Source organism: Streptomyces sp. NBC_00237, assembly GCF_026342435.1.
GTDB lineage: Bacteria > Actinomycetota > Actinomycetes > Streptomycetales > Streptomycetaceae > Streptomyces.
Genome location: NZ_JAPEMT010000001.1, coordinates 2,032,490 through 2,089,534, shown reverse-complemented (window position 1 = coordinate 2,089,534; position 57,045 = coordinate 2,032,490). Strand labels below are relative to the sequence as shown.

The following is a 57,045-nucleotide window of genomic DNA, read 5'->3' as shown; positions in this document are numbered from 1 at the left end:
GCGTCTCCCCCTTGCCCGACAGCGGGAAGGACAGCCGTTCCTGTACCTCCCCGGCGGTGGCCAGAGCGAAGTCCGCCTCCGTCGTACGGATCCTCAGCAGGTCCCGGTACGCCCCCGAAGCCCCTTCGATCTCCGGGCAACCCACCGAGACGGCCGTCAGCAGCGGCTTTCCGAAGCCCCACTTGGAGCGGTTGTCGGCCGCCATCGGCAGTCCCCGCCCGAAGCCGTTCCCCTCCCGGCAGTCCCAGTGGATCGCGTTGAACCAGTCCCCGCTGTCGTACGAGTTGCGGTCCAGCGACTTCGACCGGAGCACGTCACTCCCGGCCTGCGACAGCGCGGGCCCCTGCGAGAGGGCGGCGGTCGCCATCCCCAGCACCTGCATCCGCGCCCGGTCCCCCGCCGAGGTCTTCACCGGCAGCTTGAAGGCCAGCGCGTCGAACAGGGTCTCGTTGTCGTGCGCGTCCGCGTACGCGAGCGCGTCCCCGGGCGCCGCCGCGTACCCCGCGGGGGCGCCGTTGTAGTCGACCTCGGAACCCTTGACCGTACGTCCGCCGCTGTCCACGAAGGAGTACCCGGCGAGGTTCCCGCTCAGCCCGACCTTCAGCAGGTCCTGGTAGTGCAGCAGCCGGGACCGCTGTTCGGCCGGACTCCCGTTGGCCGCCGAGGAGTTGGGGTCGGTGAACAGCCCCGAGGCGAATCCCTGGACCCCCGGGTCCTCGTCGAAGGGCCCACCGCCGCGCACCGCGTCCCGCGCCCGGTCGGAGAAGGTCGCGACGCCCGTCCCCGCCATGTTCTTCTGCGTGGCCTGCACGAAGCGCGCGTCGTCGGCGATCTCGCCGAAGTTCCACCCTTCCCCGTACAGGACGATCGCCTTGCCGTCGACGCCGTCCTTCGCGAGCGTCAGGGCGTCCAGCGCCTTGCGCACCGCGAGGATGTTGGCCTTCGGGTGGTGTCCCATCAGGTCGAAGCGGAACCCGTCGACCTTGTACTCCCGCGCCCAGGTGACGACGGAGTCCACGACCAGCTTCCCCATCATGGCGTTCTCGGGCGCGGTGTTCGCACAGCACGTCGACGTGGCGACCGACCCGTCGGCCATCAGCCGCTGGTAGTACCCCGGCACGATCCGGTCCAGCACCGACTTGTCCGACTGCCCGGCGGCGACGGTGTGGTTGTAGACCACGTCCATCACGGTCCGCAGCCCGCTCCCGTTGAGCGCCTGCACCATCTGCCGGAACTCGACCGTCCGCCGCGTCCCCTCCGGATCACTCGCGTACGACCCCTCCGGGACGGTGTAGTGCAGCGGGTCGTACCCCCAGTTGTACGCGTCCTTCCCCGCAACCTTCCCCACGCACGCCTGCTGCTCCTCCGAGTCCTTCGCATACGACGTCACGTCACAAGCGGGAACGGCCTGTTCGGACTTCCTCTCCGGGATGGTCCCGATGTCGAAGACGGGCAGCAGATGTACGTACGACGTCCCTGCCTCGGCCAGCTTCCGCAAGTGCTGGGAGCCCTTCGATGCGCGGTCCGCGAAGGCGAGGTACTGCCCGGGGTGCTTCGCCGTCCGGTCCTCGACCGAGAAGTCCCGTACGTGGAGTTCCTGGATCTGCGCGTTCCGCAGCGGCACGGCGGCGGGCTTCTTCAGCCCGCCCCACCCCTTGGGGGCGAGCTTCGCATCACGCAGGTCCACCACCAGGCTCCGCGCAGAGTCCGTGGTCAGCGCGGTCGAGTACGGGTCGGTGACCCGGTTCTGCACGACCTTCTGGACGCTCGGGGCCCACACGGTCACCTCGTACACGTACGGCTTTCCGGCCCAGCCCCGCTCGCCCTGCACGGACCAGACCCCACTACGCGCGTCCCGCCGCATCGGGACCTTCCGCCCGGCCAGGTCCAGTACCACTTCCTGAGCGGTCGGCGCCCACACGGACAGCGTCGGCCGTCCGTCCCGGAACACCGGCCCGAGCGCGGCCTTCTCCGCGCTCGCGGCATAGAACGCGTCGAGAACCCCCGGAATCTGCACCCCGGTCGCCGCCAACAGCGCCCCGTTCGCGGCCCGTTGCGTGGCGATGACCTGCCCGCGCAGCGCACCCTCCACCCGATCCCGGTCCCGCGCGTCCACGCTGAACGCCGGATAGTCCTTCAGGTGCGGGTACTTGGCCTTCTGCGCGGCACTCAGCTCCGCCGCGTTCAGCCGCAGCCACCGCCCCTCGTCGGACAGCGCCCCGTCGACGACCTTGATCCCGCCGTCCCGTGCGTACACGAGCTGCTGGCTGGTCGCCTCCGTCGCCTTGACCTTCCACACCACGGTGTCCCGGTCGATCCACTGCGCCTCGGCCTTGGCCAGGTCGAGCGCGCCCGCGCCACCGGCCTGCGGCAGCACGTACGTGGGCTGCCCGGCGAGCGCCCACACCTCGTGCCCGTACGTCACGAGGTCGAGGGACTGGTCGGTCGGCAGGTCCTTCTCGTCGCCCTTGTGCAGGATGTACGACAGCGACGTCGCCCCGGCCGCGAGCGGCACCTCGTACGTCGCCCCGTACGCGTCCTTCCGCACCGGCAGCACGGGCTTCGCCCAGTCCGTCGGGTCCTTGGCCCCGGTCCAGACGTGCAGGCCCCAGCCGTCGTGGTTCCCGTCGGGACGCTGGTAGTGGATGACCGCCTTGGTCTTGTCCTGCGGCGGATACGTCCCCTCGGGGGCCTTCGTCAGCTGGCCGCCCTTGCCCTGCTCGACCCACACCTCACCGGTCGCGGCGAGGTCCACGGTCCGGGCGGGACCGTCCGCCTTTCCGTCCTTCTCGACGGTGTAGGGGAAGGAGGTCGCGCCTTCGGCGAGCTTCACCCAGGCGAAGGCACCGTAGGCGTCCCGGCCGCTGAACACCCCGTTCCCGGCAGGGGACTTCAGCTGCCAGCCGTCGTAGTCGCCGTCCGCCCGCCGGTAGTGGACGACCGCGTACGTACGCTCTCCGGCGCGCGGCTTCTCGGGCGGGGGCGTCTGCCCCGCCGTCGACGCGGCGAGGGCACTGGCCGTGCGTCCGGCACTGTCCACCACGACTGCCTTGTACCGCAAGGCGGTTCCCGCATGCGTCGTGGCGTCGAGGTACTGGGTGACCTTGTACGGCGCGTGGTCGGCGGAGCCGAGGGTGCGCCAGGGCCCGTTGCCGACCTGTGCGGCGAAGACGACCCGGTTGAGCTGCCCGCCGGTCGGGGCGGCCTCGATCTCGACGGTGCCGGTCGCTCCGGCCGCCGGGGCCCTGAGGGTGGTTCCGGGCCGGGCACCGGGCGTTCCGAGGGGCCGGTCCGCCTGGAGGACGAGGCTGGAGAGGGCGGGGACGGTGACCTTGATCTTCCGGTCGGCGGCGGTCACGGCCCCGGTGCCGCCGTAGATCGTACGGAAGCCCGCACTGGCGACGGGGACCTCGACGGTCTTCGCCTCGGCGGCGCTGTTCGTCGCCACGACGTACTCGACCTTGCGCCTGCTGTCCGTACGGGAGAAGGCGTACACGGAGCCTTCCGCGTACCGCTCCTCCTGGACGCCGTCGCGGAGGGCGGGGTGGGCCTTGGTGAGCTGGGACAGTTCGGCGATGGACCGGTAGATCGGGTGCGTGGTGTCGTAGGCGTCGCTCGCGTGGGTGCGGTCGGTGCCGAGCTGGTCGTCGTCGAGGTAGTCGGGGGTGCGGGAGGCGAAGAGGGTCTGGCGGGAGTCCTTGTCGCCGCCCGCGCCGGTGAAGCCCTGCTCGTCGCCGTAGTAGATCACCGGGTTTCCGCGCCCGAAGAACATCAGCTCGTTGGCGAGACGGGCACGCCGGAGGAGTTCGGCGTCACCGGCCTTCGGGTTGTCCTGCTTCAGGAAGGTGCCGATGCGGCCCATGTCGTGGTTGCCGGTGAAGGCGACCTGCTCGTACGCGTTGGCCTTGTCGGTGGTGTAGCGGTAGTCGGCCCCGTAGACCTTGCCGAGCTTGTCCGCGCCGCCGCCCTGGGAGGCGTACGAGCGCAGGGCGTCCTGGAGGGGGAAGTCGAGGGTGGCGTCGAGGCGGCCACGGGTGACGTACGGGGCGGTGGCGGCCGGGTTGGAGTCGTAGATCTCGCCGAACAGGAAGAAGTCGTCTCGGCCCTGCTTCTTCGCGTACGCGTCGAGGGCGGTCGCCCACCGGGTCCAGAAGTCCATGTCGACGTGTTTGACGGTGTCGATGCGGAAGCCGTCGATGTCGAAGTCGCGGACCCACTTCTGGTAGATCTCCGCCATGCCGTCGACGACTTCGGGCCGCTCGGTCCAGAGGTCGTCGAGGCCGGAGAAGTCGCCGTACTCGGCGCTCTCCCCGGCGAAGGTGGAATCGCCGCGATTGTGGTACATGGCAGGGTCGTTGAGCCAGGCCGGGACCTTGCGCTCGCCCGCGCGGGGCACGGGGGTGTACGGGAAGGAGTCCCGGTCGACCTTGCCGCGCGTTCCCTGCCGGTCGTCGAACGGCCGCCCCGTCCGGTCGAGGTACGGATACGCACCCTTCGGCCGGTACCCGTACTTCTTCTCGGCGTAGTCGACGGTGTCGGCGGTGTGGTTGGTGATGACGTCGAAGAAGACCTTCATGCCCTTGGCGTGGGCCTTGTCGATGAGCCTTTCGAGGTCGGCGTTGGTGCCGAAGTGGGGGTCGACCTGGGTGAAGTCGGTGATCCAGTAGCCGTGGTACCCGGCGGAGGCGTCCTTCCCTGACCCCTGCACGGGCTTGTTCTTGAAGATCGGGGCCAGCCAGATGGCGGTGGTCCCGAGGCCCTTGATGTAGTCGAGCCGGTCGGCCAGGCCCTTGAGGTCGCCGCCCTGGTAGAAGCCCTTGTCGGCGGGGTCGAAGCCGTGGTCGAGGCGGGAGCCGGTGAGGCCGCCCCGGTCGTTCTTGGGGTCGCCGTTCGCGAAGCGGTCCGGGAGGACGAAGTAGAACTGGTCGCGGGTGAGGTCGTGCCGGGCGGGCCGGGCGGCCAGCTCGGCGTCGGAGGGCGGGGCGGGGGCCGCGGGGGCTGCGGGCGCCGTGGGCGGCTTCGGTGCGGCGGACGCGGGCGCGGCGGGGGCGAGTGCGGCGCAGAGGGCCGCACTCACGACGCCGACGGCGGCTCTTCGCAGGGGGACGGGTATCACGGGCGGCTCTCCTCGTACGGAGTACGGAGTACGGATGGGCCGGATCGGGCGGGACACGTCCGGGACCACCGTTGAATGTTCTTGCTGCAAGACGTCAGAAAGTTCTTGCGCGAGACGCTACGAGGGGGCCGGGGGCAGGTCAAGGCTTCGGACGGGGCGGGCACTTCCGCTTCCACCCCGCCCGCCGCCGACGGCTAACAGGTGCGTGCGCCCGTGTGCAGGGCAATCGCCGTACCGGGTCCGGCAGTTGCCGTGAAGCGGCCCCCGCCGTCCACGGCCACCGGGCGGTTGCTCTGGACGTCGCAGTAGGTTCCGCCCGGGAGCCGGGTCTGGAAGGTGCGGGTCATGGAGGAGCCGTCGCGGTTGATGACGACGTACGCCTTGTCGCCCCGGCCGAAGGCGATCTGGTTGCCCCCGTTGTCCCACCAGTCGGTGACGGGCTGCCCCTGGGCGGTGTTGCGCAGCTTCACCATCGAGGCGATCTCGCGCCAGTCGTGCTGGCACTTCCACCCGTCGGAGTAACAGGCGTTCACCTGACCCCCGTTGGGCGGGCCCGCGTCCTTGTCGGTCCACTCGTACCCGGAGTGGACGTCCGGCGCACCGTAGGGCCACGCCAGCATGAAGACATTGGCGAGGGTGTAGGTGCTGCCGGCCTTGTAGTTGAGGGTGTCGCCGCCCCGCTCCGTGTCGTGGTTGTCGACGAAGACCGCCGACTTCCCGGACCCCATGAAGCCCCACCCCTCGCCGAAGTTCTTCAGCCAGGCCAGGCTGCCGCCCTGGAAGGCGTGCTTGAGCCCGCGCCCGTACCGGAACTCCTGGACGTCACCCGTCCCCAGGTACTCGCTCGGGGAGACCGCCTCGCCCTCCCCGAAGATCGCCTCCTGCTTCCAGTAGACGCCCGGGTCGCTCAGCTTCCCCTTGATGGCGGCGAGGTCGGCGGCGGGAACGTGCTTCGCCCCGTCGATCCGGAAGCCGTCGACCCCGAGCGACCGGAGGTCATCCAGGTAGGCGGCTATCCGGCCCCGGACGTACTCCTCCCCCGTGTCGAGGTCGGCGAGGCCCACCAGCTCGCAGTTCTGTACGTTCGAGCGGTTGCGGTAGTCGTTGACCTGAGCACGGCAGTCGTCCAGGTCGAAGCCGGAGTAGAGCCCCGGGTAGTCGTACTTCCGGTACGCCGACCCGCCCGTTCCGGTCCCGTCCCCGGCCGCCATGTGATTGATGACCGCGTCCGCGACGACCTTCACCCCGGCCGCGTGGCACGTGTCGACCATGCCCTTGAAGGCGGCCCGGTCGCCGAGCCGCCCCGCGATCCTGTAGCTGACGGGCTGGTACGAGGTCCACCACTGCCCGCCCTGGATGTGCTCCTGCGGCGGGGACACCTGGACGTACCCGTACCCGGCGGGACCGAGCCGCTCCGTGCACGCCTTGGCGACCGAGGCGAACCTCCACTCGAAGAGGACGGCGGTGACGTCCTTGCCGCCGGGCGGAGCCGCCTGCGCGGAGGAGGGTGCGGAGAGGAGGGCCGCGGTGGCGGAGAGGAGTGCGAGGGCAAGGGGAAGCCTGCGGGTCACGGGGATTCCTTCGGTGGGCGCGTCTCAGTGGGGGGCACTTCGCACTTCACGGGTGCGGCGCACGTCCCGCGCACCGCACCCGCTGAAGATTCTTTCTGCAAGTACCGGGAAGTTCTTGCAGGTGACGCTATGAGGAGGCCCGTACGTGGTCAACCCTTCACGCAGACCCGGATCCACGGACGACGCCCCCGGCTCTCCTTCAGCCTTTGCCCAACGGTCGACCACCGGTTGTCCCTGCTCAGGTAGCTTCCGAGACATCCACTGATCGCGACGAGCGACCGCTTCCGGCACGACCGGACGGGGTCGCCACAAGGGGTGTGCCATGAGTGTGGTCAATCTGCTGGAGAGCGCGAAGGGACTGCCGGAAGCCTGGAGTTCGCACCGCCTCGGCGAGGTCGGAACGGCCTGCGTGAAGGTCCTGCGCATGGACGGACTGCCGGTCGTGGAGGAGAGCCACGGGTCCGCCGAGGCTCTCCTCGTCCTCGACGGCCGACTGGAACTCACGGTGGCGGGCACGGCGGTGTCGGTAGGACCGGGCGAGCTGTTCCTGGTCCCGGCGGGAGCCGCGCACACGGTCCGCCCCGGGAGCAGGGGCACGCTGGTGATCGTCGAAGTACCGGAGGACTGATGCCCGGCTGCCCGACGAAACCGCCGGACGATCACGGCCGGCGCGAGCCCGCACATACCTCCGGCCTTCTTCGATCCGCGCCGTTGCCGACCCGTTCCCCGGGGTGGGACCGTGGGCGGCATGGTCAACACCCGCTCGCGACGGTACGAGGCAGCAGCTCGCCGGACGTTCTGGTCCGGCATCGTCCTGTTGCTGCTGGGCCTGGCCGCTCTCGTGGCCGCGCGGACGGACGGCGCCCGTCCGCGGGTGTGCGACCCGGGCTGCCGCCCGGCGGAGAGCACCGCGTGGGAGATCGTCAGAACGCTCGGTGCGGCGGGCGCGGGGCTGGGTGCGCTGCTGGGGGCCGTCGCCGTGCTCATGGTCACCCTCCGCCGCCCACCGGCCCCTCCGCTGCCGAGCAGCCCTTCAGCCGGGTCGGGCACCACCGGGCCGGAGTAGAGCTGCACCGGCTGGCGGACCGACGCGCGAGAGGTCACGCGCGAGAGGTCAGGCGGCACCCGCCGCACGGCCGCCTACCGGACCGGGACCGGGCAGGTCGGGCCGGGTCAGACCGGTACGTGCGCCGTGGACCCCCGTACCACCAGCTCCGGCTGGAAGACGTACTCGGTGCGTTGTACGGGGTTCCCGCCCAGCTCCTCCAGGAGCGCGCCGACCGCCGCCGAGGCCATGGCGTGGACCGGCTGGCGGACGGTGGTGAGGGGCGGGTCGGTGAAGGGGATCAGGGGGGAGTCGTCGTAGCCGACGACGGAGACGTCCTGGGGGACGCGCAGGCCCCGGTCGCGGGCGGCGCGGACGACGCCGAGGGCCATCATGTCGCTGCCGCAGATGATTCCCGTGCAGCCCTGGTCGAGGAGGGCGACCGCGGCGGCCTGTCCGCCCTCGACGCTGAACAGGGTGTGCTGGATGGGCGGTTCGGCCGACGGCGTGAGGGCCTCGATGAACGCCTCGCGCTTGCGGTGGGAGGGGACGTAGCGGACCGGGCCCACCGCCAGGCCGATGCGGGAGTGGCCGAGGTCGGCGAGGTGGGTGACGGCCATGCGGACCGCGGCGTGGTCGTCGGGGGAGACGAAGGGTGCGCTGATGCGGTCGTTGTAGCCGTTGATGAGGACGTAGGGGATGTGGGCGGCGGTGAGGGCTTCGTAGCGGGCGGGGTCGGTGGAGAGGTCCGCGTGGAGGCCGGAGAGGAAGATGATGCCGCCGACGCCCCGGTCGACGAGTTGCTCGACGAGTTCGTCCTCCGTCGCTCCGCCGGGGATCTGGGTGCAGAGGATGGGGGTGTACCCGCGGCCCGCGAGCTGTTGCTCGATGATCTGGGCGAAGGCGGGGAAGATCGGGTTGGTGAGTTCGGGGGTGACCAGGCCGATCAGGTCGGTCACGCGGGGCTTGAGGCGTACGGGCCGGGCGTGGCCCAGGACGTCCAGGGCGGCCAGGACGCGCTGACGGGTCGTGTCCGCCACCCCCGGTTTGCCGTTCAGGACACGGCTCACCGTCGCCTCGCTGACCTTGGCCTGCGAGGCGATGTGGGCCAGCCGGGGAGTGGGCGCACCACTCCCCGGCGCGGAGAACGTCACACGGACCACCAGACGGTGGTGTCGGCGGGAAGGTCGAACTCCGTTGCGTCGACGCGCACTTCGGCACTGGAGAGGAGCACACGGCCGGGAGCGGTGACGCGGACCGGCCCGGCCGTGGTGTTGGCCGTGCAGACGAAGCCGTCGCGGGCGAAGGCGAGGACGCCCGGCGGGGTGCCCGGGAGCCAGGTCACGTCCGTGCCCGCGCCGAGGCCCGGGTGGGAGCGGCGGGCGGCGAGGGCGGAGCGGTAGAGCTCCAGGGTGGAGTCCGGGTCGCCGGTCTGGGACTCGACCGACAGCCCCGCCCAGGACGTCGGCTGCGGGAGCCAGCTGCCGCCGTCGCCGAAGCCGTACGAGGGCCCGGTGGCGGTCCACGGGATCGGTACCCGGCAGCCGTCGCGGAAGCCGTCCTGGCCCGCCGCGCGGAAGAAGGACGGGTCCTGGCGGAACTCGTCGGGGAGGTCCGTGACGTCCGGGAGGCCGAGTTCCTCGCCCTGGTAGACGTACGCCGAACCCGGGAGGGCCAGCATGAGGAGCGTGGCGGCGCGGGCGCGGCGCAGGCCGAGTTCGCGGTCGCCTGCGGTGCGGATCTGGGTGCCGAGGCCGGGCGGGTTCGCGAAGCGGGTGGCGTGGCGGGTCACGTCGTGGTTGGAGAGGACCCAGGTGGCGGGGGCGTCGACGGGGCGCATCGCGGCGAGGGAGACGTCGATGACGTCGCGCAGCGCGTCCGCGTCCCAATGGGTGCCCAGGTACTGGAAGTTGAACGCCTGGTGGAGTTCGTCGGGGCGGACGTAGTTGGCGGTCCGCTCGACGGTGGGGGTCCAGGCTTCGGCGACGCCGATCCGCTCCCCCGGGTACTCGTCGAGGATCTTCCGCCAGGCGCGGTAGATGGCGTGGACGCCGTCCTGGTCGAAGAAGGGCATGACGTCATTGCCGAGCAGCTTGAGCTGGTCGTGGGAGCCGATGTCCGGCAGCCCCTCGGCCTTGACGAGGCCGTGCGCGACGTCGATGCGGAAGCCGTCGACGCCCATGTCGAGCCAGAAGCGCAGGATCGAGCGGAACTCGTCGGCGACGGCCGGGTGGTCCCAGTTGAAGTCGGGCTGCTCCGGGGCGAAGAGGTGGAGGTACCAGTCGCCGTCGGTGCCGTCGGGGTTGGTGGTACGGGTCCAGGCGGGGCCGCCGAAGACGGACTCCCAGTCGTTCGGGGGGAGTTCGCCGTCCTCGCCCTTCCCCGGACGGAAGTGGTAGCGGGCCCGGAGGGGCGAGGCGGGGCCGTCCGCGAGGGCGCGCTTGAACCACTCGTGCTGGTCGGAGGAGTGGTTGGGGACGAGGTCCGTGATGACGCGCAGGCCCAGCGCGTGGGCGTCGCGGATGAGCCCGTCGGCGTCGAGGAGGGTGCCGAACATGGGATCGATGGCCCGGTAGTCGGAGACGTCGTAGCCCGCGTCCGCCTGGGGGGAGGCGTAGAAGGGGCTCAGCCAGACGGCGTCCACACCGAGGTCGCGGAGGTAGGGCAGGCGGGAGCGGACTCCGGCGAGGTCGCCCATGCCGTCGCCGTTTCCGTCGGCGAAGCTGCGGGGGTAGACCTGGTAGATCACGGCGGAGCGCCACCAGTCGGGGGTGTGCGGGGCCGCGTTCGTGGCGTGCGGGGCAGGGGCAGCGAGGTGCTGGGTCATGTCGTCCCTGGGAGGTCTGGGAGATGCGGAGAGGCGTACGGAGGTGCTCGGGGTGGGAATCGCGCGCGTCACGACTTCGCGGCGCCGGCGGTGAGACCGGCGATCAGGTGACGCTGCACGAGATAGAAGACGAGCGAGGCGGGCAGGGCGATGAGAACCGCGGTCGCGGCCATCAGGTCCCACTGGGTGTCGTACTGGCTGACGAAGGTGGTGAGGCCGATCGCCAGCGTGCGCTTGCCCTCGCTGAGCATGAAGACGGAGGCGTAGGCGACCTCGCCCCATGCCGTGAGGAAGGTGTAGAAGGCCGCCACGGCGAGTCCCGGCCGGGCGAGCGGCAGGATGAGCCGGTAGAAGGTACCGAACGGGGTGAGTCCGTCGACGCGCCCCGCCTCGTCTATCTCGTGCGGAATCGTGTCGAAGTAGCCCTTGAGCAGCCAAGCGCAGTAGGGGACGGCCGTGGTGCAGTAGACCAGGATCAACGCCCCGTAGGTGTCCAGCAGCCCCAGATCCGCGACGATCTTGTAGAGGGGCACCATGAGGATGGCCACCGGGAACATCTGGGTCAGCAGGAAGACCCACATCAGCTGCCGGTGCCCGGGGAAGCGCATGCGGGAGATCGCGTAGCCCGCGCTGGCCGCGATGAACACTCCCAGCACGCAGGTGCCGAGCGCCACGATCATCGAGTTGGCGAACCAGGTGAGGAACTCCGTGTCGCCCAGAACCGCCGAGTAGTTCTCGAAGCTGATCTTTCCCGCGATGTCTTCGGGGTGCAGGAAGTCCGTCTTGTCCGGCCCCAGGGAGATCCAGGCGATCCAGCCGACGGGGAAGAAGGCGATGAAGCTCGCGACGATCAGGGTGGCGTGGATCGCGAACGAGGCGAGAGGGCTGCGCCTGCCCCGTCCCGCGGAGGACGGCCGGACCGCGGCGGCGGGCCGCTTGGCGGAGGGTGCGGGGGAGTCGATGTCAGTGCTCATGACGTGGGTGTCCTTATGTCTGCGTCAGGCGGACTGCTCGCTGCGGGCGAGCCATCGTCGGTAGAAGGAGGCGAAGACGATGAGCATCGACAGGATGATCACGCCGTAGGCCGCCGAGCCCGCGTAGTCCCTCGGGTCCTGGCCGAAGCCGAGTCGGTAGGCCCAGGTGACGAGGATCTGCGCCTCGGGTGCGCCGGTCGCGCCGAACAGAAGGAAGATCACGACGAACTGGTTGAACGTCCAGATGACACCGAGCAGCACGACGGTGGAGCTGACCGCGCGCAGACCGGGCAGCGTGACGTGGCGGAACCGCTGCCAGGCGCTCGCGCCGTCCATTTCGGCCGCCTCGTACAGGTCGCCGTTGATGGACTGCAGACCGCCGAGGAGCGAGACCATCATGAAGGGCACACCGACCCAGACGTTGACCATGATGGCCGAGGTCCGCTGCCAGAAGACGTCGCTCAGCCAGCCCGGCTGGGGAAGGCTCAGCCACCCGAGAGCCGTGTTCAGGATGCCGCCCTCGTCGGCGAGGATCAGCCGCCACGAGAAGACGGTGACGAAGGTGGGTACGGCCCACGGCAGCACCAGGACGAGCCGGTAGAACGTACGCCCCCGGAGCTTGCGGTTGAGCAGCATCGCCAGACCGAGCCCGATGCCGTAGTGGCAGGCGACACAGACGACGGTCCACACGATCGTCCAGCCGAAGTGCGGCCAGAACTGCCCGTCGGCGCCGGAGAGGATCTCGGTGTAGTTGCCGAATCCGACCCAGGAGAAGGAGTCCGGGATCTCGTTGACGCCGATGGTCCGCCCGATGTTCAGGCTGCTGGCGTCGGTCATCGACAGATAGATGCCGCGGATGAGCGGATAGAGCACCAATATGCCGAGCACGAGGACGACGGGGGCGACCATCGCCCACGCGTACCAGTGCTTCTCATAGGACTGCTTCATCCGGGCGAACAGCCCAGGGCGTGCGGGGCGGGGAGGCTCGCCCCTCCCACGCTTCGCCATCGCGGTCTCGTCGGCGACAGTCATCTTTCAGGCACCTTCTCGGCGGGTCTTCACGGCAGTTCACTGCCCCACTTGGGTTCTGGACAAGCCCGCGGCCGGTCCGTCGCCGTGCTGGCGGCGACGGACCGGCCGCGCTCGGTCAGGAGTAGTCCTTCAGCAACTTCTTGAAGGCACCGGCGGTGTTGTCCAGGCCCTGCGGCACCGAGACCTTGTCCTGGAGGATCTGGGCGACCTGGGTCTCGAAGTCCGTGTAGAGCGAGCTGTAACTCGGGTCCGAGCCGCGCGCCTTGCCGCTCTGCGCGAGCACCTTCTGCATCTCGGCGAAGCCGGGCAGCGCCGTGACCTCGGCGGTGTACGCGGAGGTACGGGTGGGCAGGGTGCTGTTCTTCAGCGCGATCTTCGCCTGGGTCGCGCCGGACGTCATGAAGGCGACGAACTTCTGCGCCGCCTTCTGCCGCTTCGCGTCGGAACCGGCGTAGACCGACAGGTTGTGACCGCCGATCGGGGCGCCAGCGGTGCCGGTCGAACCGGCCGGAACCGTGGAGATGCCCAGGTTCGCCGCGTCCTTGAACGCCGCGCCCTTGTAGATGTTCGTGAGTTCCCACGGCCCCTGGACGATCATCGCGACCTTGCCGGTGACGAAGGCGTCCTGCATGTGGGCGTAGGCGTCGGCGGAGACGTCGAGTTTCGCCACGCCGTCGGAGGCCAGCAGGCTCTTGCTCGTCTCCATGGCCTTCGCGGCCTGGGGGGAGTTGACGGTGATCTTCTTCTTGCCCGCGTCGATGAGGTCGACGCCTTCGCCGTAGAGGAACGGCATCTGGTAGTAGCCGGCCTTGTTCAGCCAGAAGCCGTCCGCGTCGGTCTTGTCGGCGACCGCCTTGGACACCTTCTTCAGCTCGTCCCAGGTGGTGGGCGCCTTGTCGAAACCGGCCTTCTTGAGGAGGTCCTTGTTCCACATGAGCGCGAGGCTGTCGGTGACGAGCGGGACGCCGTACGTCTTGCCCGCGTACTTGGCCTGCTCCAGCAGGGCGGGAGTGAAGTCATCGCCCTTGGCGAGCGCCTCGGTGCCGTCGAGCGGGGCGAGGAACTGCTGCTTCGCCCAGGCCCCGGTCCACCCGACGTCGGCCCGGATGACGTCCGGAGCGCCCTTGCTGCCCGCGGCGGTCTGGAACTTGTTCTGCGCCTGCTCGAAGGGGACGTTGACGTACTCGACCTTGATGTCCTTGTTCGCCGCCTCGAACTCCTTGACGAGGGCCTTGTAGTTCGGCGCCTCGTTCGTCGCGTTCGAGGTGTCCCACCACGTGACGGTGACCGGTCCGTCGGCGGCACCGCCTTCGCCGCCGCCTCCCCCGCACGCCGTCGCCGAGAGCGCCAGTGCCGCCACCAGTGCGGTGGCCGCTATGCCACGCCGCATGTGAACTCCTTCATAGAAGCCCGGTAGGGCAGAGGTGAAACCCACACCTCCTGCCGTCCGCTCCCTCGCGGCGCCCGGGTTGCCAGGAACGTAACAGGGCTGCAAGCCAACTGAAAGAGCTTGCAGATTTTTTCAGCAAGACGAAGGGATCGTTACATCCGTGTGTCCAGGGCGTAGTCGAAAACCCTCTTGACAGGACCGATCGGCGGGCTCGGGCCGACGGTCCATCCGTACGCTGCGACAGCCTCGGGGGCGGCAGTCCGCGCGGGCCACAGACCACAGAGGGGCGGCCCGGTCCCGGTCGTCCCGGACCGGACCGCCCCGCGCCTCACGCGCCGAACGCCGCGGCACTCCCCTGTCACCTGTCAGGAAGGACCGCGGAGAGGGTCCCCTACTTGAGCTGCCAGCCGTAGGCGCTCACCACGCGGGCGTTGGTGCTGGCGCCCTGCTGCGAGCCGCCCATGCCGGTCCACGGAACCGTGTAGTTCGTGTACACACCAGGGCTGGTGAGGTACTCGAAGGTCACGGTGACCCGCCAGTTCTTCTCCCCGCGCCCGGAACACTTCGCCGACCACTCGTACATGTTCTGCCAGTAGTCGTAGCCGGTCTTCACCGCACACCCCGAGGGGCCCTTGTAGGTCGCCGCGGAGGCAGGAGCCGCGGACAGTCCCATGAGGGCGAGGGCGCCGACGGCGGCCACCGCTCCCCGCTTGACGTTCTTGATCACAGTTCCCCGTCTTCCGTCATCGTGCGCCGTCACCGGCGCACCGAACATCGGTCAAGTCCAGGAACGTAGCCGGGGTTTCACGAGCCTGCAAGATCTTGCGAAGGAGTTTTCATCACGTGGGAAGTGGTGGAGCGGATTCCGCTTGCGCGGGTCACCGGGCCCCGGCCGGGCGGGGCGCCCGCCCGGCCCGAGTCGCCGGAACCGGTACCCCACGCCGACACGGCCGTATAGGGTTGCCCGACACGACGAAGGAGGCAGGCACAGCGCCCAGGCAAGGACCTGGCATCGTGCCGAACACCAGGAATGACCGCGCGGCTCTCCGACATCGCAGCCCAGGCGGGAGTCAGCGAAGCGACGGTCAGCCGGGTCCTGAACGGCAAGCCCGGTGTTGCCTCGGGCACCCGCGAATCCGTACTCGCCGCACTCGACGTCCTCGGGTACGAGCGCCCGGTCCGGCTGCGCCGGCTCAGCGCGGGCCTCGTCGGGCTGATAACCCCCGAACTGGAAAACCCCATCTTCCCGGCGCTCGCCCAGGTGATAGGGCAGGCGCTGACCCGCCAGGGCTACACCCCGGTGCTCGCCACCCAGACCCCCGGCGGCTCCACCGAGGACGAGCTGACGGAGATGCTGGTGGCGCGGGGCGTCGCGGGGATCATCTTCGTCTCCGGGCTGCACGCCGACACCACCGCCGACATGCAGCGGTACGAGCAGCTGCGCGCCCAGAACGTTCCCTTCGTCCTGGTCGACGGCTTCTCGCCGAAGGTGCAGGCCCCCTTCATCTCGCCCGACGACCGGGCGGCGATGCGCCTCGCGGTCACGCACCTCGCGGCGCTCGGGCACACCCGGATCGGGCTCGCGGTCGGGCCGAAGCGGTTCGTGCCCGTACTGCGCAAGATCGAGGGCTTCCGGGCCAGCATGCAGGAGCGCCTCGGGCTGACGTCGGAGGGGACCGAGGAGCTCGTCCAGCACTCGCTGTACACCCTGGAGGGCGGCCAGGCGGCCGCCTCCGCGCTCATCGAGCGGGGCTGCACGGCGATCGTGTGCGCGAGCGACATGATGGCGCTCGGTGCGATACGGGCGGCCAGGCGGCTGGGCCTCGACGTGCCGAAGGACGTGTCGGTGGTCGGGTTCGACGACTCGCCGCTCATAGCGTTCACCGATCCGCCGCTGACGACCATCCGCAAACCGGTGACGGCGATGGGCCAGGCGGCCGTGCGGGCCCTCCTCGAAGAGGTCGGCGGGACGCCCGCGCCGCACAGCGAATTCGTGTTCATGCCGGAGCTGGTGGTGCGGGGCTCCACGGCCTCCGGCCCCCGGCAATAAGTAGTAAATAAGTAGTACCTGAGTCGTACGCGAGGCAGCTCGGAACCGTCCGAGGGATGATCGTGCGCGGATGACGATCTGGCAGACTCGTCTCCCATGGGTGAAGCGACGACGAGAACCGAGGCAGGCCAGGGGGCGGCCCCCGAAGAGGGCCGGCGTGCCACCATCCCGTCACCCAAGGTGAGCGAGGAGGGAGCGGCGGCGGAGGACCCCTCCCGTCGTTCCGGGCGACTCGGCGGGGTGGGGCGTGGCGTTGCTTCGCTGGTCAAGAGGGTGCGGTCGCCGCGTCGGCCGAGGATCTGGTTCGAGATCCTGCTGATTCTGGTCAGCTACTGGATCTACTCGATGATCCGCAACGCCGTCCCCGAGCAGAGGACGAAGGCGCTCGCCAACGCCGACTGGATCTGGAAGGTCGAGCAGGACCTCGGGATCGCCGTCGAGAAGACGATCAACCACGCGGTCGACTCCGTCACCTGGCTGATCGTGTCGATGAACTACTACTACGCGACGTTGCACTTCATCGTGACGATCGGCGTGCTGGTGTGGCTGTACCGCTGGCAGCCGGGGCGGTACGCGGCGGCGCGGACGATCCTCTTCGCGACGACGGGGGTGGCGCTGGTGGGGTACTACCTGTACCCGCTTGCCCCGCCCCGGCTGATGAACGGGGGCGGGTTCGTCGACACCGTGCTCGTGCACCACACGTGGGGATCGATGGCGTCGGGCGACCTGAAGAACATGTCGAACCAGTACGCGGCGATGCCCTCGATGCACATCGGGTGGTCGACGTGGTGCGGGCTGACGATCTTCTTCCTGGCCTCGGCGCCGTGGGCGCGGATCCTGGGGCTGCTGTACCCGACGCTGACGCTGGTCGTGATCGTCGCCACGGCCAACCACTTCTGGCTGGATGCTGTGGGCGGGCTGCTCTGTCTGTCCTTCGGGTACGCGGTGGCTTATGCGTGGTACGGCTCGCTCCCCCACCGGCTGCCGAAGCTGGTGGGCCCCCGCAGCACCTTGCTCCCAGCCCGGGCCTAGCCCTCCCCCCTGGGGCTCACTCCCTCCTCCTGGGGTGCCCTCCCTCCCCGTGGGGCGTACTCCCTCCCCGTGGGGCGTACTCCCCCCCCGTGGGGCGTACTCCCTCCCCGTGGGGCGTACTCCCTCCCCGTGGGGCGTACTCCCTCGCCCTCCCCCGGAACGTGCTCTCCAGGACTCCGCCCCTTCCCCTTTCCCAGCCCCTGGACCGCCCGCTCCCCCGCTCCGCTTCCGCCCAGCCCCCTCGGGCGGAGCCTGCCCCTCTCCGCTTCCGCCTAGCCCCCTCGGGCGGCCTGCCCCTTCCGCTTCCCCAGCCCCTCGGGCGGGGCCTGCCCCTCTTCGCTTCCGCCTAGCCTCCTTGGGCGGCTGGCCCAGCCCCTTCCGCTTCCGCCTAGCCTCCTTGGGCGGCGGGGCCGCCCCCCGGGGGCGGAACGGGCGGGCAAGGGGGCGGCCCCCCTCGCTCCGGGCCCACCCCGGAGCGGCCCCGACTAGCCCCGGTACCGCCCGCACCCCGCAAGGGGCCCGCCCCGGTGCCGCCCGCCGTTACCTCCGCCTATAGGTGCGCCGCACCCGGGTGCGCCTGCGGCGGGCCGCCCCAGACCCTTCCCCAAGCTCTCAACTTCGTTCGAGCAGGGGAGACCCCATCCTTCACCTAAACTCGCGAGGCTTGGGGGGCGTACGTGCGGGTGCGTGGGGGCTGGCCGCGCAGTTCCCCGCGCCCCTGAGGGCATGCTCCGCAGCCCCAGCGAGCAGAGAGCGCGGCGGAGCCGCACAGGGACGCAGCCCCGGGACGCAGTCCCGCGGCCCTGGGGGGCGTCCATCGCCACCCCCGCCCACCCCGCTCCCACCGCCCCCGACGACTAGGCTCGGAAGCCGCACGCCCACCGCCCACCGCCCAAGGGACCCGCATGACCGTGCCAGGCCGCCGCAGCAGCACCTTCACCCGCCTCATCCGGCACGGCTTCACCGACCCCTCCACCGCCGAGCGCCTCCTCGACGAGTACTCCCTCGCTCTCGTGCGCCACGACCCCGTCCTCCTCGACGCCCTCGGCGCGACCGCCGACCCCGACCTCGCCCTGCTCGGCCTCGTACGGCTCGCCGAAGCGCAGCAGGACGAGACGGAGCGGCACGAGTTCCTGCGGACGCTCGTCTCGGCCAAGCCCCTCCGCGACCGTCTCCTCGGCGTCATGGGCGCGTCCGAGGCCCTCGCCGACCACCTCGCCCGCCACCCCGGCGACTGGCACGCCCTCCTGCGGTACGAGGCGGCCGACCTCCACCCGGGCGTGGCGGAGTTCGAACGGCACCTCGCCGTGGCCGAGGAGCCCAACGCCCTGCGCGTCGCCTACCGCCGCTGCCTCCTCTCGATAGCGGCACGCGACGTGTGCGGGACCACGGACGTCGCCCAGACGGCGGCCGAGCTGGCCGACCTCGCGACGGCCACCCTGCGCGCCGCCCTCGCCATCGCCCGCCGCGCCGCACCCGACGACGCGTCGATGTGCCGCCTCGCCGTGATCGCCATGGGCAAGTGCGGCGGCCACGAGCTGAACTACGTGTCCGACGTCGACGTGATCTTCGTGGCGGAAGCCGTCGACGGCGTCGACGAGGACAAGACCGTGCGCGCCGCGACCCGCCTCGCCTCCCACCTCATGCGCATCTGCTCGGAGACGACCGTCGAGGGGACGATCTGGCCCGTCGACGCCAACCTCCGCCCCGAAGGCCGCAACGGCCCCCTCGTCCGCACCCTCTCCAGCCACGTCGCCTACTACCACCGCTGGGCGAAGACCTGGGAGTTCCAGGCCCTGCTCAAGGCCCGCCCGGTGGCCGGTGACCTCTCCCTCGGCGAGGAGTACGTCGACGCCCTCTCCCCCATGGTGTGGCAGGCCGCCGAGCGCGAGAACTTCGTGCCCGACGTCCAGCGGATGCGCCGCCGCGTCGTCGACAACATCCCGGCCGGACAGGCGGAGCGCGAGCTGAAGCTCGGCCCCGGCGGGCTGCGGGACGTCGAATTCGCCGTACAGCTCCTCCAGTTGGTGCACGGCAGGAGCGATGCGTCCCTGCACAGCGGTACGACGCTCGAAGCGTTGCAGGCGCTCGCCGCCGGAGGGTACGTGGGCCGGGCGGACGCCGCGCAGCTCGACGAGGCGTACCGCTTCCTGCGGAAGATGGAACACCGCATCCAGCTGTACCGCCTGCGCCGCACCCACCTGGTCCCCGAGGACGTGGCCGACCTGCGCCGCCTCGGCCGCTCGCTCGGCCTGCGCGGGGAGCCGGTCACCGAGCTCCAGCAGGCGTGGCGGCGGCACGCCTCCGTCGTGCGCCGCCTCCACGAGAAGCTCTTCTACCGGCCACTGCTCGACGCCGTCGCCCAACTCGCCCCTGGCGAGGCCCGGTTGAGCCCCCGCGCCGCCGGGCAGCGCCTCCAGGCCCTCGGCTACGCGGACCCGGTCGGCGCGCTGCGCCACCTCGAAGCGCTCTCCTCCGGCGTCACCCGCAAGGCCGCCATCCAGCGCACCCTGCTGCCCGTCCTCCTCGGCTGGTTCGCGGACTCCGCCGACCCGGACGCGGGCCTGCTCGGCTTCCGCAAGGTGTCGGACGCCCTCGGCAAGACCCCCTGGTACCTGCGCCTGCTGCGCGACGAGGGGGCAGCCGCCGAGAACCTCGCCCGCGTCCTGTCCGCCGGACGCCTCGCCCCCGACCTCCTGCTGCGCGCCCCCGAGGCGGTCGCCATCCTCGGCGACCTCAAGGGCCTCAACCCGCGCACCCGCGAGCACCTGGAGCAGGAGGTACTGGCCGCCGTGGGCCGCGCCGACGGCGCCGAGGCAGCCGTCGCCTCGGCCCGCGGGGTCCGCCGCCGCGAGCTCTTCCGCACCACCGCCGCCGACATCATCGGCTCGTACGGTACGGAGGACAGCCCGGCGGAATCCGACCCCGGCGCCCTGGTCGACCGCGTCGGCGGGGCGGTCACCGCCCTGAACGCCGCCACTCTCGCCGGAGCCCTGCGCGCGGCCGTCCGCGCGCAGTGGGGCGACGAACTCCCCACCCGCTTCGCCGTCATCGGCATGGGCCGCTTCGGCGGCCACGAACTCGCCTACGGCTCCGACGCGGACGTCCTCTTCGTGCACGAACCCCGCGAGGGGGTCGACGACCAGGAAGCGGCCCAGGCCGCCAACAAGGTCGTCACCGAGATGCGCCGACTCCTCCAACTCCCCACCTCCGACCCGCCGTTGCTGATCGACGCGGACCTGCGCCCGGAGGGCAAGAGCGGCCCCCTGGTCCGCTCCCTGAAGTCCTACGAGGCGTACTACCGCCGCTGGTCCCTGGTCTGGGAGAGCCAGGCCCTCCTGCGCGCCGACCCGATGGCGGGCGACCCGGACCTGGGCCGCCGCTTCATCGACCTGGTCGACCCGCTGCGCTACCCGGCGGAGGGCCTGGGCGAGGACGCGGTCCGCGAGATCCGCCGACTGAAGGCACGGATGGAATCCGAACGCATGCCGCGCGGCGCCGACCCCACCCTCCACACCAAACTGGGCCGAGGCGGCCTGAGCGACGTCGAGTGGACCGTCCAGCTCATCCAGATGCGGCACGGCTGGGCGGAACCCGGCCTGCGCACCACCCGCACCCGCGAGGCGCTGCGCGCGGCACACGCGGCCGGACTGATCCCGACGGAGGAGGCCCAGATCCTGGACGACGCCTGGGTGCTGGCCTCCCGCGTACGCAACGGCGTCATGCTCGTCCGCGGCAGGGCGGGCGACACCTTCCCCTCCGACGGCCGCGAACTGGCCGCCCTGGGCCGCTACTTGGGCTACGGAGCGGGCCACGTGGGCGAAATGCTCGACGACTACCGCCGCACCACCCGCCGCGCCCGCGCCGTCATGGAAGACCTCTTCTACGGCACCCTTTAGGGACGCCCCTTCAGGGGCGCGGGGAACTGCGCGACCAGCCACGACGCACCCGCACGTACAAACCCAGCCGCGCGGCAAGCGCTTGAGGTGAAGGGGCGGGGAGGGGCCAAAACCCGCCGAAGGCGGGCCGGGGGCCCGGGGGCGGAGCCCCCGGCAGTAACCCGAGCCACCCCCGGGCCCGAAGCCAAGACCCCACCCCGCCCCCGCGCGGCCCGAGCGCTACGCCCCGACGACCCCGTCCACCCCCTCCCGCAAAAAGTCCGCATGCCCGTTGTGCCGCGCATACTCATGCACCAGATGCAGCATCACGAACCGCAGCGAAACATCCTCGCCCCACCGCGCGAAATGGGCCTGCACATCCAGCGTCTCGGCCTCCCGCTCGATGCGCCGCGCATGCTCCACCTCCGCCTCCCACGCGGCGAACGCCTCCGCCCGCGTCGAGGCACCCGCCTCGTACGCCTCCTGGAAGTCGCCCTTCTCCGACCAGACGAAGGGCAGCCCCTCCTCCCGCCCGATGACGCGCCGGAACCACGTCCGCTCGACCTCCGCCATGTGCCGCACCAGCCCCAGCAGCGACAGCGTCGACGGCGGCATCGACTGCTGCCGTAGTTCCTCGTCGCTCAGCCCCTGGCACTTCATGGCGAGCGTCGCCCGGTGAAAATCAAGGTACGCGCGCAGCATCTCGCGCTCGCTGCCGCGCTTGGGCGGTTCGGGCCGATCGTCGACAACGTTCATGGGCACGGGTCAGCCTTCCGTCGGACGCAGCACGAGCGTGTGGAAACCGAAGCTCTCCCGGTACCCGCGCAGCCACTCCGTCCGGTGCATGGCCGACGCCTCCAGGGCCGCCGCGCTGTCCGGATCATCGGGATGGTCCACGGCCCACTCCGCGAGCGAGCCGGTCCAGCACCACTCGTAGTCGTCGAGCTCGTGCCGCGTGCTGAGGTGGCCGTACACCGGCACCCACCCGTCAGCGGTGATCTTCTCCACGGTGGTCGCCAGGTCCTCGTACTCCCCGAGCATCTCGACCGCGTCGGCGGTCGGCTCGGTGAGCCAGTACGCATCCCCGACCAGCACCGTTCCGCCGGGAGCGAGGTGCTTGCGGGCAGCGGCCAGAGTCCCCAGAAGCCCACCGAAGGCGTGGGTGGCACCGACGCTGACGACCACGTCGAAGGGACCGGAGGGAGCGACCTCCCCGGCATCCCCGACCCGCAGTTCGAGCCGGTCCCCCACCCCTCGCGCGACGGCCTGCGCCCGCGCCTCTTCCAGGGCGTTGGAGGCGATGTCAACACCGACCGCCGTCGCTCCGGGATGCGCCTCCAGCGCCCGGATCAGCCATTCCGCCTGGCCACATCCGAGGTCGAGGATGCGGGCGTCGTCCCGGGTGACGGCCCGGCCGATCACCCTACGTACGGCTGCGTCGTCGAGCGGGGCCGCGATCGGGTGGTGTACGTGAGCCAGCTGGGACCTGCGTGAACGTTCCATCCGGGCAGGGTCTCAGCGGTAGCCCTCCGCCGCACCCATTTTTCCGACAACGGGGCCGGTCAACGGGTGCGGCGGCACGGGCGCTCACCCCACGATCCGCCCGGTCACAGCACCGGCAGGTTCTTCCGTAGCTCGAAGGCGGTGACCTCGGAGCGGTACTCCTCCCACTCCTGCTTCTTGTTGCGCAGGAAGAAGTCGAAGACGTGCTCGCCGAGCGTCTCGGCGACCAGCTCGCTCCGCTCCATCAGCGCGATCGCCTCACCGAGGTTCTGCGGCAGCGGCTCGATGCCCATCGCGCGGCGCTCGGCGTCCGAGAGCGCCCACACGTCGTCGTCCGCGCCCGGCGGAAGCTCGTACCCCTCCTCGATCCCCTTGAGACCGGCGGCCAGCAGAACCGCGTACGTCAGGTACGGATTGGCGCCCGAGTCGATCGACCGGACCTCGACCCGCGACGAGCCCGTCTTGCCGGGCTTGTACATGGGTACGCGGATGAGGGCGGAGCGGTTGTTGTGCCCCCAGCAGATGTACGACGGAGCCTCGCCGCCCGAGCCCGCCGTGCGCGCGGAGCCGCCCCAGATCCTCTTGTACGAGTTGACCCACTGGTTGGTGACGGCGGAGATCTCCGCCGCGTGCTTCAGCAGTCCCGCGATGAACGACCGCCCCACCTTGGACAGTTGGTACTCGGCACCGGACTCGTAGAACGCGTTCCGGTCCCCCTCGAACAGCGACAGGTGCGTGTGCATGCCCGAGCCGGGGAACTCGCTGAACGGCTTCGGCATGAAGGTGGCCTGCACGCCCTGCTCCAGCGCGACCTGCTTCATGACGAGGCGGAAGGTCATGATGTTGTCGGCTGTCGACAGCGCGTCCGCGTACCGCAGGTCGATCTCCTGCTGCCCCGGCGCACCCTCGTGGTGGCTGAACTCGACCGAGATGCCCATCGATTCGAGCATGGTGATCGCCTGCCGGCGGAAGTCCATGCCCACGTTCTGGGGGGTGTGGTCGAAGTACCCCGAGTTGTCGGCCGGGACCGGCTTCGACCCGTCCAGCGGCTTGTCCTTCAGCAGGAAGAACTCGATCTCGGGGTGGGTGTAGAAGGTGAAGCCGAGGTCGGAGGTCTTGTTCAGGATGCGCTTGAGGACGTAGCGCGGGTCGGCGAAGGACGGCGAGCCGTCCGGCATCAGGATGTCGCAGAACATCCGGGCGGTGCCGGGGGCCTCCGCACGCCACGGGAGGATCTGGAAGGTGCTCGGGTCCGGCTTGGCGATCATGTCGGACTCGTAGACCCGGGCGAAGCCCTCGATGGCGGAGCCGTCGAACCCGATGCCCTCGTCGAATGCCTGCTCCAGCTCGGCCGGAGCGACCGCGACCGATTTCAGGAAGCCGAGCACATCGGTGAACCACAGGCGCACGAAGCGGATGTCACGCTCCTCCAGGGTACGGAGCACGAATTCCTGCTGCTTGTCCATTTTCACTTCCATTCTTACTGGTCAGGCCGCCTGCTCCCGCGCCTCGGGACACACTCGGGGCTTCCAGCATCCCACCACACGGTTTCGCGCAGGTTGCGCAGTGCCCCTCGGACCGGGGAAAGAATCGTGGCTCCCGGCCGCCGGGCCCGCAGCCGCACCCACCACCCCGCGCCGCGCCCCGCGCCGCCCCGCGCCCCGGCGGCCCGCCTCCGGCGAAACGGTGACGTCGGGCGAGGGGCCCGTTACCATCTCGGCTCATGGGGGGCCTGCGGCACATCCGCACCGGGAGCACCACCTGCCGCTTCCGGCGCGGCGTGGCACTGCTGTGCGCCGCCACGGCCCTCCTCGGCGCCCTGCTGACCTGCTTGAGTCCCGGCAGCCGGGCGAGCACGGGCGGGCCGGACACCTGGCGTACGCCTCATCACGCGACGGCCGTCCCGTACGCGACCGCACCCGCGTACAACTGCCCGTACGACCGAGGGGGCTGCGGGGTCTTCCCGCACCTGTCCCCCGCCGTGCTGACGGCTCCGCCCCAGGACTCCGCCCCCGGCACGGCCCTGCTCGCGGTGCGGTACGCGAAGAACGGCGAGGTGCCCAGAACAGGGCGCGACGGCGAGGTGCGGGCCCGGGCTCCCGGGAAGCACGCGTTGGGGGTGCTGCGGAGGTAGGAGAGGGAAGGGCTGCGCTTCGGCGTGCCCGACGACGGTTCCGGCAGCGGTTCCTCCCTCCATCTCTCCCTCCAGACAAGGAAGTCAGCCATGTCCACCACCTCCTCCTCCCGCAAGGCCCGAATAGACGAGATGCGGCGCGCCGAGAAGTCCCGCGACCGCCGCAACAAGATCATCGCGTTCACGGTCGGCGGAGCCGTCCTCGCCGGGGTCGTCGGCTTCGGGGTGTACGTCTTCACCAAGGAGTCCGACAAGAAGGACGCCCAGGTCGCCGCCGCGAAGGCGCCGATCAAGGACGAGAAGACCTGGGACGCGAAGAAGCTGGGCCGCAACCACGTGGCCAAGGAGGTCACGTACCCGATGGCCCCGCCGGTCGGCGGCGACCACCACCAAGCGTGGATGAACTGCCAGGGCGACGTCTACGCGAAGCCGGTCCCGAACAAGCACGCCGTGCACTCGCTGGAGCACGGCGCGGTGTGGGTGACGTACAACGACAAGGCCCCCAAGGGCGATGTCGACAAGCTGGCGGCGAAGGTCAAGAAGACGCAGTACTCGCTGATGAGCCCGGTGCAGGGGCAGTCCGGGCCGATCATGCTGAGCGCGTGGGGCAAGCAGGTCACCGTGGACGGGGCGGACGACCCCCGGGTGAACCAGTTCTTCACCCGGTACGTGATGGGCAAGCAGACCCCGGAGCCGGGCGCGGCGTGCTCGAACGGCGTGACGCTGGACGAGGCCGGCACTCCGGTGCTGGGCGGGGGCATGGAGTAGTGGGCCGCTTCGTGAGCCGTACGTGGTGGCAGGCCGTGGGGGCGGTGGTGTTCGCGCTGGCGGTGGTGGCGGGGACGGTGACCGTGACGCGGGCGGCGATGACGTCGGCTCCGGAGCCGGGGTCGGGGTCGGGGTCCGCGTCGTCGGCGGGCGCGGCGGCCGGGTCCGGGGTGGCCGGGAGCCCTCGGGAGGACTCGGCGGATGCGGGGTTCGCGCGGGACATGGCGGCGCACCACCAGCAGGCGGTGGAGATGTCGTTCCTGGTCAGGGACCGGACGAAGGACGCGGACGTACGGCGTCTCGCGTACGACATCGCCAATACGCAGGCGAACCAGCGGGGCATGATGCTGGGCTGGCTCGATCTGTGGGGGCTGCCGAAGGTGGCGTCGGCGGAGGCCCCGGTGATGGGGTGGACGGGGGATGCGGCGCACTCCGAGCACGCGTCCCGCCAGGACGGGCTGATGCCGGGGATGGCGACGCGGGCGCAGTTGAAGGCGCTCGGGGAGGCGTCCGGGCGGGACGCTGAGGTGCGGTACCTGCGCTTGATGATCGCGCACCACAAGGGCGGGGTGGAGATGGCTCGGGGGTGCGTGACCCTGTGCTCGGTGGGGGTGGAGAAGGAGCTGGCGCAGGGGATGGTGGACGCGCAGCGGTCGGAGATGGAGTTGATGGAGGGGATGCTGCGGGAGAGGGGAGTGGAGTAGGGGGCGGGCGGGGGCTCAGGTCCATGTGATTCTCGGGGGGCGGACGGCCGCGCACAGGGGCATGCCCTTGTCGTCCGTGAGGGAGACGTGGCCCTCCGCCTCGCCCCGTTCCACCAGTTCCGCCGGCAGGTCCGCCCAGAAGACCTTCGCCCGGCGGAACATCTCGAAGGCGCCGTCCGGGCCCACCTCGCCCCACGTCAGGTAGAGGAACCGCTCCCCCGGGCGGCCCTGCACGTACGGGCCCCGGAAGTCCGGGCCGCCGCCGCCCGGGACGACGTCCACCGTGAAGTCCCAGACCGCCTCGGCCGCGTCCCCTCGGACCGGCCCCTCGGGGTCCTTCTTCCGCTGCACCGCCACGTGCACGTCCCGGAACTCCCCGCACTCCGCCCCCGGCAGGTCGTGCCCGACGATGCGTACCTTCAGCGTGGCCTTCGGCGTGTCCTTCGGTGCGACTTTCGGCGTGGCTTTCGACGCGGCTTTCGACGCGGCTTTCGGCGTGGCTTTCGATGCGGTCATGGGTTCATACGAGCACACGGGTCTGACAGAGGACCGCCTCCGCCACCCGCTCGGGCCGGTCCAGCATCAGGAGGTGGCCCGCTCCGGCGACGATCTCGAAGCGGGCGGCGAGGACGTCGGCCAGGTCGCGCTGGCGGTCCAGCCAGTGGACGGAGGGGTGGGTGGGGCGGCCGTCGTAGGCGGCGAGCACGGTGAGGGGGAGGTCCGAAGGGAGGGGGTGGGTGTCGCGCAGGGCGAGGAGTTCGGCGGCGACCGCCAGGTAGGAGCTGTTCTCCAGGAGCGTTCCGCGCAGCACGCGCGTCGTGCGGTACGTGCGGCGGACGAGCGGGGTCGGGGCCGGGTCGTGGGCACGGCGCGCGCGGGAGGCGCGTACCAGCGCGCGGCGGGCGACGGGGCCCAGCAGGGCGGGGATTCCGGCAGCGGCGAGGGCCGTGGCCAGGGCGCGCGTGGCCCCTGTCCGTACGGCGGGGGCCGACGAGGCCCGCGCGCGCGGCTCCGTGCTGGAGTCCACCAGGACGACGCCCTCGGTGCGTTCGGGGTACAGGCGGGCGAAGGCTTCGGCGTGGAACCCGGCGATGGAGTGGCCGACGACGGTGGCGGGGGCGGTCAGTCCCAGCGCGTCCAGGAGCGCCGCTATGCGGTGGGCCTCTCCCGCCGCGGTCGGGGGCGCCTGCGCGGGGCCCGAAAGCCCGTGTCCCGGCCGGTCGAAGCGGACCACCGTGCGGTGCGGCGTCAGCAGCGGCACGACCGGCTCCCAGTCGTACCAGCTCATCGCGAGCCCCGCGCTCAGTACGCACACCGGGCCGCCGCCCTCCACCACCACGTGGTGCGGCACCCCTTGGATGCGTACGAATCCGCCTGCGCCAGGACCTGCCCCGATGATCGTCATGGGGACAGCTTCTCGCGCCGCACCGCGTACGCGAGCACCGCCAGCCAGATCGCCACCAGCAGCACCTGGAGCCGCTGCCCCGCGCCGAGCGCCCAGGTCCCCCTCCCGGCCTGAAAGAGGGCGACGGAGGTCAAGGTCCAGGCGGTCGCGGCCAGTACGAGACAGGTCAGGAGCGGGCCCCGGCGGTACAACGGGGTCCACTGCCGGTAGCGGCGCGCCGCGACGGTGAGCGCGACGACCCCGGTGAGCGCGCCGGTCATGGCGAGGCTGCTGCTCCACGCGTGGGCGGCGTGGGTGGCGGGAACGAGCCCGGCGGTCTCCCGCGCGGCGCACACCGGGTCCACGGTGGGGGCGCAGCTCAGCGGAAGCCGGGAGTCCGCCACCGTCGCCGCTCCGAACAGCACGAGTCCGGCCCATCCCGCCACCAGCCAGGGGCGGCGCGGGGTGCGCAGCAGCGCCCAGGACGCGCCGAGGAAGAGGAGGGTGCCCGCGAGCAGGTCGGTGGCGCGGAAGACACCGCCCAACGGCTGGTCCGCTGCGGCGAGTTCACTGACGTACGTGTCGATGGGGTTCAGGCCCGTCCACACGAGGACTTCGAGCACCCACGCGGTGTACGCGGCCGCGCCGAGGCCGAGGAGGAGCGAGATGGGGCGGGAGGAGTCGGGAGTGCTTGAAGGGGAGGGGGAGGCTGGAGGTTCGAAGCTGGCTTCAAATCGGGACATAGTGGTATTGATGCTAATTCTTAGACCCGCCCTCCTTCGGGAGCGATACCCGGCGGGGGTAGGGTGCGGGGCATGGTGGCGGCGCGCGGACGAGGCGGGTGGGGCGGGCGGCTGTTGCTGCTCACCGCGCTCCTGTTCGGCATCGTCACGATGCACACGCTGGGGCACCCCGCCGAGGAGCACGGAGGCCCGGCGCACCCGGCCGCAGGCTCACCGACGCCGGATCACCAGGCGCATCAGGCACATCAGGCACATCAGGCACACGGTGTGGACGGCCCCGGCGAGGGAGCCTCCCGCCAGGAAGCCGCAGCCCCCACCCGCGCGACGACCTCCCTCGCCGCGACCTCCGAGCCCCCCGTGCACGGCATGGACCCGATGTCCGTCTGTCTCGCCGTACTCACCGCCTGGGGCCTCGCCCTCCTGTGCGCGCTCGCGTCGGCACGACGCCCGCAGGGGTGGGCCGAACCCGTGCGCGACAGCGGCCTGTTGCGCTCCCTGTGGCCCCACCCGCCGCCCCTGCGCGTCGCGCTCGCCCGACTGTCGGTCCTGCGGATCTAGAAGCGGCTCCCCCCTCCCCCGCTTCGTACATCCGTCGTTTCCGCCTGCCCGCACACCTGCACGCCGCACGGCTGCACCGCGGGCGGCTGCGGAAGACGGCCATCCACCGCAGACCCACGAGGTACTCCGTCATGCGCGATACGCATCGCACGCCGCCCGCCCTTCCCACCCGCCGTTCCGTGCTCGGCGCGGGTGTCGCCGTCGCCGGGACCGGTTTCCTGGCCGCCTGTTCGTCCGGTGGCGACGCCACCGACCACGCCGGAACGGGGCACGGCGGCTCCGCTCCCGCGCCCTCCTCCCCCGCCGCGCCCGGCGGCTTCGTCGCTCCGTACGACAAGGAGGTCGCCGCCGCCGAGGCCGCCCGGGGCAACGGCCCGACCCGCACCGTGAAGCTCACCGCCACTCCCGGCACCCTCGACCTCGGCGGCGGCGTCACCGTCAGGTCCTGGGCGTACGGGGACGCCCTGCCCGGCAAGGAGGTGCGGGTCACCTCGGGCGAGACCCTCGCCCTGACCCTCGCCAACCACCTCCCCGCCGCCACGTCGCTGCACTGGCACGGCCTCGCCCTGCGCAACGACATGGACGGCGTGCCGGGGCTGACACAGAAGGAGATCGCGCCCGGGGGCCAGTTCACGTACCGCTTCAAGGTGCCGGACCCGGGGACGTACTGGTTCCACCCGCACTCCGGCGTCCAGCAGGACCGGGGGCTGTACGCGCCGCTGATCGTCGAGGACCCGAAGGAGCCGCTGGCGTACGACCGGGAGTGGGTCGTGGTGCTGGACGACTGGGTGGACGGGGTGGAGGGCTCCACTCCGGACGCCGTACTCGCCGAACTCAGCAAGGGCATGGGCGGCATGGACCACGGCGGTGGCACGAGCGGCGGCGGTCACGAGGGGCACGGCATGGCCGCTCCCACGACCGCGCCCCCCAAAGGGGCCGGGCCCTCCCGCATGATGATGGGCTCCTCCAGCGACCTCCTCGGCGCTGACGCCGGGGACGTCGCCCACCCGCACTACCTGGTCAACGGCCGCACCCCACAGGCTCCTTCCACCTGCCGCGCCAAGCCGGGCGAGCGGATCAGGCTGCGGATCGTCAACGCGGGCGGCGACACCGCCTTCCGGGTCGCGCTCGGCGGGCACCGCATGACCGTCACGCACACCGACGGCTTCCCGGTCGAGCACGCCACCACGGACGCGCTGCTGCTGGGGATGGGCGAGCGGTACGACGTCGTGGTGACCGCGGGCGACGGGGTCTTCCCGCTGACCGCCGTCGCGGAGGGCAAGAAGGCGGCGGGGCTTGCGCTGCTGCGCACCGGTTCGGGGGCCGCGCCCTCCGCGTCCGTACGGCCGAAGGAGCTGACGGGGAAGCTGGTGACGGCCGACAGGCTGCGGGCGGCGGAGTCGGTGGCGCTGACGCCCCGCAAGCCCGACCGGACGGTTCGGCTCCGGATGACCGGCGGGATGGCGAAGTACGACTGGGCCTTCGACGGGAAGCCGTACTCGCCGGACCAGCGGCACCCGGTGAGGGCGGGCGAGCGGGTGCGGCTCGACGTCACCAACGCGACGACGATGTGGCACCCGGTGCATCTGCACGGGCACACCTTCGCGCTCGGGAGCTCCCCCGGCGGCGCGCGCAAGGACACCGCGATCGTGCTGCCGAACGGGCGGCTGACCGTCGACTTCGACGCGGACAATCCGGGCCTGTGGATGGTGCACTGCCACAACGTGTACCACTCGGAGGCCGGGATGATGACGGTGCTCGGCTACCGGCGCTGACCGGGGGCGGGCCCGGACGACCGCCGGGGCGGGGGCCGACCGCCCCCGCCCCGGCTCCTGCTCCGGCTCCCGCTCCGGGCCGCCGCAAAAGAATGTAAGCAAAGCGTGAAGGCGCTGTTAGTGTCCTCGAAGCCCGCGAAGTCGAACTCGCATTCGCCCTGCCCAGCCGAGGTCCCGCGCATGAGCCAGCCCCCCGCCCCCTCCGAGCAGCCGGTCCAGCCGGTCCAGCCGGATCAGCCGGTCCAGCCCGTCCAGCCGGATCAGCCGGATCAGCCGGACCAGCCGAATCCGTGGGCCCCGCCCCAGGAGGGCACCCACGCACCGGACCCGACCGCCCCGGGCACCGCTCAGCAGGACACCCTGATCGGCGGCCCGCCGTCCGCTCCGTACGCACCCGGTCCGGGTTACGGGTACGGGCCGACGCCGCCCTACGGGTACGGCTACGCCCCGCAGCCCCAGGCCCCGCGCAACGGCATGGTCGTCACCTCCCTGGTGCTCGGCATCGTCGGCTTCGCGCTCGGCGTTCCGATCGTCCTGTTCTGGCTGAGCTGGCTGCCGTCGCTGCTGGGCCTGATCTTCGGCATCATCGCGCTCGGGCAGATCAACAAGGGCACCGCGACCGGCAAGGTCATGGCCATCTTCGGCCTGATAACGGGCGCGCTCGGCCTCGCGCTGGCGATCATCGGCGCGATCATCAGCTTCGCGCTGGTCAAGTCCGGCGTCGACGAGTACGACCGCGTCCTCCAGGTCGAGGCGAGCGAGACGCCCGCGCCCAAGAGCAAGGAGCTCACCGACGCGGAGAAGAAGCTGGCCGAGCTGGAGGCTTCCCGGTCAGCCGAGGACGCCGCGGAGGCCGACGCCGCGAAGCCCAAGACGTTCGGCACGACGTACACGTTCCGGGACGGCGTCACGATCAAGGTCGACAAGCCGGTCCCGTACACCGCCGACTCCATCGCCGCCGGGCACACCAAGGGCTACAAGACGTTCAAGGTGAAGATCACCATGACGAACGGCTCGCAGAAGAAGTTCGACACCCTGTACGCGCTCCCGCGCTTCAAGGACGCCGACGAGGCCGAGGTCCAGATGGTCTTCGACGGCAACGTGCCCTCCTCGTTCCGGGGTTCGCTGCACCCGGGCAAGACCAAGACCGGCACGTACGCCTTCGACCTGCCGCCGGAGGCCGCCGGGACCGCGTCCGTGGAGATGGCGCCGGGCGTCGGCTACCCCAAGGCGGTCTGGTCGGGACCGACCAGGTAACGGCCTCGGGGCCGTACCCCTCCCAGCTCCCCGAGGCACGTACGCCAGGACATCGCGTCAAGTAGACGATTAGAGTGGCGTACGTGCCTCAACTACGCCTGGCCCTCAACCAGATCGACTCCACCGTCGGCGACCTCACCGGCAACGCCGAGGCGATCGTCCACTGGACCCGGCACGCCGCCGACCAGGGCGCGCACCTGATCGCCTTCCCCGAGATGGTCCTCACCGGCTATCCCGTCGAGGACCTCGCCCTGCGCTCCTCGTTCGTCGAGGCGTCCCGGGAGGCCGTGCGCGCGCTCGCGGCGCGGCTGGCGGACGAGGGGTTCGGGGACGTGCCGGTCGTCGTCGGGTACCTCGACCGGTCCGCGCAGGCCCCCGGGCGTTACGGCCAGCCCGCCGGGGCCCCGCAGGACGCCGCCGCCGTGCTCTTCGGGGGCCGGGTGGCACTGTCCTTCGCCAAGCACCACCTGCCCAACTACGGCGTCTTCGACGAGTTCCGCTACTTCGTGCCGGGCGACTCGCTGCCCGTGATCCGGGTGCACGGCGTCGACGTCGCCCTCGCGATCTGCGAGGACCTGTGGCAGGACGGCGGCCGGGTGCCCGCCGCCCGCACCGCCGGGGCCGGACTGCTGCTGTCGGTCAACGCCTCGCCGTACGAGGTGGACAAGGACGACACCCGCCTCGACCTGGTGCGCAGGCGGGCCCGCGAGGCCGGGTGCACGACGGCGTACGTCGCGATGACCGGCGGTCAGGACGAACTCGTCTACGACGGCGACTCGATCGTCTGCGACCGGCACGGCGAGGTGATCGCCCGCGCCCCGCAGTTCAGCGAGGGCAGCATGCTGCTCGACCTGGACCTGCCCGCCGCCTCCGACGACCCGGTCACCGGCGTCGTCGACGACGGGCTGCACATCGACCGCGTGGTGCTCCAGGCCGAGCCGCTCGCCCCGTACGACGCCGAGCTGGCCGGGGGCTGCGCGGAGCGGCTGGAGGACGCCGAGGAAACCTACACGGCGCTGGTCGTGGGCCTGCGCGCGTACCTCGCGAAGAATGGATTCGGCTCGGTCCTGATCGGGCTCTCCGGCGGCATCGACTCCGCCCTCGTCGCCGCGCTGGCCTGCGACGCGGTCGGCGCGCAGAACGTGTACGGCGTCTCCATGCCGTCGAAGTACTCCTCCGAGCACTCCAGGGACGACGCCGCCGAGCTGGCCCGCCGCACCGGGCTGCACTACCGGACCGTCGAGATCGGCCCGATGTTCGACGCGTACATGGCGGCGCTGGGCCTCACCGGGCTCGCCGAGGAGAACCTCCAGTCGCGGCTGCGCGGCACCACCCTGATGGCGCTCTCCAACCAGGAGGGCCACCTCGTCCTCGCCCCCGGCAACAAGTCCGAGCTGGCGGTGGGCTACTCGACGCTGTACGGCGACTCCGTGGGCGCGTACGGCCCGATCAAGGACGTCTACAAGACCTGGGTCTTCGAGCTGGCCCGCTGGCGCAACAAGGCCGCCGAGGAACGCGGCCAGACCCCGCCGATCCCGGAGAACTCGATCTCCAAGCCGCCGAGCGCCGAACTGCGCCCCGGCCAGGTCGACACCGACGCGCTGCCCGACTACGACGTCCTCGACCGGATCCTGGAGCTGTACGTCGACCGGGACCAGGGTCTGGAGGCGATCGTCCGGGAGGGCTTCGAGCGGGCGCTGGTCGCCAGGACGCTCCGGATGGTGGACACGGCGGAGTACAAGCGCCGCCAGTACCCGCCGGGGACGAAGATCTCGCCGAAGGGGTTCGGCAAGGACCGCAGGCTGCCGGTCACGAACAGGTGGCGGGAGGGGGCGGGGTAGGCCCTGGGGCACCACGCACGCCGGAGGGGCCGCCCGCGTGGATGCGGGCGGCCCCTCCGGCGTGCGTACGGCTCGGGGCTAGAACGTGACCCGGGCGGCGATCGGCAGGTGGTCGCTCGCCGTGCGCGGCAGCGTCCACGAGGACGTCGGCTCGACGCCCCTGACCATGATCTGGTCGATCCGCGCCATCGGGAACGCGGCGGGCCAGCTGAAGCCGAAGCCGTCGCCCGCCGCGCCCTGGGTGGAGCGCATCTGGGCGGTGATGCCGTTGAGGGCGCGGTCGTTCATGGTGCCGTTGAGGTCGCCGAGCAGGACGACGCGGCGCAGCGGCTCACGGGCGATGGCCTCGCCGAGCGCGTCGGCGCTGGCATCGCGCTGACCTGCGGTGAAGCCCGCGTTGAGCTTGACGCGTACGGACGGCATGTGGGCGACGTAGACGGCGATCTCGCCCTTGGGGGCGGCGACCGTGGCGCGCAGGGCACGGGCCCAGCCGAGCCGGATGTCGACCTTGCGCACGTCGGTCAGCCGGTACTTGCTCCACAGGCCGACCGTGCCCTGCACCGAGTGGTACTTGTACGTCGCCGCCATGGCCTTCTCGTACCCGGCGAGGCGGTCGCCCGCGATCTCCTCCAGGGCGACGACGTCGGCGCCGGACGCGACGAGGGTGGCGACGGTGCCCGCGGGGTCGTCGTTCTCGGCGTTCACGTTGTGGGTGGCGACGGTGAGGTCGCCGCCGGGTGTCGACTTGTCGGTGTAGAGGCCGCCGAAGATGTTGATCCAGACCACCGCGGGGAGGATCAGCACCACCAGCGCCAGCGCGGAGCGGCGCAGCAGCGCGAGAACCAGCAGCAGCGGGATCGCCAGGCCGATCCAGGGCAGGAAGGTCTCGGTGAGGCTGCCGAGGTTGCCGACGGTGTTGGGGATCTGCGCGTGGAAGACCATCACCACGGCGAGCAGTACGGCGACGACGGCGAGGAAGATGCCGCGACGCCAGATGCGGGGGTCGCCGCGCCAGCCGTCGGTCAGGCGGCGGAGGGAGGAGCGGGGTGCGCCGGTGGAACCGGTGGCGCCGGCCGCTCCGGTGGAGCCGGGGGCTCCGGCCTGGCTGCCGGAGGTCGTTCCGTCGGTCCGGGCGGGTTCGGAGTGCTGGGAGGGATCGGAGTGCTGGGAGGGATCGGCCCTCGGCCCCTGGTTCCCGGTGTCCGGCCTGTACGCCTGCGCCATTCCGCTGTCCTCACTGCCTTGCCCGCTTGCCTTGCTCGTACGCCGTTCCCGCCCCGCCCCTGACCCTAGGCGATGACCGTGACGCATCTCCGCCGCCATCCAGGATGGTCGTACTGCGGGAAGGACGACGGGGTCAGGTGAGGGGTTCCGGGTGTGGCCCCGGAACCCGGGGCTGTGACGAAACGCGCACAAAAGGGCAGGTGGGGAGGGTCTTGCGACCTCCCACTTCCCGAGGGCGGCACGGGATGCCACCATGGATGCGGTCCGGAGACGCCGTAAGGGCGCTTCGAGATGACGAAGGAGCCGTATCAGCCATGACGCTTCAGGCTGCCCAGAACCCTGCCCAGGACTCCGCGCAGACCACTGTGCCGGACACCGCGCAGGGCACCGCGCCCGAGGGGCGCACCTCCCCGCAGGCCGACCCCAAGGCCCTCTACGGCGGGACCGGCACGCGCCGGATCACCGTCCACCAGATCGCCGCCGCCAAGGAGCGCGGCGAGAAGTGGCCCATGCTCACCGCGTACGACGCCATGACGGCGTCCGTGTTCGACGAGGCCGGAGTGCCGGTGCTGCTCGTCGGCGACTCGATGGGCAACTGCCACCTCGGGTACGAGACCACCGTGCCGGTCACGATGGACGAGATGGCGTTCCTCTCGGCCGCCGTCGTCCGGGGGACCCGGCGCGCGATGGTCGTCGCGGACCTGCCGTTCGGCTCGTACCAGGAAGGGCCCGTGCAGGCCCTGCGCAACGCCACCCGGCTGATCAAGGAGTCGGGCGTCGGCGCGGTCAAGCTGGAGGGCGGCGAGCGGTCCCTGCCGCAGACCGAGCTCCTGGTCGCCTCCGGGATCCCGGTGATGTCCCACCTGGGGCTCACCCCGCAGTCCGTGAACACGCTCGGGTACCGGGTCCAGGGGCGGAGCGACGAGGCCGCGCACCAGCTGCTGCGGGACGCGAAGGCCGCGCAGGACGCGGGGGCCTTCGCCCTCGTACTGGAGCTGGTTCCGGCGGAGCTGGCGGCGGAGGTGACCCGGAGCCTCTCGATCCCGACGATCGGGATCGGGGCGGGGGCCGACACCGACGCGCAGGTGCTCGTGTACACCGACATGGTCGGGCTGACGGGCGGGAAGGTGCCGCGCTTCACGAAGCAGTACGCGAATGTGCGGCAGACGCTGGGGGATGCGGCGAGGGCGTTCGCGGAGGAGGTCGCGGGCGGGGCCTTCCCGCGCGAGGAGCACACCTTCCACTGAGGCCCTCCGGGGGTTCGGGCGGGTGGGGCGTGGTGCGCCCCGCTCGTCCGCCCCGTCGGGCGGCACCCGGGTTCGCCTGCGGCGGGGCTGATGTCGCTGCTGGGGGCTACGCCCCTCGCCCCCTGCACGGCTCCGCCGCGCGTCCTCAAACGCCGGACGGGCTGGAATGGGTCCGCCCGCGCTTCCTCAAGCGCCGGACGGGCTGATCTGTCGGTGACTTGTCGGCGGGGCCGGGGCCCCGCCCCGCCTCTGTCGGCCGATTGTCAGTGGTGCCTGCTCCACTGTGGGACATGACGCGACACGACAACGCACCACACGCCATCGAGGTCCGCGGCCTCGTCAAGCACTACGGCGAGACCAAAGCCCTCGACGGCGTCGACCTGGACGTCCGCGAGGGCACCGTCCTCGGGGTGCTGGGACCCAACGGAGCAGGCAAGACCACCCTCGTGCGGTGCCTCTCCACCCTCATCCGCCCCGACTCCGGCACGGCCACCGTCGCCGGTTACGACGTGGTCCGCCAGCCCCGCCAGCTGCGCCGCACGATAGGGCTGACCGGCCAGTACGCCTCGGTCGACGAGAAGCTCTCCGGCTGGGAGAACCTCTACATGATCGGGCGGCTGCTCGACCTGTCCCGCAAGGACGCCCGGAAGCGGTCGGACGACCTCCTGGAGCGGTTCTCGCTCACGGACGCCGCGAAGAAGCCCGCCGGGCAGTACTCCGGCGGCATGCGCCGCAGGCTCGACCTGGCCGCGTCCATGATCGGGCAGCCCGCCGTGCTGTACCTGGACGAGCCGACGACCGGCCTCGACCCCCGCACCCGTAACGAGGTGTGGGCCGAGGTCCAGCGGATGGTGGGTGAGGGCGTCACCGTCCTGCTCACCACGCAGTACATGGAGGAGGCCGAGCAGCTGGCCAGCGAGCTGACCGTCATCGACCGGGGAAAGGTCGTGGCGGAGGGCCGCGTCGACGAGCTGAAGGCCAAGGTCGGCGGGCGCATGCTCCAGATCCGGCCGTCCGATCCGGCGCAGTTGTCCGCGATGGCGGACGCGGTCCGCGTGGCGGGCCTGGACGGGGTGGCGGGCGCGCAGGCGCCGGTCGAGGACGGCCTGCTGTACGTGCCGATCCTCAGCGACGAGCAACTGACCTCCGTGGTCGGCCTGTTGGGTGCGCAGGGCTTCGGGATCGCCGACATCGGCACCCATCTGCCCAGCCTGGACGAGGTGTTCCTGGCGATCACCGGCGAGAAGAGCAGCGAGAGCGACGCGCTCCGCGACACGCAGAAGGAAGAGGTAGCGGCATGAGTACGGCCACACTCACGAAGCCGGAGACCGGGCAGCCCGGCCCCACGCGGCCCGCCGTGGTCGAGAACGCCGAGGGCCGGATCGGCCTGCGCGCCAACCTGCGGCACATCGGCGCCCTCGCCCGGCGCAACACGCTCCAGATCAAGCAGGACCCGGAGTCGATGTTCGACGTCCTGTTCATGCCGATCGTCTTCACCCTGCTGTTCACGTTCGTCTTCGGCGGCGCGATGATGGGCAAGGGCAACCAGGACGCGTACGTGAGCTATCTGGTGCCCGGCCTGATGGCCATGATGGGCATGAACGTGTCGATGTCGGTGGGCAGCGGGGTCAACGAGGACTTCCAGAAGGGGATCATGGACCGCTTCCGGACGATGCCCATCGCCCGGTCCTCGGTCCTCATCGCGAAGATCGTCGTCGAGGTCGGCCGTCTGCTGGTCGCCTTCACGATCCTGCTGATCGTCGGCATCATCCTGGGCATGAGCGTCGGGACCTCCTGGCTCCACGTGCTGGCGGCGGTCGGTCTTTCGCTGCTGTTCGGCGCCTCGCTGATGTGGATCTTCATCCTGATCGGGCTCACCGTGAAGACGGCACAGGCCGTGCAGGGCATCGCGATGATCGTGCTGATGCCGCTCCAGTTCGGCTCGTCGATCTTCACTCAGACGTCGACGATGCCCGGCTGGCTGGAGACCTTCACCGACTACAACCCGCTGTCCAACCTCGCGGACGCGGCCCGTGGCCTGTTCCAGGGCGGCGTGCCGATCGCCCACGACGTGTGGATGGTGCTGGCCTGGTCGGCGGCGATCACGCTGGCGACCGCGCCGCTGGCGATCCGCAAGTTCCGCAACAAGACCTGACGGCCGGGCGGGAGGATCCGTACCCCCCGCGCCGCTCCTAGTCCTGCTCTTCCTTCCGGTACTCGTCGCGTCGCGCGTGCACCAGGGCGGCGGCCTCCTGCACGGAGAGGCCGCCGCCCTCGGCGTACGCACGGTCGTAGGCGGCGCCGTCGAGGCAGGTGCGGGTCAGCCGGATCGCGGTGTCGCGGCTGTCGGCCTCCTGCCTGTCGACGAAGTGGCCCTCGGGAAGGTGTGCCGCGTAGGCGCCGAGCAGCCTCGCGGCATCGGCCGCCAGGGACGCGCCAGCCCCGGTGGCGGGAGCTGCCGAAGCCGCCTCCGCCTCGGCCAGCCCCGCCAGCGATCCCGCCACCGTCATCAGGTGGACGGCGGGCATCTGCGGGGCGATCAGCAGCGACAGCGGGTCCTGGGCGCGGTCCAGCGCCCGCGCGCCGAGTACCAGCCCTTCCTCGTACGACGCGTCCAGGTTGGCCACCCAGGCGAGCAGGCCGAGCGAGAAGCCGTCGAAGATCATCAGGTTGCCGTTGTCGAAGTCGTCACGCAGCAGCGAGAACTCCTCCCTGGCCTCGGCCAGGCGGCCGGTGTGGGCCAGCCGCACACCGAGGGCGAGCCGGGCCGACGGGGCCGCTTCGAGCCCTGGCCCCTCCGGGTCGTCGAGCACGGCGCGCAGCATGACCTCGCCCTCCGCGCCGCCCACGTCGTCGCCGGACGCGATGAGCGCCCCGGCCAGCCGGGACCGCAGCAGCATGGTCTGGCCGCGTGCGTCCAGCTTCTCCACGTAGCCGATGGCGGCCCGGTACGCCTCGGTGGCACGGTCGTACTCACCGATCCGCTCGTACGCCTCGCCGCGCGCCGAGAGGGCCTCGGCCGCTCCGTACGCGTCGCCGAGCCGGACGAAGATCTCCAGGCTCTCCTCGGCGTCGCGGCGGGCGTCACCGAGCCAGGCCGCATGGTTGGCGAAGATGTTGGCGCGCATCTCCAGGGCGCAGGCCAGCTCCCAGTCGTAGCCGTAGTCGCGGCACGCCTGGACGGTCAGGTCGATCGCCTCGCGCAGCGGTTCGCCGCGCTCGGTGGTCATCAGCAGGGCCATGATCCACAGCGATCCGGGGGTGCGGCAGGCTTGCGGCAGGCCGGGCCGGTAGGTGGCGACGACCCTGGCCAGCCACTTCTTGGCCTCGGGGCTGAACCAGGTGCCCGCCCGGTGGTTCATGGAGACAAGGTTGAGGATCCGGACGCCGCGCCGGGCCTCTTCGAGCACGTCGGGGCGCATCGGCGGGGGCGCGTCGGTGCACTGCGCGAAGACGGGGGCGGCGGGTATGACGGGGCCCTCGCCCGCGAACGGGTCCTCGCTCATCCCCATGGCGGCCTCGGTCCAGTGGCGGGCGTCGCCGCGCAGGTCGCGGACCTGCCAGAACCAGGAGAGGGAGTGCACGAGGACGAGCACCTCGTGCTCGTCCCGGGCGGCGACGGCGCGGCGCAGGGCGGTGCGCAGGTTCTCGTACTCGTCCTGGAAGCGGTGCATCCAGTGCAGTTGCTCGTGGCCGCGCAGCAACGGCTCGCCGGTCCTGGCGAGTTCGCGGAAGTGCACGAGGTGGCGGCGTTCCGCATCGGGGCGCGCGCCGGACTCGGTGAGGCGTTCGGCGGCGTACTCCGCGACGGTCTCCAGCAGGCGGTAGCGCATCCCGCCGTCGGAGCCGCCGTGCCCCTCGGCGGGCGCGGCGACGACCAGGGACTTGTCCACGAGGGAGCCGAGCAGGTCGAGTGCGGTGGGCCCGCAGACGGCCTCGGCGGCGGCGAGGTCGCAGCCGCCGGAGAAGACGGAGAGCGCGGCGAGCACCTGGCGCTCCTCCTCTTCCAGCAGCCCCCACGACCAGTCGACGACGGCCCGAAGGGTCTGCTGCCGGGGCAGTACGGTCCTGGCGCCGCCGGTCAGCAGTCTGAACCGGTCGTCGAGCCGGTCGGCGATCTGACGCGGCGTCAGCATCCGTAGCCGGGCGGCGGCGAGTTCGATCGCGAGCGGCAGGCCGTCCAGGCGGCGGCAGATCTCGGCCGCCGCCTCCGGGTCGTCGTCGACGCGAAACCCGGGCCTGGCGGACGCCCCGCGCTCGGCGAGCAGCCGTAGCGAGACGGGTTCCGGCAGCGGGTCGACGGGGCGCACCAACTCGCCCGGTACGCCCAGGGGTTCGCGGCTCGTCGCGAGGATCGTCAGGCCCGGGCAGTGGGCGAGGAGGTGCTCGGCGAGGCGGGCGGCGGCGTCGATCAGGTGCTCGCAGTTGTCGAGCAGGAGCAGCATGCGGCGGCGGGCGCAGTGCTCGGTGAGGCGCACCAGCGGATCGCCGGTGTGCGGTTCGGCCACCCGCATGGTTTCGGCCCCGGCGCCGCGCAGCACGGTCTGGCGGGCGCCGAGCGCGGTGAGCACGGCGTCGGCCACGGCGTCGGGATCGTCGACGGGTGCGAGCTCGGCCATCCAGGCGCCGTCCGGCCAGGGGGTGTTGTCGGCGAGTTCGGCGGTCTCCTGCGAGAGGCGGGTCTTGCCCGCGCCGCCGGGGCCCAGCAGGGTCACGAGGCGGGCCCGGGAGAGGTCGCCCCGGATCACCTGGATGTCGGCTTCGCGGCCGACGAAGGAGGTCAGGCGGGCGCGGAGGTTGCCGGTGGGGGACTCCGGCCGGGCCGAAGGCACCGCAGGGGCCGGGGCCGGGGTAGGCGCAGTGTCCAGCAACTGGCCGTGCAGGGTGCGCAGTTCGGCCGACGGGTCGATGCCGAGGCGGTCGGCGAGGTCCCTGCGGACGGTTTCGTACGCGTCCAGGGCCTCGGCCGTGCGGCCCGTCGCGTGCAGGGCGCGCAGCCGCAGGGCCTGGAGGGGCTCGTCGAGGGGGTGCTCGGCGCACAGGGCGGCGAGCTCCGGAAGCACCTGGGGGGCGCGGCCCAGCGCGACGGCCCCCGCGAGGCGGGCGCGGCGGGCGTCGAGCCTGCGCGCCTCCCAGCGGGCCGCGTCGGCGGTCAGGGCCGGGAGGTCGGCGAGGGCGGGCCCGCTCTCGCTCTGCCAGAGGGCGAGCGCGTCGTCGAGGAGCGCGACGGCCTTCGCGGGGTCGCCCTCCGCGAGGGCCTGGACGCCTTCCGAGGTGAGCCGCTCGAAACGGTGCAGGTCGACGTCGTCGGGGTCGGCGGCCAGTGCGTACCCGCCGTGCAGCAACGCGACGGCGTCCCGGCCCAGCGCACGGCGCAGCCGCGCGATCAGCGCCTGGGCGGCGGCGGGGGCGTCGGCGGGCGGCGCGTCCGTCTCGCCCCACACCTCGTCGACGAACACGGACACCGGGACGGCCCGGCCCGGTCGCAGGGCCAGCACGGAGAGCGCCGCGCGCAGGCGGGAACCGCCGAGGGGGACGGCGGTTCCGTCGTCACGGAAGGCTCGGGCGGGGCCGAGGATCTGGTAGCGCACCGGCCCATTGTCGCCGGGCGGCGGGAAAGCCGGGCAATGGGCGGGCAATGGCCCCTCGGCGGAGGGCACCACCCGGCACGCCCCTACGGACGGCACGGCCCGGCACGCCCGGACGGCACCGCCCGGGGCACCCCCCGCAGACGGCACCACCCGGCACACCCCCGCAGACGGCACCACCCGGCACACCCCCGCGAAGGGGGCCACCCGGCACGCCCCTACGGACGGCACGGCCCGGCACCCCTGCGGACGGTGCCACCCGGCGCAGCCCCCGCAGACGGCGCCGCCGGGCGCACCCCCCGCAGACGGCACCACCCGGCACACCCTCACGGACGGCACACCCCCACGGGCGGGCCGCACCTCACCACCGCTCGGGCCCCGGCCCCATCAAACCCTCCACCACCTTCCACAGCCGCCCCCTCGCCCCCCTCGGTCCGCGCCCCGTGTTCTCCCCCGCCGCCGCGCTCACCAGGTGCTGGGCGGTGTCCAGGTCGATCTCGCCGCCCTCCGGCACGGACAGCGACTCGTGGGCGAGCGAGGGGAGTTCCGTGTCGGTGGCCGAGCCCGACAGGGCCAGGACCGTCGCGCCCGCCCGCCGTACGTCGTTCACCCTCTCCAGCAGGCCCGCGTCCGGGCCCCTCTCCCCCGACACCACCAGCAGCGTCTCGCCCCGGCCGGTGGCCGACAGGCGGCCCAGGCCGACCGAGAGGTGGGCCGGGTCGTGCGGACCGACTTCGTGGCGTACGAGAGTGGGGGCCAGGGTCGGCAGGCCCGACCAGGCGGCCTCGTCCATCAGGTGCGCGGCCAGGTGCCAGGGTTCGTAGGTCCGCGTGCCGACCAGGAGCAGGCCGCCGCTGCCGGGCGGCGACACGGCGGACCGGAGCACTCCGGCGAAGCGCCTCGTCGCCCCCAGCCATTCCGTACCGGCCAGGACCTCTCGCAGCAGTGCGACCCTCACGGCATCCATGCGCGCGAGCCTGCCGTGCGGGGCCAGGGCGCGTCCCGGCGTCGGGGTCGGCTCACCCGGACGAGGGGCGCTACCTGCAAGTAGGGTCGGGCCATGACTTCCACTTCAGAGAACTCCCCGGCCGAGGCCCCGAAGAAGCCCGTCAAGGACCCGTGGGACCTGCCCGACGTCTCCGGGCTCGTCGTCGGCGTCCTCGGCGGCACCGGCGACCAGGGGCGCGGCCTCGCCTACCGGCTCGCGCGGGCCGGGCAGAAGGTGATCATCGGCTCGCGGGCCGCCGAGCGCGCGCAGTCGGCCGCCGAGGAGCTCGGGCTCGGCGTCGAGGGCGCGGACAACGCCGAGTGCGCGCGGCGCAGCGACGTCGTGATCGTCGCCGTGCCGTGGGACGGGCACGCGAAGACGCTGGAGTCGCTGCGCGAGGAGCTGGCCGGCAAGCTCGTCGTCGACTGCGTCAACCCGCTGGGCTTCGACAAGAAGGGCGCGTACGCGCTGAAGCCGGAGGAGGGCAGCGCCGCCGAGCAGGCCGCCGCGCTCCTCCCCGACTCCCGCGTCACGGCCGCCTTCCACCACCTCTCGGCCGTCCTGCTCCAGGACCCGGCGGTCGAGGAGATCGACACCGACGTGATGGTGCTGGGCGAGGCGCGCGCGGACACCGACCTGGTGCAGGCGCTGGCCGCCCGCATCCCCGGCATGCGCGGCGTCTTCGCGGGCCGCCTGCGCAACGCCCACCAGGTCGAGTCCCTGGTGGCCAACCTGATCTCGGTGAACCGCCGCTACAAGGCGCACGCCGGTCTGCGCGTGACCGACGTATAAGGCGATCCGGGCATGGGGGACACTGGACGGGCCGATTTCGTACGCCTCCGTCCGCCGGGCGGTGCGCACGTCGTACGCCGTCCGTCCCGACAGGAGCCGTCCCCCATGCCCCGCCTCGCTCTGTACGCCCTGGTCGTCTGCGCCCTCTCGGTCGTCGCGGCCGTGGTCTCCTTCGTCGAGGGCAACCTGCTCGGGATCGTCTGGATCCTGCTGGCGGGCCTCTCCTCGAACATGGCCTGGTACTACCTGCGCAAGGCGAAGGCCGAGAAGGCGCACCGGGAAGCCTCGGCCGCCTGAGCACGGGTGGGGGTCAGCGCACGGCGCAGCCCGGGTTCGCCTCGCCCCAGAATTCGTTCCAGAACTGGAAGAGGTCGCGTCCGCAGTAGGTCTCCACCTCGTGCACGCCGAGCCCGCCGGTGATCGCGTAGATCACGTCGAAGAAGACCCGGTTCACCTCCGGCACCCACAGCAGGGCGAACACGAACAGCAGCCCGAAGGGCGCGTACGGCTCGATCTGCCGCCGGATCCCGTACGAGAGCCAGGGCTCGATGACGCCGTACCCGTCGAGGCCCGGCACCGGCAGGAAGTTCAGCAGCGCCGCCGAAACCTGGAGCAGGGCCAGGAAGGCCAGCGCGTACCGGAAGGGCCTCGGGACGCCGTCCAGCGCGTCCAGCCAGAACGGCGCGGTGCACACGATCGCGAAGAGGACGTTCGTGAGCGGCCCCGCCGCCGAGATCAGGCTGTGCTTCCACCGCCCCTGGATGCGTCCGCGCTCGATGAAGACCGCGCCGCCGGGCAGGCCGATGCCGCCCAGGATCACGAACACGATCGGCAGCACGATGCTCAGCAGGACGTGCGTGTACTTGAGCGGGTTGAGGGTGAGGTAGCCCTTCGCCCCGATGCTGATGTCGCCGCTGTGCAGGGCCGTGCGGGCGTGCGCGTACTCGTGCAGGCACAGGGAGACGATCCAGGCGGACGTCACGAAGAGGAACACCGCGAAGCCGGTGGAGGACGCGAAGTCCGTCCAGACTGCCCAGCCTGCGGCCGCCATGACGGCGACGATGCCGAGGAAGACCGGGCTGATCCGGCGCTCCCTGCGGCTGATGGCGGTGGTCATGGGGGCTGCTCCTGGGGTGGCGGGGTGTCATGTCGGGCTGGGCGTCGACCGTACCGGTGTACGGGAGAGAACGCGTGGAACCGGGGTGAGGGTTCCCCGAGCCCACGGCCACCCCGGGCCCCCGGACACCCCGGCCACCCCGGCCACCCCGGACCCGGCCTGAGGGCTCCGGAGAGCTGCCTCGGCCCGAGCCCGGCGAAATGGAGTTGCCTCCCCCCATTCCGGACGCGGAGCATGGCTCCTCGTGTCCTCCAAGCTCCGCTCTCTCCTCCCCGACCTCTCCCCGTGGCGCTCCTCGGCCGATTTCCGGCTGCTCTGGGTGCAGGGCATCGTCGCCTTCTTCGGCAGTTCGATGGCCCTGGTCGCCATGCCGCTCCAGATCGCCCACCTCACCGACTCCCCGCTCGCCGTCGGTGCCATCGGGGCCGTCGAGCTGGTGCCGCTGATCGTCTTCGGCCTCTACGGGGGCGCGCTGGCCGACGCCGTCGACCGGAAGCGGATCATCCTGCTCACCGAGGTCGGGCTCGGCGTGCTGGCCGTCGTACTGCTGGTGAACGCGCTGTTGCCGGAGCCGATGCTGTGGCCGCTGTACGTGGTGGCGGCGGGCGTCGCCGCGCTGTCCGGGCTCCAGCGGCCCGCCCTGGACTCGTTGATGGCCCGGATCGTCCCGCACGACCAGCTCACCGCCGCCGCCGCGCTCAACGGGCTGCGCTGGCAGGTCGGGGCCATCGCCGGACCCGCCCTCGCGGGTGTCGTCGTCGCGTACGCCGGGACGCCCACCGCGTACGCCGTCACCGTCGTCGGGTTCGCCGCGTCCGTGCTGATGTGCCTGCGGCTCTCCCCCGCACCCGCCGCCGCGAACGCCGAGAAGCCCTCGCTGCGCGGCATAGCGGAGGGCGCGCGCTACGCCTGGAGCAAGCCGGTGCTGCTCGGGACGTACGGGATCGACCTGGCGGCGATGCTGCTGGCGTTCCCGACCGCGATCTTCCCCTTCCTCGCGAAGGACCTGGACGCGGAGTGGGCGCTCGGGCTGATGTACGCGGCGATGCCGCTGGGCGCGTGCGTGGTCGGCCTGACCAGCGGCTGGGCGTCGAAGGTGCGGCGGCACGGGCGGATGGTCGTGCTGGGTGCCGTCGGGTGGGGGCTCGCCATGGCTGCGGCCGGGCTGACCGACGACATCTGGCTGGTGCTGCTGTGCATCGCGGTGGCGGGCGGCGGCGACATGATCAGCGGCCTCGGCCGCTCCACCATCTGGAACCAGACCATTCCGGAGGAGCTGCGGGGACGGCTCGCCGGGATCGAGATCCTCTCGTACAGCTGCGGCCCCCAGCTCGGCCAGGTGCGGGCCGGTGCGGTCGCGAGCTGGACGGGCGTGCGGGGCGCGGTGTGGAGCGGGGGTGCGGCGTGTGTGGTGGCGGTGGGGCTGCTGGCGGTGGCGCTGCCGAAGCTGATGGCGTACGACGCGGAGACGGACGAGGACGCGAGGCTGCGGCGGGAGGCCGCTCTTAGCCCGTCCGGCGCCTGAGGGTATGGGCATCTTCAGCCCGGTCGGCGCCTGAGGGTGCAGCATCTTCAGCCCGTCCGGCGCCTGACGGTGCGGGCATCTTCAGCCCGGTCGGCGCCTGAGGGTGCAGCATCTTCAGCCCGTCCGGCGATTGAGGACGCGCGGGCGGAGCCCGTGCAGGGGGCAAGGGGCATAGCCCCAGTCCTGAACAGCAACCCAACCGAGCCCCGCAGGGTTTAGGTGAAGGGGTGGGGAGGGGCAGCCCGCCGCAGGCGCACCCTGGTGCGGCGCACCTGATGGCGGAGGTAACAGCGGGCGGCACCGGGGTGGGCCCGGAGCGGAGGGGGCCGCCCCCTTGCCCGCCCGTTCCGCCCCCGGGGGCGGCCCCGCCGCCCAAGGAGGCTAGGCGGAAGTGGCGCCCAAGGGGGCCAGGCAAAGGACCCGCCGCCCGAGGGGCGGGGTGGAGGCGGAGCCCGAGGGGGTTAGGCGGAGGGCCCGCGGCCCGAGGGGGGTGGCGTCAGGTTCCGGAGGATCCGGCGGAGCCCCCCTTGTCGTGCCAGTTGGGGTCGTTCTCCCACTCCAGGTTCCGCTCACGGGCGGTCTCCATGGCGTGCTGGGCCTCCTCGCGGCTCGCGTAGGGGCCGAAGCGGTCCTTCGAGGGGCACTGGGGGCCCTCCTCGACGGTCTTGTGCTCCAGGCAGTAGAACCACTCGCCGGGCTTGCCGGTCGTACGGCGTTTGAACAGGGCCATCGCCTCGTACTCCTCACTTCGTCACAGCCATAGTGCCCCCGCGGTGCTGACTACACTCGTCGGCATGTCTGGCCAGTCGCTGCTCGTACCAGGCGAGCTCTCCCCCGTCCGTTCCGTCCCCGGCAACATCAGGCGCCCCGAGTACGTCGGGAAACCCGCGCCGACTCCGTACACAGGGCCCGAGGTCCAGGACTCCGACACGATCGAGCGCATGCGCATCGCGGGCCGCATCGCCGCGCAGGCGATGGAGGAGGCCGCCAAGCACATCGCACCCGGCGTGACCACCGACGAGCTCGACCGGGTCGCGCACGAGTTCATGGTGGACCACGGGGCGTACCCCTCGACCCTCGGTTACCGGGGCTTCCCCAAGTCGCTGTGCAGCTCGGTCAACGAGGTCATCTGCCACGGCATTCCCGACTCGACCGTCCTCGCCGACGGCGACATCGTGAACCTCGACGTGACCGCGTACATCAACGGCGTGCACGGCGACAACAACGCCACCTACTTCTGCGGCGACGTCGACGAGGAGTCCAGGCTCCTCGTCGAGCGCACCCGCGAATCCCTCAACCGGGCCATCAAGGCGGTCAAGCCGGGCCGTCAGATCAACGTCATCGGGCGGGTCATCGAGTCGTACGCCAAGCGCTTCGGCTACGGCGTCGTACGGGACTTCACCGGGCACGGCATCTCGACGTCCTTCCACTCGGGCCTGATCGTGCCGCACTACGACAGCCCCCACGCGACCACCGTCATGCAGCCGGGCATGACCTTCACGATCGAGCCGATGCTCACGCTCGGCACGCACGAGTACGACATGTGGGAGGACGGCTGGACGGTCGTCACCAAGGACCGCAGGCGCACTGCCCAGTTCGAGCACACGCTGGTGGTGACGGAGACGGGGGCCGACATCCTCACGCTCCCGTAATCGGAGCCGGCGGTTTTTACCGACAGGTCGTCGGGAACAGGTTGACTTAGGTAAGCCTAAGCAGCGAAGATCGGTGGTGGCGGGTGCCATCGCTGCCACCACCGCTCTCGTTTTCCCGGTCATCCCGTCCCCCTTTGCCCCCGGAGGTCCGCTGTGGACACCCTCTTCTCCACCCAGATCCGTGTCGCCTCGCACGAGCAGCACACGGAGGCGGAGACCTCGACGTTCATGAGCGACCTCCTCGGCGGCAAGCTCGGCGTGGACGCGTACACGCGCTACACCGAGCAGCTGTGGTTCGTCTACAAGGCCCTTGAGGACGCGGCCGGTTCGCTCGCCGCCGACCCCGTCGCGGGCCCGTTCATACAGCCCGAGCTGATGCGCGTCGCGGAGCTGGAGCGCGACCTCACGCACCTGCGCGGCGAGAACTGGCGCGACGGCCTCGTCGCCCTCCCCTCCACAGCGGCATACGCGGCACGTGTCACCGAGTGCGCGGCCACCTGGCCGGGCGGGTACGTCGCCCACCACTACACCCGCTACCTGGGCGACCTCTCCGGCGGCCAGATCATCCGCGACAAGGCGGAGAAGACCTGGGGCTTCGAGCGCAAGGGCGACGGCGTCCGCTTCTACGTCTTCGAGAGCGTCGCCAACCCGGCCGCCTTCAAGCGGAACTACCGGGAACTGCTGGACGCCATCGCGGCGGACGACCTCGAAAAGAAGCGGATCATCGAGGAGTGCAAGCGGGCGTTCGACTTCAACGGGGCGGTGTTCCGGGAGCTGGGCGGTGAATTCCCGCTCAGTGCGTGATCTCTGACGGTACGTGAGGAATGTGGGCCCGCGCCGGGGACGGCGCGGGCCCTTTCGTCGCGCCTCTCGCACCACCCCTCACAGGTGGGTGGCGAACCTGACCCTGCCGCCGAGCTCGATGATTCCGTCGGGCCCCGGGGCGGTGAGGAGCTGCGACCCCTTCCCCTGGGTGATGTTGAGCGCCCGCCCGAGCGCGGCGGTGAGCTGGAGGGCCGCCGCTCCGGTCGCCTCGTCCTCGTCGATGCCGTCGTCACGCCGGGGGAACCCCCGCGCGCGGACCCTTCCCGCGGCCTCGTCCTCCCAGGCCCAGGCGTACAGCCAGCCCTCGCCGGGCGGGGGCGCGGGGAGGGCGTCGACCTCTTCGCTGCTCGCGTACTGCCGGAGGGTGCGCGGGGGCGCCCAGTCGGCGCGGGCCGTGATCCAGCTGAACTCGCCGTCCTGGCGGGCGAAGACGTCGCCGACGGGAAGTTCCAGGACCTCGATGTCGAGGAGCCAGGCGGCTCCGACGACGGGGTGCCCGGCGAAGGGGAGGCGGCTGGTGGGTGTGTAGATGTCGAGCACACCGCGCTCGGGGTCGTCGACGAACACGGTCTCGCTGAGGCCGAGTTCGCGTGCGTACGCCTGCCGGGCCGCCGGGCCGGAGTGGGAGCGGGAGGCGTCGCGCACGACGGCGAGGGGGTTGCCGTGGTGGCCGGTGGGGCCGCAGAAGACGTGGAGGACGTCGTGGGGGTTCACGGGCCGCATTCAAGCACGGGAGGCTTGGGCTTGGGGCGGGGGTGCGCGGGTGGTGCCCTGCGGGCCGGTGAGCGGCTGGCGTTCAGGCCGCTGCGCGGGGCTTTTCTCCCCTCTCCACCCCTTCCCTAAAGCGCTTGCCGCGCGGCTGGTCCCGTTGCGTGCGGGTGCGTCGTGGCTGGTCGCGCAGTTCCCCGCGCCCCCAAAAGCCCGTCCGGCGATTGAGGACGCGCGGCGAAGCCGTGCAGGGGGCAAGGGGCGTAGCCCCAGGCAGTAACACCAGCCCCGTCAGGGTTTCGGTGAAGGGGCGGGGAGGGGCAGCCCGCCGCAGGCGCACCCGGGTGCGGGTCGCACGGTGGAAAGGGCGCAGGGCCGCACCCCCGGCTGGGGGGGGTGCGGCCCTGCGGTGAGTCCCGACCGGCAGGTCAGGGATCAGCCCTGCGTGCCCGACGTGCGGCGACGCGCCGCGAACACCACCGCGCCACCGGCGACGGCCAGCGCCCCCGCCGCCCCCATCAGCACACCCGTCGGAGCCGACGACCCCGTCGCGGCGAGGTTGCCGCCCGCCGCACCGCCCACGGAACCGCCGACCGAGCCGCCCGTGGTACCCGCACCACCGACCGAGCCGCCGACGGAGCCGCCGGTCGAACCGCCGGTCGAGTCACCACCGGTGGTGCCCGTGCCGGTGCCACCCGTCGTGCCCGTGCCGCCCGTCGCCGTACCGGGCTGCGGCAGCTGCGCGTCCTTGTCGACGGACACCGCGACCGTCAGCGGGTCCATGACCTGGCCCGTCTTGTACGGCTCGCCGAAGACCTTCGCCGCGCCCGCCGTCATCGTCGCCGGAACGCCGGACAGCTTCACCACGCCGTCGACGATGTCGAGCTTGCCCTGGGGGGCCAGGTTCGCGATCGCCAGGGCCTTGAGGTTCTGGGTGTCGCCGGACTCGCGGTCCTTGCTCGACACGTCCGCGACGAGGGTCGCCTTTCCGCCCTGCACCTCCACCTTGAACGCCGACAGGCTCAGGTCGAGCACCCACGTGCCCGCCGTCTGGTGGCCGAGGAAGCGGACCTTGCCGTCGAAGGAGGCGGACAGGTTCTGCTTCTCGGCGTCGAAGGTGCCCTTGCCCTTCGGGAAGCGGAAGCCCTTACCGGCCTGCGTCGCCCCGCCGGACAGCTCGATCTTGCCGTGGGCGATCGGGCCGGTGATGTAGGTGCGGAAGCGCTCCAGCACACCCCAGTCGAGGTTGCCGTCGACGATGGCGCCCTTGACGTCGTTGACCGGGGGCTTCGGGTCCGGCTTGGGATCGGGCTTGGGGTCCGGGTTGGGCTTGGGGTCCGGGTTGGGCTTCGGATCCGGGTCGGGCTTCGGGTCGGGCTTGGGATCCGGCTTGGGGTCGGGCTTCGGGTCCGGGTCGGGCTTCGGGTCGGGCTTCGGGTCGGGCTTCGTCTCCCCCGTCGGCACCGTCAGCGTCGCCGGGTCGAGCGCCAGGTTCTCGGCGTACATCTTGTTGAAGGCGGCGCTGCCCGCTGCCGTCAGCTTGGTCGGCATGTCCTTGAAGACCATGCCGTCCTTGCCGCCGCCCGGCTTGACCATCGTCAGCGTGACCAGGTCGGCGTCGTTCGTCTCGACGAACTTGCCGCCGCCCGCCGCCGACTTCACGTCCGCGGAGATCGTGCCGCCGGTGCGGGTCGTCTTGACCTTGATGTCCGAGAGGGTCAGGTCCAGCTTCCCCTCGTGCCCGGTGAAACGGACCGCGCCGTCGAGGGTGGTCGTGCTGGCGTGAGTGACCATGTCGTACGCGGTCTTGCCGTTGCCGAAGGTGAAAGCACCGTTGTCGGCGGCCTGCTTGGCACCGCCGGACAGCTCGATCCTGCCCTTCGCGATGGGCCCGGTGACGTACGTGCGGAAGCCGCCGAAGACCCCCCAGTCCAGGGTCGCGCCCACGATCGGAGCGGGGGCGGCCGGGGCGGCCGCACCGTCGGCGGCTGCGGCGGGGAGGGCGAAGGCGGTGGCGCCGACGGCGGCAACCGTGGCGACGGCTGCGGCGAGGGCTATGGGGCGGCGGGTGGCTGCCATGGTCGGTGGACTCCTGTCGGAAAACAGCAAACGGGGGGAGGAAAGGAAAGAAGACAGAAAGAGGGGGAAGTGACAGGTGCGAGGTCGGCCGTGAGCCGGTGACCGGCATCCGCACCGCCCCTCGCACACGGCGGCACGGACCGTCAGGGCCGGGGCTCAGCCCGCGTTCGTGCCGCTACCCCGCCTGCGGACCACGAAGAACGCGGCCCCGGCGAGCAGCACCAGCACGACCGCGCCGGCGGCGACGTACAGCACGGTGTTGGAGGATGCGGAGGCCGAGGCGGTCTTCGCCGTCTTCGGCTCCTCGGACGTCTTCTTGTCGGCGGAGGCGGAGGCGGCGGGAGCGGGCGGCGCCGACGGCTTGGTGTCGCTGCCGAGGTCCGGCAGCGCGGGCAGCTTCGCCTTCGCGTCGACCGCGACGGCCAGCGACACCGGGTCCATCTCGGTGCCCGCCTTGTACATCGAGCCGAACGCCTTCGCGCCCTCCTCGGTGAGCGTCGCCGGAGCCTCGGTCAGGTTCACCAGCCCGTCCTTGGCGTCCAGGGCCTTCGCCTCGAAGGTGACCAGGGGCACCCCGGCCGTCCGGACGTCCTTCTTGGTCGTCGGGTCCTTGCTCGCGACGTCCGCGACCAGGGTGCCCTTGCCGTCGGCGACCTTCACGTTGACCTGGGAGAGGGTCAGGTCGAGGTGCGCGCCCGAGAAGCGGACGCTGCCCGCGAAGCGCGCGTCCAGGGTCTTCCTGCCGCTGTCGTACGCGCCCTTGCCCTGCGGGAAGCGGAACAGCGCGCCGCCGTCCAGCGCGCCGCCGGAGAGGTCCCACGTGCCCCGGGAGATCGGGCCCGTGACGTACTCGCGGAAGGTGCGCCGCACGCCCCAGTCGACGGCCGCGTCCTGGATCGGTCCTGACGCCTTCTCGTCGCCCTTGCCCTTCTCCTCGGGCTGCTTGGCCTCCGGGGCCTTCTCGGGCGCCTTCTCCGGCGTCTTCGCACCCGCCGCCACGTCCGCCGACAGGCTGACCGGGTCGAGCCGGGTGCCCGCCGTGTAGTAGCCCGCGAAGGCGCTCGCGCCCTGCGAGGTCAGCGTCGCGGGAACGTTGTTGAGGGCGATCGGGCTGCCGCCGCCCTTCATGTTGATGCCGCCGACGGCGAGCGAGGCCAGCGCGATCTGGGAGGAACGCGTCACCTTGCCGCTGGCCTTGTCCTTGCTGGACACGTCCGCGAAGAGGGTGCCGCTGCCGCCGGAGATCCGTACGGTCGGGCGGCTGATGGTGAGGTCCAGCGCGAAACCGGCCGGCGACTGGTGGCCGGTGAAGCGGACCCCGCCGGAGAAGCCGGAGTCGAGCGCCCCGCTGTCCGGGTCGTACGAGCCGTTCGCCGAGTGGAAGCGGAACTGGCTGCCGCCGACGGTCGCGGCGCCGCCCCGGAGCGTGAACGTGCCCTTGGCTATGGGCCCCGTGACGTAGCTCTGGAAGGAGGACTTGATCCCCCAGTCGAGCCTGCCGCCCTGGACGGTGCGCGCTGCCGCACTGGCGGTCGAGGCCGGGAGCAGTGCTCCCAGCACGGCCGCGACGAGCGCGACCGCAGAGGCGCGGGCCGGTCTGGACGACAACATGAGGGTCCCTCCTGGGTGTAGCGAGCAAGGTAAGGCTAACCTAAGCTATGCCCGACCTGGTCCGGAACCCTCCGGACCGCCACCCACCGGCCGGGCAGCGGGAATCCCCGCGAACCCCCGCAGAACTCCCCCGCCGCACCGGTCACTTCGGCCGGACGCAGAAGAACAGGACGGTGCACCCCGTGCGAACGCCAGCCGCGCCCCCGCGCCCCTCACGCCTGGCAGGTGCACTGATGTCCGTGCTCGCCCTCGCCGTCGTCGCCACGGGCTGCGGCGGTACGACGCCGGGCGCGAAGCCCTCCGGAGGCGGCGGCGCCACGACGGAGGCCAAGCAGGCCGCCGACCGCGTCGAGCCCCTCGCCGCCGCCCCGGAGCAGGCCCTTCCGGTCACCGTCTCCTCCGCCGACGGCACGGAGGTGAAGGTCACCTCGACCGACCGGATCGTGCCGCTCACCGGCAGCCTCAACGAGATCGTCTTCACTCTCGGGCTCGGCAAGCACGTCGTCGCCCGCGACATCACGGCCACCTTCGAGCAGGCCAAGGACCTCCCGGTGGTGACACGTGCTCACGACGTGTCGGCCGAAAGCGTCCTCTCCCTGAAGCCGACGGTCGTCCTCGCCGACACCACCACGGGCCCGGTCGAGGCCATCGACCAGATCCGCGACGCGGGCATCCCGCTCGTCGTGGTCGCCCCCGCCAAGGAACTCGCCGACGTCGACAGGCGCATCGACGCGGTCGCCACCGCGCTCGGCGCGAAGCCCGCCGGTGAGGAACTGAAGAAGCGCACGCGGCAGCGGCTGGCCGCCGTACAGAAGGACATCCCGAAGCCGAAGGACGGCAAGAAGCCCCGCGTGACCTTCCTGTACCTGCGCGGCTCGGCCTCCGTGTACCTGCTCGGCGGCCGTGACTCCGGGGCGAGTTCGCTCCTGGAGGCGGCCGGGGCCATCGACGCGGGCAAGGACTCGGGCCTGGCCAAGGACTTCACCGCGATCACCAGCGAAGCCCTGGTCAAGGCCGCCCCCGACGCGATCCTCGTCATGACGAAGGGCCTCGAATCGGTCGACGGCGTCGACGGCCTCCTCAAGGTCCCGGGCGTCGCCGAGACCCCGGCGGGCCTGGACCGCCGGATCGTCTCCCTCCCCGACGGCGTGATGCTCAACTACGGCCCGCGCACCGACCAGGTCCTCGCGTCCCTGGTCGACCAGCTCTACGGCACCCCGGCGGTCACCCAGTGAGCATCGACCCGGCGACCACCGCCCCCGGAACCACCCGGGCCACGGGCGCCCCGCCCGGACCGGAAACCGCGCCACCCGCACGGGAGTCGGTCCCGGCCGCAAGCCCCGCCGACGGAAGTCCCGCTGTCGGAAGTCCCGCCGATGGAAGTCCCGCTGGCGGAAGTCCCGCCAAGGCCCCCGCCAAGGGCCGTCGCGGCACCGCCTTCACCCTCACCGTCGGCCTGTCCCTCGCCCTCCTCCTGCTGGCCCTGGTTTCCGCCGGGCTCGGGACGTACCACATCTCCCCCGGCGACGTCCTGGCCTCCGTACAGAACCGCATCGGTCTCGGCGGTGCGCCGCTGGACCGGGTCGGCGAGAGCGTGCTGTGGAACATCCGGCTGCCCCGGGTCGCCCTCGCCCTCCTCGTCGGCGCCTCGCTCGGCTGCGCGGGCGCGCTCATGCAGGGCGTGTTCGGCAACCCCCTGGCAGAGCCCGGTGTCATCGGCATCTCCGCCGGTGCGGCGGTCGGCGCGGTCGCCTCCATCGCGCTGGGGCTGAGCTTCTTCGGGAACTGGACGGTGACGTTCTGCGCGTTCGTCGCGGGCCTGATCACCGTGCTGCTCGTGTACGTCCTGTCCCGGTCCGGCGGCAGGACCGAAGTGGTCACGCTGATCCTCACCGGCATCGCCGTGAACGCCTTCGCGGGCGCGCTGATCGGTCTCGCGATCTTCTTCGCGGACAACGCGCAGATCACCCAGATCACCTTCTGGCAGCTCGGCTCCCTCGCCGGGGCCACCTGGCCGAAGGTCCTCGCCGTCCTGCCCTGCGCTCTCCTCGGCCTCCTCGCCGCCCCGTTCTACGCCCGCAGGCTGGACCTCCTCGCACTCGGCGAGCGCCCGGCCCGGCACCTGGGCGTGGACGTGGAGAAGATGCGCATGGCCCTGGTGCTGGTGGTGGCGCTGCTGACCGCCGCCGCCGTGGCCGTCGCGGGCATCATCACCTTCGTCGGCCTCCTCGTCCCGCACCTGCTGCGGATGGCGAACGGTCCCGGGCACCGCTTCCTCGTCCCCGGCAGTGCGCTCGGCGGCGCGATCGTCCTCCTCGCGGGCGACCTCGCGGCCCGTACGGTCGCCAACCCCGCCGAACTCCCCCTCGGCGTCCTGACCGCCCTCTTCGGCAGCCCCTTCTTCTTCTGGCTGCTGCGCAGGACCCGTCGCAAGCAAGGTGGCTGGGCATGAGCGCGTGGAAGTCGTTTCTCCCTTCGTTCTCTTCGTTCCCTTCGTTCTCTTCGGGGCGTACGCGCAGCCTGCCCGCCGCCCTCGCACCCGGTGCAGCCGCCGTCGAGGTCAGGGGCCTGCACGTCAGGCTCGGGCAGCGCGAGGTGCTGTCCGGCATCGACCTGACCGCCCGCGCCGGCGAGGTGCTCGCCCTGGTCGGGCCCAACGGGGCGGGCAAGTCGACCCTGCTGGCCGCCGTCGCCGCCGACCTGCCCGCGACGGAAGGTGCGGTACGGATCGACGGCCGGCCCGTCGGCGGGTGGACGGCCGCCGAGCTGGCGCTGCGCCGTTCCGTGCTCCCCCAGTCCGCCGCGCTCTCCTTCCCCTTCCCCGTCGAGGACGTCGTCCGGATGGGCCGCGCCCCCTGGGCTGGCACCCCGCACGAGGACGACGACGACCTGGCCGTCGCCGAAGCCATGGCGGCCACCGAGGTCACCGCGTTCGGGCCGCGCCCGTTCGGTGCGCTGTCCGGCGGCGAGCGGGCCCGGGTCGCGCTCGCCCGCGTACTGGCCCAGCGCGCTCCCGTACTCCTGCTCGACGAACCGACGGCCGCCCTCGACCTGCGCCACCAGGAACTGGTGCTGCGGATCTGCCGGGAGCGGGCGGCGGCGGGCGACGCGGTCGTCGTCGTCCTCCACGACCTCGGTCTCGCGGCGGCGTACGCGGACCGGGCGGCCGTCCTGCACGACGGGCGCATCGCGGCGTGCGGTCCGCCCGCCGAGGTGTTCGGCGAGGAGCTGCTGTCCCGGGTCTACCGGCAGCCGGTCGAGGTGCTGCCGCACCCGCGCACGGGCGACCCGCTGGTAGTCCCCAGAAGGGTTTCATGATCACCAAGAGGGCGGCACACCAAGGAATTTGACTCGTTCTTGACCCGGCGACGGGGCGGCCATGGGGCACCTGTGACCGCCTCGTTCTCCTGGGGCGGGAGTGAGAGCTGAATCACCTCCCGGGTGGTTATGTCCGAGGTAAGGGGCGCTTAACTTAGGTAAGCCTCAGCAGACCTGTGGGCCTCGTAGCTCTTTCACCCCGTGTGGAGTCCTCTTATGCGTCCCCTTCGTCTCTCCGCCCTCTCCGCGGCCGCCGCCGCGACCGTGATCGCCGCCGTGACCGGTTGCGCCGAGAAGAGCAGCACCCAGGGCAGCGGCAGCGGCGCGATCCAGGTCGTCGCCACGGACGACTCCTGCGAGGTGTCGAAGAAGGAGTTCCCCGCCGGGAAGGTCGAGCTGGCCGTGGAGAACAAGGGCTCCAAGGTCACCGAGGTGTACATCCTCTTCCCCGACGACCGCATCGTCACCGAGCGCGAGAACATCGGCCCCGGCACCAAGGCCGACCTCACCGCCGAGATCAAGGCCGGTTCGTACGAGATCGCCTGCAAGCCCGGCATGAAGGGCGACGGCATCCGGCAGAAGGTCACCGTGACCGGCGGCGGCGCTGCCGCCAGGCGCAGCCCGGAGAAGGACGCGGCGGTCGCCGCGTACCGCACCTACGTGCGCGAGCAGGCGGAGCAGACCCTGCCGAAGGCGCAGACGTTCGCGGACGCGGTGAAGGCGGGCGACCTTGAGGCCGCGAAGAAGGCGTACGCGCCCTCGCGCATCGGCTGGGAGCGCACGGAGCCG

General features: G+C 71.7%; 45 protein-coding genes and 1 pseudogene (2 of these 46 only partly in view). 24 read left to right on the top strand and 22 right to left on the bottom strand.

Annotated features, from left to right (window positions below; translation table 11 throughout):
- Window positions 1–5,116, bottom strand: partial view of a pullulanase-type alpha-1,6-glucosidase gene (pulA, locus tag OG897_RS09235; protein ID WP_266654652.1) — the 5' portion only. It extends 221 nt beyond the left edge of the window; only the first 5,116 of its 5,337 coding nucleotides appear in the window; it begins with the start codon at window positions 5,114–5,116; its stop codon lies beyond the left edge, outside the window.
- Window positions 5,117–5,313: 197 nt separating this feature from the next.
- A pseudogene (locus OG897_RS09230) lies at window positions 5,314–6,687 on the bottom strand (alpha-amylase family protein); the annotation flags it as partial.
- Window positions 6,688–7,009: 322 nt separating this feature from the next.
- On the opposite strand from OG897_RS09230, the gene OG897_RS09225 reads away from it, so the two are divergent.
- The gene (locus OG897_RS09225; RefSeq protein ID WP_266654650.1) at window positions 7,010–7,315 is read left to right on the top strand and encodes a cupin domain-containing protein; all 306 of its coding nucleotides are present in this window, start codon (window positions 7,010–7,012) and stop codon (window positions 7,313–7,315) included.
- A gap of 120 nt (window positions 7,316–7,435) precedes the next feature.
- Window positions 7,436–7,753, top strand: a complete 318-nt coding sequence (locus OG897_RS09220) for a hypothetical protein (protein WP_266654648.1) — start codon at window positions 7,436–7,438, stop codon at window positions 7,751–7,753.
- 107 nt (window positions 7,754–7,860) lie between these two features.
- Here the strand turns inward: OG897_RS09220 and OG897_RS09215 are convergent, their stop codons facing one another.
- The 6 genes from OG897_RS09215 to OG897_RS09190 form a co-directional block, all read right to left on the bottom strand.
- Window positions 7,861–8,898 carry a LacI family DNA-binding transcriptional regulator gene (locus OG897_RS09215; protein WP_266656694.1) on the bottom strand — a complete coding sequence of 346 codons (1,038 nt, stop codon included), beginning with the start codon at window positions 8,896–8,898 and terminating at the stop codon, window positions 7,861–7,863.
- A complete protein-coding gene (locus OG897_RS09210; protein ID WP_266654646.1) occupies window positions 8,883–10,559 on the bottom strand; it encodes an alpha-amylase family glycosyl hydrolase in 1,677 nt (558 codons plus the stop codon). The genes OG897_RS09215 and OG897_RS09210 overlap by 16 nt, the downstream gene beginning before the upstream one ends.
- A 68-nt stretch (window positions 10,560–10,627) precedes the next feature.
- On the bottom strand, window positions 10,628–11,533 hold the full coding sequence (locus tag OG897_RS09205; RefSeq protein WP_266654644.1) for a sugar ABC transporter permease: 906 nt from the start codon (window positions 11,531–11,533) through the stop codon (window positions 10,628–10,630).
- Window positions 11,534–11,557: 24 nt separating this feature from the next.
- Window positions 11,558–12,565 carry a carbohydrate ABC transporter permease gene (locus OG897_RS09200; RefSeq protein WP_266654642.1) on the bottom strand — a complete coding sequence of 336 codons (1,008 nt, stop codon included), beginning with the start codon at window positions 12,563–12,565 and terminating at the stop codon, window positions 11,558–11,560.
- A gap of 115 nt (window positions 12,566–12,680) precedes the next feature.
- Window positions 12,681–13,955, bottom strand: coding sequence for an extracellular solute-binding protein (locus OG897_RS09195; protein ID WP_266654640.1), 1,275 nt, complete (start codon window positions 13,953–13,955; stop codon window positions 12,681–12,683).
- Window positions 13,956–14,346: 391 nt separating this feature from the next.
- Window positions 14,347–14,682, bottom strand: coding sequence for a hypothetical protein (locus tag OG897_RS09190; protein ID WP_266654638.1), 336 nt, complete (start codon window positions 14,680–14,682; stop codon window positions 14,347–14,349).
- A 303-nt stretch (window positions 14,683–14,985) separates the two neighbouring features.
- Here OG897_RS09190 and OG897_RS09185 point away from each other — a divergent pair, with 303 nt between their 5' ends.
- From OG897_RS09185 to OG897_RS09175, 3 genes are all read left to right on the top strand, one after another.
- On the top strand, window positions 14,986–16,005 hold the full coding sequence (locus OG897_RS09185) for a LacI family DNA-binding transcriptional regulator (RefSeq protein WP_266654636.1): 1,020 nt from the start codon (window positions 14,986–14,988) through the stop codon (window positions 16,003–16,005).
- A gap of 78 nt (window positions 16,006–16,083) precedes the next feature.
- Window positions 16,084–17,037, top strand: coding sequence for a phosphatase PAP2 family protein (locus tag OG897_RS09180; RefSeq protein WP_266656692.1), 954 nt, complete (start codon window positions 16,084–16,086; stop codon window positions 17,035–17,037).
- 905 nt (window positions 17,038–17,942) lie between these two features.
- On the top strand, window positions 17,943–20,936 hold the full coding sequence (locus tag OG897_RS09175; protein ID WP_266654634.1) for a bifunctional [glutamine synthetase] adenylyltransferase/[glutamine synthetase]-adenylyl-L-tyrosine phosphorylase: 2,994 nt from the start codon (window positions 17,943–17,945) through the stop codon (window positions 20,934–20,936).
- Between the two features lie 219 nt (window positions 20,937–21,155).
- Here OG897_RS09175 and OG897_RS09170 read toward each other — a convergent pair whose 3' ends face one another.
- From OG897_RS09170 to OG897_RS09160, 3 genes are all read right to left on the bottom strand, one after another.
- Window positions 21,156–21,671 (bottom strand): DinB family protein, encoded by a 516-nt coding sequence (locus OG897_RS09170; protein ID WP_266654632.1) that lies wholly within the window; start codon window positions 21,669–21,671, stop codon window positions 21,156–21,158.
- A gap of 9 nt (window positions 21,672–21,680) precedes the next feature.
- Window positions 21,681–22,418 (bottom strand): cyclopropane-fatty-acyl-phospholipid synthase family protein, encoded by a 738-nt coding sequence (locus OG897_RS09165; protein WP_266654630.1) that lies wholly within the window; start codon window positions 22,416–22,418, stop codon window positions 21,681–21,683.
- 104 nt (window positions 22,419–22,522) lie between these two features.
- Complete coding sequence (locus OG897_RS09160; RefSeq protein ID WP_189821854.1) at window positions 22,523–23,884, bottom strand: glutamine synthetase family protein; 1,362 nt, start codon at window positions 23,882–23,884, stop codon at window positions 22,523–22,525.
- Between the two features lie 257 nt (window positions 23,885–24,141).
- Between OG897_RS09160 and OG897_RS09155 the strand changes: the two genes are divergently transcribed.
- The 3 genes from OG897_RS09155 (at window position 24,142) to OG897_RS09145 (ending at window position 26,024) form a co-directional block, all read left to right on the top strand.
- Window positions 24,142–24,552, top strand: a complete 411-nt coding sequence (locus OG897_RS09155) for a hypothetical protein (RefSeq protein WP_266654627.1) — start codon at window positions 24,142–24,144, stop codon at window positions 24,550–24,552.
- A 90-nt stretch (window positions 24,553–24,642) separates the two neighbouring features.
- Window positions 24,643–25,320: a DUF3105 domain-containing protein gene (locus OG897_RS09150; RefSeq protein ID WP_266654625.1), complete on the top strand. Its 678-nt coding sequence runs from the start codon at window positions 24,643–24,645 to the stop codon at window positions 25,318–25,320.
- A gap of 11 nt (window positions 25,321–25,331) precedes the next feature.
- Complete coding sequence (locus OG897_RS09145; protein WP_266654623.1) at window positions 25,332–26,024, top strand: DUF305 domain-containing protein; 693 nt, start codon at window positions 25,332–25,334, stop codon at window positions 26,022–26,024.
- A gap of 15 nt (window positions 26,025–26,039) precedes the next feature.
- Here OG897_RS09145 and OG897_RS09140 read toward each other — a convergent pair whose 3' ends face one another.
- Genes OG897_RS09140 through OG897_RS09130 form a run of 3 tightly spaced genes read right to left on the bottom strand, consistent with a single transcriptional unit; the run spans window position 26,040 to window position 28,151 of the window.
- A complete protein-coding gene (locus tag OG897_RS09140) occupies window positions 26,040–26,540 on the bottom strand; it encodes a DUF5990 family protein (protein ID WP_266654621.1) in 501 nt (166 codons plus the stop codon).
- Window positions 26,541–26,544: 4 nt separating this feature from the next.
- Window positions 26,545–27,429, bottom strand: a complete 885-nt coding sequence (locus tag OG897_RS09135) for an alpha/beta fold hydrolase (protein WP_266654619.1) — start codon at window positions 27,427–27,429, stop codon at window positions 26,545–26,547.
- Complete coding sequence (locus tag OG897_RS09130) at window positions 27,426–28,151, bottom strand: DUF998 domain-containing protein (RefSeq protein WP_266654617.1); 726 nt, start codon at window positions 28,149–28,151, stop codon at window positions 27,426–27,428. Before OG897_RS09130 ends, OG897_RS09135 begins: the two co-directional genes overlap by 4 nt.
- Window positions 28,152–28,223: 72 nt before the next feature.
- Between OG897_RS09130 and OG897_RS09125 the strand changes: the two genes are divergently transcribed.
- The 4 genes from OG897_RS09125 to OG897_RS09110 all read left to right on the top strand — a co-directional run bounded on the left by OG897_RS09125 (window position 28,224) and on the right by OG897_RS09110 (window position 33,582).
- Complete coding sequence (locus OG897_RS09125; RefSeq protein WP_266654615.1) at window positions 28,224–28,709, top strand: hypothetical protein; 486 nt, start codon at window positions 28,224–28,226, stop codon at window positions 28,707–28,709.
- Window positions 28,710–28,840: 131 nt separating this feature from the next.
- A complete protein-coding gene (locus OG897_RS09120; protein ID WP_266654613.1) occupies window positions 28,841–30,484 on the top strand; it encodes a multicopper oxidase family protein in 1,644 nt (547 codons plus the stop codon).
- 180 nt (window positions 30,485–30,664) lie between these two features.
- Window positions 30,665–31,741: a DUF4190 domain-containing protein gene (locus OG897_RS09115; protein WP_266654611.1), complete on the top strand. Its 1,077-nt coding sequence runs from the start codon at window positions 30,665–30,667 to the stop codon at window positions 31,739–31,741.
- Between the two features lie 83 nt (window positions 31,742–31,824).
- Window positions 31,825–33,582: an NAD+ synthase gene (locus tag OG897_RS09110; protein ID WP_266654609.1), complete on the top strand. Its 1,758-nt coding sequence runs from the start codon at window positions 31,825–31,827 to the stop codon at window positions 33,580–33,582.
- A 78-nt stretch (window positions 33,583–33,660) separates the two neighbouring features.
- On the opposite strand, the gene OG897_RS09105 is transcribed toward OG897_RS09110, so the two are convergent.
- Complete coding sequence (locus tag OG897_RS09105; protein ID WP_266654607.1) at window positions 33,661–34,806, bottom strand: endonuclease/exonuclease/phosphatase family protein; 1,146 nt, start codon at window positions 34,804–34,806, stop codon at window positions 33,661–33,663.
- Window positions 34,807–35,120: 314 nt separating this feature from the next.
- Between OG897_RS09105 and panB the strand changes: the two genes are divergently transcribed.
- The 3 genes from panB to OG897_RS09090 all read left to right on the top strand — a co-directional run bounded on the left by panB (window position 35,121) and on the right by OG897_RS09090 (window position 38,208).
- Entirely contained in the window at window positions 35,121–36,053 is a 933-nt protein-coding gene (gene panB, locus OG897_RS09100; protein WP_266654605.1) for a 3-methyl-2-oxobutanoate hydroxymethyltransferase, read from the top strand.
- A gap of 290 nt (window positions 36,054–36,343) precedes the next feature.
- Window positions 36,344–37,354, top strand: coding sequence for an ATP-binding cassette domain-containing protein (locus OG897_RS09095; RefSeq protein WP_266654603.1), 1,011 nt, complete (start codon window positions 36,344–36,346; stop codon window positions 37,352–37,354).
- Complete coding sequence (locus OG897_RS09090; protein ID WP_266654600.1) at window positions 37,351–38,208, top strand: ABC transporter permease; 858 nt, start codon at window positions 37,351–37,353, stop codon at window positions 38,206–38,208. Before OG897_RS09095 ends, OG897_RS09090 begins: the two co-directional genes overlap by 4 nt.
- 37 nt (window positions 38,209–38,245) lie before the next feature.
- Here the strand turns inward: OG897_RS09090 and OG897_RS09085 are convergent, their stop codons facing one another.
- Both OG897_RS09085 and OG897_RS09080 read right to left on the bottom strand, forming a co-directional pair.
- Window positions 38,246–41,644 carry a BTAD domain-containing putative transcriptional regulator gene (locus tag OG897_RS09085; RefSeq protein WP_266654598.1) on the bottom strand — a complete coding sequence of 1,133 codons (3,399 nt, stop codon included), beginning with the start codon at window positions 41,642–41,644 and terminating at the stop codon, window positions 38,246–38,248.
- Between the two features lie 358 nt (window positions 41,645–42,002).
- Window positions 42,003–42,608, bottom strand: coding sequence for a hypothetical protein (locus OG897_RS09080; protein WP_266654596.1), 606 nt, complete (start codon window positions 42,606–42,608; stop codon window positions 42,003–42,005).
- Between the two features lie 93 nt (window positions 42,609–42,701).
- Between OG897_RS09080 and npdG the strand changes: the two genes are divergently transcribed.
- A complete protein-coding gene (gene npdG / locus OG897_RS09075) occupies window positions 42,702–43,421 on the top strand; it encodes an NADPH-dependent F420 reductase (protein WP_266654594.1) in 720 nt (239 codons plus the stop codon).
- A gap of 105 nt (window positions 43,422–43,526) precedes the next feature.
- Complete coding sequence (locus OG897_RS09070; protein WP_266654592.1) at window positions 43,527–43,718, top strand: hypothetical protein; 192 nt, start codon at window positions 43,527–43,529, stop codon at window positions 43,716–43,718.
- A gap of 13 nt (window positions 43,719–43,731) precedes the next feature.
- Here OG897_RS09070 and OG897_RS09065 read toward each other — a convergent pair whose 3' ends face one another.
- Complete coding sequence (locus tag OG897_RS09065) at window positions 43,732–44,538, bottom strand: site-2 protease family protein (RefSeq protein ID WP_266654590.1); 807 nt, start codon at window positions 44,536–44,538, stop codon at window positions 43,732–43,734.
- 244 nt (window positions 44,539–44,782) lie between these two features.
- Here OG897_RS09065 and OG897_RS09060 point away from each other — a divergent pair, with 244 nt between their 5' ends.
- On the top strand, window positions 44,783–46,063 hold the full coding sequence (locus OG897_RS09060) for an MFS transporter (protein WP_266654588.1): 1,281 nt from the start codon (window positions 44,783–44,785) through the stop codon (window positions 46,061–46,063).
- Window positions 46,064–46,559: 496 nt separating this feature from the next.
- Here the strand turns inward: OG897_RS09060 and OG897_RS09055 are convergent, their stop codons facing one another.
- Entirely contained in the window at window positions 46,560–46,793 is a 234-nt protein-coding gene (locus tag OG897_RS09055; RefSeq protein WP_266654586.1) for a hypothetical protein, read from the bottom strand.
- A 64-nt stretch (window positions 46,794–46,857) separates the two neighbouring features.
- On the opposite strand from OG897_RS09055, the gene map reads away from it, so the two are divergent.
- Both map and OG897_RS09045 read left to right on the top strand, forming a co-directional pair.
- Window positions 46,858–47,715 (top strand): type I methionyl aminopeptidase, encoded by an 858-nt coding sequence (map, locus tag OG897_RS09050; protein ID WP_266654584.1) that lies wholly within the window; start codon window positions 46,858–46,860, stop codon window positions 47,713–47,715.
- 153 nt (window positions 47,716–47,868) lie between these two features.
- The gene (locus OG897_RS09045) at window positions 47,869–48,519 is read left to right on the top strand and encodes a heme oxygenase (biliverdin-producing) (RefSeq protein ID WP_266654582.1); all 651 of its coding nucleotides are present in this window, start codon (window positions 47,869–47,871) and stop codon (window positions 48,517–48,519) included.
- Window positions 48,520–48,597: 78 nt separating this feature from the next.
- On the opposite strand, the gene OG897_RS09040 is transcribed toward OG897_RS09045, so the two are convergent.
- The 3 genes from OG897_RS09040 to OG897_RS09030 form a co-directional block, all read right to left on the bottom strand.
- On the bottom strand, window positions 48,598–49,263 hold the full coding sequence (locus OG897_RS09040) for a PhzF family phenazine biosynthesis protein (protein WP_266654580.1): 666 nt from the start codon (window positions 49,261–49,263) through the stop codon (window positions 48,598–48,600).
- Between the two features lie 420 nt (window positions 49,264–49,683).
- Window positions 49,684–51,327: an HtaA domain-containing protein gene (locus OG897_RS09035; RefSeq protein WP_266654578.1), complete on the bottom strand. Its 1,644-nt coding sequence runs from the start codon at window positions 51,325–51,327 to the stop codon at window positions 49,684–49,686.
- A gap of 156 nt (window positions 51,328–51,483) precedes the next feature.
- Complete coding sequence (locus tag OG897_RS09030) at window positions 51,484–52,938, bottom strand: HtaA domain-containing protein (RefSeq protein WP_266654576.1); 1,455 nt, start codon at window positions 52,936–52,938, stop codon at window positions 51,484–51,486.
- Between the two features lie 173 nt (window positions 52,939–53,111).
- Between OG897_RS09030 and OG897_RS09025 the strand changes: the two genes are divergently transcribed.
- The 4 genes from OG897_RS09025 to efeO all read left to right on the top strand — a co-directional run.
- Window positions 53,112–54,173, top strand: coding sequence for a hemin ABC transporter substrate-binding protein (locus OG897_RS09025; RefSeq protein ID WP_266654575.1), 1,062 nt, complete (start codon window positions 53,112–53,114; stop codon window positions 54,171–54,173).
- Window positions 54,170–55,390, top strand: coding sequence for an iron chelate uptake ABC transporter family permease subunit (locus OG897_RS09020; protein ID WP_266654574.1), 1,221 nt, complete (start codon window positions 54,170–54,172; stop codon window positions 55,388–55,390). Before OG897_RS09025 ends, OG897_RS09020 begins: the two co-directional genes overlap by 4 nt.
- Window positions 55,387–56,256, top strand: coding sequence for a heme ABC transporter ATP-binding protein (locus tag OG897_RS09015; protein ID WP_266654573.1), 870 nt, complete (start codon window positions 55,387–55,389; stop codon window positions 56,254–56,256). The genes OG897_RS09020 and OG897_RS09015 overlap by 4 nt, the downstream gene beginning before the upstream one ends.
- 216 nt (window positions 56,257–56,472) lie before the next feature.
- Window positions 56,473–57,045: the 5' portion of an iron uptake system protein EfeO gene (gene efeO / locus OG897_RS09010; protein WP_266654571.1), read on the top strand. Its footprint extends 576 nt past the window's final position; the window shows 573 of its 1,149 coding nt (coding positions 1–573); the start codon lies at window positions 56,473–56,475; its stop codon lies off the right edge, out of view.

Bases quoted from the DNA above. Each gene is read 5' to 3' on its own strand.
- OG897_RS09195 (WP_266654640.1), bottom strand. From the start codon at position 13,955: ATGCGGCGTGGCATAGCGGCCACCGCACTGGTGGCGGCACTGGCGCTC.
- OG897_RS09125 (WP_266654615.1), top strand. From the start codon at position 28,224: ATGGTGGCGGCGCGCGGACGAGGCGGGTGGGGCGGGCGGCTGTTGCTG.
- OG897_RS09015 (WP_266654573.1), top strand. From the start codon at position 55,387: ATGAGCGCGTGGAAGTCGTTTCTCCCTTCGTTCTCTTCGTTCCCTTCG.
- OG897_RS09135 (WP_266654619.1), bottom strand. From the start codon at position 27,429: ATGACGATCATCGGGGCAGGTCCTGGCGCAGGCGGATTCGTACGCATC.
- OG897_RS09185 (WP_266654636.1), top strand. From the start codon at position 14,986: ATGACCGCGCGGCTCTCCGACATCGCAGCCCAGGCGGGAGTCAGCGAA.
- OG897_RS09120 (WP_266654613.1), top strand. From the start codon at position 28,841: ATGCGCGATACGCATCGCACGCCGCCCGCCCTTCCCACCCGCCGTTCC.
- OG897_RS09200 (WP_266654642.1), bottom strand. From the start codon at position 12,565: ATGACTGTCGCCGACGAGACCGCGATGGCGAAGCGTGGGAGGGGCGAG.
- OG897_RS09035 (WP_266654578.1), bottom strand. From the start codon at position 51,327: ATGGCAGCCACCCGCCGCCCCATAGCCCTCGCCGCAGCCGTCGCCACG.
- OG897_RS09225 (WP_266654650.1), top strand. From the start codon at position 7,010: ATGAGTGTGGTCAATCTGCTGGAGAGCGCGAAGGGACTGCCGGAAGCC.
- OG897_RS09065 (WP_266654590.1), bottom strand. From the start codon at position 44,538: ATGACCACCGCCATCAGCCGCAGGGAGCGCCGGATCAGCCCGGTCTTC.
- OG897_RS09040 (WP_266654580.1), bottom strand. From the start codon at position 49,263: ATGCGGCCCGTGAACCCCCACGACGTCCTCCACGTCTTCTGCGGCCCC.
- OG897_RS09165 (WP_266654630.1), bottom strand. From the start codon at position 22,418: ATGGAACGTTCACGCAGGTCCCAGCTGGCTCACGTACACCACCCGATC.
- panB (WP_266654605.1), top strand. From the start codon at position 35,121: ATGACGCTTCAGGCTGCCCAGAACCCTGCCCAGGACTCCGCGCAGACC.
- OG897_RS09140 (WP_266654621.1), bottom strand. From the start codon at position 26,540: ATGACCGCATCGAAAGCCACGCCGAAAGCCGCGTCGAAAGCCGCGTCG.
- npdG (WP_266654594.1), top strand. From the start codon at position 42,702: ATGACTTCCACTTCAGAGAACTCCCCGGCCGAGGCCCCGAAGAAGCCC.
- OG897_RS09070 (WP_266654592.1), top strand. From the start codon at position 43,527: ATGCCCCGCCTCGCTCTGTACGCCCTGGTCGTCTGCGCCCTCTCGGTC.
- OG897_RS09175 (WP_266654634.1), top strand. From the start codon at position 17,943: ATGACCGTGCCAGGCCGCCGCAGCAGCACCTTCACCCGCCTCATCCGG.
- OG897_RS09095 (WP_266654603.1), top strand. From the start codon at position 36,344: ATGACGCGACACGACAACGCACCACACGCCATCGAGGTCCGCGGCCTC.
- OG897_RS09170 (WP_266654632.1), bottom strand. From the start codon at position 21,671: ATGAACGTTGTCGACGATCGGCCCGAACCGCCCAAGCGCGGCAGCGAG.
- OG897_RS09055 (WP_266654586.1), bottom strand. From the start codon at position 46,793: ATGGCCCTGTTCAAACGCCGTACGACCGGCAAGCCCGGCGAGTGGTTC.
- OG897_RS09220 (WP_266654648.1), top strand. From the start codon at position 7,436: ATGGTCAACACCCGCTCGCGACGGTACGAGGCAGCAGCTCGCCGGACG.
- OG897_RS09150 (WP_266654625.1), top strand. From the start codon at position 24,643: ATGTCCACCACCTCCTCCTCCCGCAAGGCCCGAATAGACGAGATGCGG.
- OG897_RS09090 (WP_266654600.1), top strand. From the start codon at position 37,351: ATGAGTACGGCCACACTCACGAAGCCGGAGACCGGGCAGCCCGGCCCC.
- OG897_RS09205 (WP_266654644.1), bottom strand. From the start codon at position 11,533: ATGAGCACTGACATCGACTCCCCCGCACCCTCCGCCAAGCGGCCCGCC.
- OG897_RS09030 (WP_266654576.1), bottom strand. From the start codon at position 52,938: ATGTTGTCGTCCAGACCGGCCCGCGCCTCTGCGGTCGCGCTCGTCGCG.
- OG897_RS09105 (WP_266654607.1), bottom strand. From the start codon at position 34,806: ATGGCGCAGGCGTACAGGCCGGACACCGGGAACCAGGGGCCGAGGGCC.
- OG897_RS09210 (WP_266654646.1), bottom strand. From the start codon at position 10,559: ATGACCCAGCACCTCGCTGCCCCTGCCCCGCACGCCACGAACGCGGCC.
- map (WP_266654584.1), top strand. From the start codon at position 46,858: ATGTCTGGCCAGTCGCTGCTCGTACCAGGCGAGCTCTCCCCCGTCCGT.
- OG897_RS09160 (WP_189821854.1), bottom strand. From the start codon at position 23,884: ATGGACAAGCAGCAGGAATTCGTGCTCCGTACCCTGGAGGAGCGTGAC.
- OG897_RS09080 (WP_266654596.1), bottom strand. From the start codon at position 42,608: ATGGATGCCGTGAGGGTCGCACTGCTGCGAGAGGTCCTGGCCGGTACG.
- OG897_RS09130 (WP_266654617.1), bottom strand. From the start codon at position 28,151: ATGTCCCGATTTGAAGCCAGCTTCGAACCTCCAGCCTCCCCCTCCCCT.
- OG897_RS09115 (WP_266654611.1), top strand. From the start codon at position 30,665: ATGAGCCAGCCCCCCGCCCCCTCCGAGCAGCCGGTCCAGCCGGTCCAG.
- OG897_RS09155 (WP_266654627.1), top strand. From the start codon at position 24,142: ATGGGGGGCCTGCGGCACATCCGCACCGGGAGCACCACCTGCCGCTTC.